A 55709-nucleotide genomic window follows, 5' to 3' on the forward strand; every position below is an offset into this window, starting at 1 on the left:
AAAACTGATCGAGCTATTGCCGTCACTGTCCATCAGCAGCTCATCCTTGCCCAGGCGGAATTTGCCCGTGCGCTCGGTGCCGTCGAACAGGGCCGATGGCGACAGGAAGGTCCAATCCAGCTCCTTTTCCTGACGCAACGTTTCCAGGAAGTCAGCCCCGGCACTGGCTTCAGCTTTATATTCAGCCGGGAACCCTTCGCTGTCGATCACGCGCCCGCCACCGGGCAACAACAGCGAACCTGCGCCGCCGACCACCAACAAACGTTTCACCCCGGCCTTTTTCACCGGGCCGATCACGGCGCTGGCGGGAAGGGTGGCGAAGTGCGCCGCGCTGATCACCACGTCGCTACCGCTGATGGCGTGTTGCAAGGCCTCGGCATCCAGGGCATCAACCTGTTTGACCGTAACGCCTGGGCGCACAGCCAGCTTGTCGGTATTGCGGGCGATGGCGGTGACGGTATGCCCGCGACGCAGCGCTTCTTCCAGCAGTTGGCTACCGGCGCGGCCGGTGGCACCAATGATTGCAATCTTGCTCATGATGTTCTCCAACAGGGTTAAGGTTTAAAGCCAGTTACCACTTCATTTCGCCCTTGGCGACTTTGGCGCTCAGTTCCAGCGAGCTTTCGTCGGCGAGGGTGGGGTAGCGTTTTTTCATGGCCGCAATCAGGGCGGCGGAGTCCTTGGCCTTGGCGGTTTCGAGGTCGAAGGCCTTGATGTAATCGGCGGTGAAGTTGACCGAGGCCAGCGATGGCGTGCCCAGGTAATGGCCTGGCACCACGGTGTTCGGTTTCAGGTCTTCAATGCGCTTGAGGGTGGCCAACCAGTCTTTATGGGATTGCGCGCTCTGGGTATCAGCCATCCAGACGTGGATGTTTTCAGCGATAACCACACCACCAACCACGGCCTTGATCGACGGGATCCACACAAAGCTGCGATCTGGCTGCGGGCCGTCGAGGCCCACCACTTCAAGCTGCTGTCCTTCCAGGGTCAGGCTGTGGCCTTTAAGTACCTGCGGCACAAGGGTCTTGGCCGGTTTGTCCGCGCCCATTTTCGGGCCCCAGAAGGCCAGCTTGTCGGCGACAGTGGCGTTGATATGGTCGACCACCGGTTGCGGCGCCAGCACCTTGGCGTCGGGGAAAGCGGCGGTGAGGGTGTCCAGGCCGAAGTAGTAGTCCGGGTCGCCATGGCTGATGTAGATGGTGGTCAGGCGTTTGCCGCTGGCGCGGATCTTCTGCACCAGTTGCTCGGCTTGGCCTTTGCCGAATTGCGCATCCACCAGGATCGCGTCTTTCTCGCCGCTCACCAGCACCGAGCTGACCGGGAAGATCGCGGCTTCGCCTGGGTTGTACACGTCCAGTTTCAGCTCTGCCGCCGCTGCGTGGGCAGCGAATGCCAGGGCGGCAGTAGCCAGGGTCAAGCGTTTGAAGGTCGAGAACATCGGGCAGCTCCTGCCATAGATAAGGGATGCACAGAGCTTAGTTGCATAAAACGCGACAAAAAATGCGATGCTGGGACATAGTTTGTTTCTAAAAGCGGGCAAATCATGGATCGTCTTCAAGCAATGCGCGTGTTTGTCACCGTGGTGGACCTGGGCAGCCAATCCGCCGCCGCCGACCACCTTGACCTGTCGCGCCCGGTGGTCTCGCGTTACCTGGCGGAGCTGGAAGACTGGGTGGGTGCACGCCTGCTGCACCGCACCACGCGCAAGCTCAGCCTCACTGCCGCCGGGGGGGAAACACTACCGCGTTGCCGGCAATTGTTGGATTTGTGTGGGGATATGCAGGCCGCCGTCAGCGAACCCGATGACGCGCCCCGAGGTCTGTTGCGCCTGAGCGTCAGCACCTCGTTCGGCCAGGCGCAGCTGGGCGCGGCGATTGCCGAATACGTCAAGCTTTACCCCCTGGTGACGGTGGATTTGCAGATGCTTGATCGCACGGTGAACCTGGTGGACGAGCGCATCGACCTGGCGATCCGCACCAGCAACGATCTGGACCCCAACCTGATCGCCCGGCGCCTGACCGTATGTCGCTCGGTGGTGTGCGCCACACCGGCTTATCTGCGCGAGCATCCGGCGCCGCAGAAAGTCGAAGACCTGGCCCGGCACAATTGCCTGACCCACTCTTACTTCGGCAAGAGCCTGTGGCATTTCGAAGAAAACGGAGAGCACGTGTCGGTGCCGGTCCACGGCAATATCACGGCCAATGAGGCCAGCACGTTGATGCGCGTGACGCTGGCCGGGGCAGGGGTGGCGATGCTGCCCAGTTATCAGGCCGGCGAGCTGATTCGCAGTGGGGAGTTGGTGCGCTTGCTGCCGCACGCCGAGCCACGACAAATGAACATCTATGCGGTGTACGCCTCACGCAAACACATGCCTTCGGCGTTGCGTAGCCTCCTGGATTTCCTGGTGCTGCGCTTTCCTGAAGAGCCGGGTTGGGATGTCGGGCTTTGAGCTGAAATAAGCGCGCTGAATGGCATCGCATCAGGGCAAGTTGACCTATGCTTTAAACAGCACCCTGTAGATCCGTTCAGAGGTCTGTGCCATGAGCATTAAAACCAGAAAGTACCTGACAATTTTCACCCTCTGCGCATTGGCAACAGCGCTGTATGGGACTGCCGCCTACCGCGTCGAGCAAACGCGCATGCAGCCAGCGGCGTTCGCTATCAGCTGCCATCAGGACCAATGCGTTCCCCGCACCGGCAGTTTCAGTGCGCTCAGGTAGGCTGCTCTGCCTTCAGTTGTTCACGAAACGCCTTGGGTGAAAACCCGACCCTGCGGCGAAACAGCCGTGAGAAGTTGGTCGGGTCGGAAAAACCCAGCACCTCGGACATTTCATTGATGGTCATGCTGGTGTAGGTCAGCAGGCGCTTGGCTTCCAGCAATTGGCGGTCATGCATGATCTGCAATGCCGGTTGCCCACCCAATTCCCGACAGGTCCCGTTCAAGTGTGAGACCGAGATGCCCAGCTTGTGGGCCAGGTCTTCAATCTTCGGGTGTTCGCGGTAATGCTGTTCGACCAGTTGCGTAAACCGCCGAAAGTACTCACGACCCCGCGGCGCGCGTGGATGGCGGCGCTGGATCGCCTGGCGGCTGACCCATACCAACAACACGCTGACCAGGGCGTGCAGCATCATGTCCCGTGCCGGTTGGTCATCGGCGTATTCGTCCTGCAAGCGTACGAACAGGCTGTTCAAGTAATCGCTGTCCTTGCCCGCCGGGTAGCTGCCAAGTGTGTGCAGGCCATCGACGGTAGAGCCCAGTTGCGCCTGCAAGTGGCTGACCAGCGGCGCCGAAAGCGTTACCACAAACCCTTCCACATTCTCGGAAAAACGAAAGCCATGCACGCACAGCGGTGGCAGCACTTGCAGGCTCGACTCGTTAAGCGTGGTGCGCTGGCCCTCGATTTCCAGTTGTGCCTGGCCTTTGTGCACATACAGCAACTGGCACAGGTCCGCGTGCCGGTGGGGCTGGATTTCCCACTGGTATTCCCGACTGCGCCGGGAAATGGTTTCGCAGTGCAACAAATCGGGAGTCGGCCACTGCTGGCTTTCCCCGTAAAGCTTGAAGACCGGAATCGCGGTTTTGGTCATGGTTTCAATCCGATACTCAGGATAATGGTTCGGTAATCGCCCCGATTGGCGAAAAGCACAGGTTTTGACGCAGTTTTCACCTTCTTATGAGCCTCACTCAAGTGAAAAATGTCAGCCACAAGAGCAATGACAACTCTTTCACTCCATACGTTCGCGTGAAGCTTGAAGGTCATAAAAATAATGAAAACCCTGAAAACCCAAGTCGCCATTATTGGTGCCGGTCCTTCCGGATTGCTGCTCGGCCAACTGCTGCACAACGCTGGCATCCAGACCCTCGTTCTAGAGCGTCAGAGCGCCGATTACGTACAAGGCCGTATCCGCGCCGGTGTGTTGGAACAGGGCATGGTCGACCTGCTGCGCGAAGCCGGCGTCAGCCAACGCATGGACGCCGAGGGTCTGGTGCACGACGGGTTTGATATTGCCCTCAATGGCCAACTCACCTCCATCGACCTCAAGGCCTTGACCGGCGGCCAGTCGGTGATGATCTACGGCCAGACCGAGGTCACCCGCGACCTGATGGCCGCCCGCGCAGCCGCCGGTGCCACCACTCTGTACGAAGCCTCCAATGTTCAACCCCATGACCTGAAAAGTGAACAGCCGTGGCTGACCTTCGAGCACGAAGGCCAAGCCTGTCGCCTGGAGTGCGACTACATTGCCGGCTGCGACGGTTTCCATGGCGTGGCCCGCCAGTCGATACCGGCGCAAGCGCTGAAGGTGTTCGAACGGGTCTATCCCTTCGGCTGGCTGGGCGTGCTGGCCGACACGCCGCCGGTACATGCCGAACTGGTGTACGCCAAACATGCGCGGGGTTTTGCGCTGTGCAGCATGCGTTCGCCGACCCGCAGCCGTTACTACCTGCAAGTGCCGGTCGAAGAGAAGCTGGAAGACTGGGCAGATGAACGTTTCTGGGATGAACTCAAAAGCCGCCTGCCCGACTCATTGGCCGAACAATTGGTGACCGGCCCGTCAATCGAGAAAAGCATCGCGCCGCTGCGCAGCTTTGTGGTGGAACCCATGCAGTACGGGCGCCTGTTCCTGCTCGGCGATGCCGCGCACATTGTGCCGCCCACCGGTGCCAAGGGCTTGAACCTGGCGGCCAGTGATGTGAGCACCTTGTTCCGCATCTTGCTCAAGGTGTACCGCGAAGGGCGCCTGGACTTGCTGGAAAAATACTCGGCAATCTGCCTGCGCCGAGTGTGGAAAGCCGAGCGGTTTTCCTGGTGGATGACCTCGATGCTGCATCAGTTTCCCCAGGCGGATGACTTCAGCCAGCGTATTGCCGAAAGCGAACTGGACTATTTCATTCGCTCCGAGGCTGGGCGTAAAACCATCGCAGAAAATTACGTCGGCCTTCCTTACGAGCCTATCGAATAGCCTGCTATCGTATCGAGCATTCCCACCGGTGACCGTTGCCTGTGGGCCCTGCTCGAAGGTTCTGCCGTGACACACCTCAATCAGCCCGCTCCAACCGTTCCCGCCGTGCGCAGTATCCTGGTCGCGCTGATGATGGCGATCTTCCTGGGTGCCCTGGACCAGACCATTGTCGCCGTGTCCATGCCGGCCATTTCCGCACAGTTCCATGAGGTCAACCTGCTCGCCTGGGTGATCTCCGGCTACATGGTAGCGATGACCGTGGCGGTGCCGATCTACGGCAAGCTCGGTGACCTGTATGGGCGCCGCCCCATGATGCTCATCGGCATGGGCGTGTTCACCCTCGCGTCGCTGTTCTGCGGCCTTGCGCAAAGCATGGAGCAACTGGTGCTGGCGCGGGTTCTGCAGGGTATCGGCGCTGGCGGGATGGTCTCGGTGAGCCAGGCGATCATTGGCGACATTATTCCTCCCCGCGAACGGGGACGTTATCAGGGGTATTTCAGCAGCATGTACGCGGTGGCCAGCGTGGCCGGGCCGGTACTGGGCGGTTATATGACCGAGTACCTGTCGTGGCGATGGGTGTTTTTGATCAACCTGCCACTGGGCGTCGGTGCCTGGTACGTGGCCCATCGCACTCTGGTGGGGCTGCCGGTGCCGCAGCGCAAGCCGATCATCGATTACCTCGGCACGGTGCTGATGATCGTCGGCCTCACCGCCTTGTTGCTGGGCATCACTGAAATCGGCCAGGGCCATTCGTGGCGTGACGATCAAGTGCTGGGGTTGCTGGCCTGTGCCCTGTTGGCCTTGAGCGTGTTTGTATGGCACGAACGCCGCGCACGGGAACCGCTGTTGCCGATGCACTTGTTTGCCAACCGCAGTGCGGTGTTGTGCTGGTGCACGATTTTCGTCACCAGCTTCCAGGCGATTTCCCTGACGGTGCTGATGCCCCTGCGCTACCAGACCGTGACCGGCGCTGGTGCCGACAGCGCAGCCCTGCACTTGCTGCCGTTGGCGATGGGCTTGCCGATGGGCGCGTATTTCGCCGGGCGCATGACCTCGGTGACCGGCCGCTATAAACCGATGATCCTCAGCGGCGCGTTGTTGAGCCCCTTGGCGATCCTCGGCATGGCCTACAGCGCGCCCCAGGCGGTGGCGCTTACCAGCGTCTTCATGTTGTTGTGCGGTATCGCCGCCGGCATGCAGTTCCCGACCTCGTTGGTGGGGACGCAGAACTCGGTAGAGCAACGAGATATCGGTGTGGCCACCAGCACCACCAACCTGTTTCGCTCCCTGGGCGGGGCAGTGGGGGTGGCTTGCATGTCGGCGTTGCTGCTGGCGCTGTTGCACGATTCCAGTTTCGCCCATTTGACGAGCGGCGCACTGGTGGCCGAAGGCAGTTCCGGCAACGTACTGCTCGACGGCCTCAACGCCGCACCCGGCCCGGCGCAGGATGCGTTGCGCGACGAGCTGGCGGTGACGTTCCGGCATTTGCTGATGGTGAGTGCGGCGGTGTCGCTGCTGGGGTTGGCCGCTGCGATAGCGATGCCGAATCGGGTACTGCGCGGCCGTGAAGACAAAGTTAGATAAGCGGACGCGGAGCGTCCCAGGCGGCGTTCCCACGCAGAGCGTGGGAACGATCAGGATCAGGGGCTGTAATACCCCACCGCAACCATGAAATGCCCGCTCTTGCGCACATAGGCATGCTTGTTCTCGACCTTGCCGGTCACCGGGTTTTTCCAGCGGTATTTGTATTCGCCCTGGTCCTGTTCGGCCATCATCTGGAGGATCGGCACACCCACCGGTTTGCCATCCGGGTCCTTGATCTTGGCAAAATCGGTGTTGATCAGGCGCAGGTTGGTGCCGTGGGCGACGTAGCGCCGGGTGTTCAGGTCCACCACAAACACGTACAGGTCATCTTGCAGGAAGCCACCTTGCAAGGAGTTGATCGCCTTGAGCGTGCCGGTTTCATCCTTGACCAACGCCTCCACCGCCTTGTTGCGCAGCGCCCGTGCCTGTTCCGGCGTGGCGCGCGGCAAGTAATAACCGACCGCCAGGATGCGTTCGCCCACCCGCTGATAAAACACATGCTTGTGTTCGACCTTGCCGTCATTCCAGTTCTGCCAGCGATAGTCAGCCTGCTGGATACCCTGGCCTTCGGGCACGCTAAGGGCTTGTTTGAACGAGGCTTGCAGGTCGGGCCCGAGAACCTCGGACACATCGCGACCGATCAGCGCGAAGGAGGGCCCGCCACTGGCCAGCAGCACGCCTTTTGTATCGACCACAAACACATAGCGGTCCTGGTCGATGAACTCGCCCTGACGGCTGAAGGCGGCGAACGCCTTGTCACCTTGCTTGTGGTAGTACGCCAAGGCTTTTTCCAGCAGGGCCTTGGCGGCTTGGGCATCCGCTTCCTGTGCCGTGGCAGCATGCACCTGGCTGCAACACAACAGCAGCAGCCAGGTGAATCGGAGCAGTCTCTTCATTTACCCGTCCCTCGTTCTTGTTGGTGTGCCAAGAGCGTAGACGGTTGGCGGCAAATCAGAAGGGTTTGGTCGGCAGGTATTTACCGTCCAGGGTGATGACCGCACGGGAGCCGCCGTCCGGGTCTTCGACTTTCTTGATGTCCAGCTTGAAGTTGATGGCGCTGATGATGCCGTCGCCGAATTGCTCATGCACCAGGGCCTTCAAGGTAGAGCCGTAGACCTGCAGCATTTCGTAGAAACGGTACATGGTTGGGTCGGTCGGTACACCGCTCGGGAAGCTGCCGCGCAGTGGGACGCTTTGCAGCAGTCGGCTGGCGTCCTCGTCAAGGCCGAGTTTGCCGCACACGATGTCGGCCGCCTCCTTGGGCAGCGGGTGCTGGCCGAGCAGGGCTGCGGTGACGAATGCCAGGCTCAGCCCGGTGCCGTCGGTGAGGTCCTGCCACGACAGGTTTTTGCGTGCCTTGAGGTCGATAACGGTGTCGGCCAGGGCCAGGCGTGGGGTTTGGGCGAATTGGGATTGCAACATGGTGACGTCCTCTTGGGTTGAATAAGGTTCAGGCGGCGTGGGCGCGGGTGCTGGGGTGGTCGAGCAGGGAGACGAAGCGCCCGGTGTGCCCGTCCAAAGCGTCGATGCCGCCGGTTTCGATGTCGTACACCCAGCCATGCAGGTTCATCCGGCCTTGTTCCAGCGCCAGGGCGACCGAAGGGTGGGTCTTGAGATTAGCCAGTTGGGCGACCACGTTTTCGCGCACCAAGGCATCCAGGCGGGCAGCGTCCGAGGCATGCGTACGGGCTGCATTGATCACCTTGGCCGACTCGGCATGGCGCAACCAGTTGGCCACGGCGGGCAGGTGGTCCAGGCATTTGCAGGTAGAAATTGCAGTCATTGCACCGCAGTCCGAGTGCCCGCAAATCACAATGTCGCTGACGCCCAGCACCGCTACGGCATATTCGACTGTGGCCGACACGCCTCCCGGTTCCGGGCCGTAGGACGGCACTATGTTGCCGGCGTTACGGATGACGAACAGGTCACCGGGTTCCTGCTGGGTCAACAGCTCGGGGACTACGCGGCTGTCAGAGCAGGACACGAACAAGGTGCCGGGGTTTTGCGTGGTCGCCAGGTGTTTGAACAAGTCACTGCGAGGGGTAAAGGCTTCACGTTGGAATTTGCGAAAGCCGTCGATGAGATGCTGCATGGTGGTTCTCCTTGCGTCGCTGATGGGGCAAGGATGGAAGTTTTCGGTTATAGCGTCCAAGACCGGTTTATTATGCTTTCTATAAGTCATGCCTATAGTTGGAGCGCTGCCCATGCTGTTGCGTCATATCCGTTACTTGCTGGCCGTTGCCGAGCATCGCAATTTCACGCGTGCCGCCGAGGCGCTGCACGTGTCGCAGCCGACCTTGTCGCAACAGATCAAGCAACTGGAAGAAAGCCTGGGCGCGCCACTGCTGGACCGTTCCGGGCGCAGTGTCAGCCTGACCGACGCGGGGCAGGCCTATGTGCGTTATGCGCGGCTGGCCTTGCAGGATCTACAGGCCGGCACCCGCGCCATACATGACGTGCAGGACCTGCGCCGGGGGCATTTGCGCCTGGCCATGACGCCGACCTTCACCGCCTACCTGATCGGCCCGCTGCTGGCACGCTTCAATGCGTCGTATCCCGGCATCACCTTGAGCATTGAGGAACTGACCCAAGACCGCATCGAAGCCGCCCTGGGCGAGGACCTGCTGGATATCGGCATCGGCTTTACCGGCGAGCATGGGCTGGAGATCGACTGTGAGGCGCTGTTTGTCGAAGAGCTGAGCCTGGTCGTCAGTGCCAGCCATTCAGAACGCACACAACCAGCCTGGCTCGAACAACCCCTGGTGCTACTGAACACAGGCTTCGCCACCCGCCGCTATATCGACGACTACTGCCACCAACAAGGGGTTAAACCGCAGATTGCCATGGAGGCCAACTCCATCAGCGCGATCATCGAAATCGTGCGCAGCACGCCCCTGGCAACCATCCTGCCCCGCGCACTGGCCGAGGCTCAGGCGGGCCTGCATGCCGTGGTGATCAATCCACCGTTGCCGCAGCGCACCGCGGCACTCCTGAGCCGCAAGGGCGCGTATCGCAGCGCTGCGTGTGCGGCGTTTGTAGCGTTGATCAAGGCGTAGGACCGGGCTGACGCCCCAGGATCCCAATGTGGGAGCTGGCTTGCCTGCGATGACGGCCGGACAATCAAGACCGATCTACCTGACACCCCGCATTCAAGGCGCAGCCAACCACTGCCCCACAATCCCCGCATACGCCCCCGTCGCCACACTCAAATGCAACCACTGATCCACATAACTCTTCCAGGCCACATCATCGCGCGGCAGCAAAAAGGCTTTTTCACTGTACTGCATCGGTTGCTCCGGGTTGACCGCACACAACCCAGGCTTGAGCTTCTGCTGATAACGCGCCTCGCTGGCGTCGGTAATCATCACATCGGCTTTGCCCGCCAGCAATTCATCAAAAATCGTCACGTTGTCATGCAGGCGAATCTGCGTCTGGCCCAGGTGCGCACGGGCAAACACTTCATTGGTGCCACCGGCGGGTTCGATCACTCGCACCTGGGGCTGGTTGATCTGTTCCACCGTCTGGTAGCGCTGCACATCGGCGCAGCGCACCAGTGGGATCTTGCCATCGACCCCGAGAGACTGGCTGAAGAAGGCTTTTTTCTGACGTTCCAACGACACGGAAATTCCGCCCACCGCGATGTCGCAGCGTTGGGTCAGAAAGTCCGGCATCAGGGTTTTCCAGGTGGTGGGCACCCAGTTGATTTTGGCGTTGAGGCTCTTGGCCAGGGACTCGGCCATGGCAATGTCGATACCTTCATAGCCGCCGTCGCTGCGCAGCGAGGTGTAAGGCTTGTAGTCGCCGGTGGTACACACGGTGAGGGTGCCGCGCGCAATCACGTCGTCAAGGCGAGATGCAGCGGTGTCGGCCTGGGCGACATTGGCCAGGCTTGCCAGTACACAGAGGGCCAGAGGCGCTTTCATGGAGTCGAATCCTTAGGGCTCGGTTGAAGCAGCCATAATGCCCGTTTTTTGTAGGAACGAGCTTGCTCGCGAAAAAGCTGTGTGCGCCGCTGTGAACCAGGCACCCCGCGTTATCGTTAACGATCTTCGCGAGCAATCTCGCTCCTCCAGACAGAATGTTTAGCCAAACTGCAACCAAACTCCATCAAGCCTGAATTTACCCGTGTAACCTCGCGTGTGACGCTCCAGTCTCTCTATCACTGTGAACCGCGCATGCACGCTTGCCCCGACACTCACACCGCGACATTGCCGTCTGCGCTTGCGTTCTGGGCCTTGTTCCATTGCCGACACGCGCGCCCGCCAGATACCTCTCTCCTACGTTGATCTACCCCAAGGATGACGCACACCTGTGCGCATCTGCCCGGCGGCGCCTGCGCGCTTGCCTGACGCAAACGTATGAGAATTCCCATGAGTGTTTTTGCCAGCCTGCATGAAGCCCAGACCTTCCTTGAACAGAACCCCGACATTGAAATGTTCGAGCTGTTTATCCTCGATAACAACGGCGTACCGCGCGGCAAGCTGCTGCACCGCGACGAACTGCTGGCGGTGTACGAAAGTGGCCGGCCTCTGCCCAGTACCATCCTCGGCCTGACCATCAATGGCGATGACGTAGAAAACTCCGGGCTGGTCTGGGAGGTGGGGGATATTGACTGCCGCGCCTACCCGATCAGCGGCAGCTTGCAGCGCATGCCATGGCGCTTGATCCCCACCGCAGCGGTGCAAGTCAGCATGCACCCCACCGAAGGTCTGCCCGCCACCGTGGCCGACCCCAGGCACCTGCTGGCCAATGTTATCGAGGCGCTCAAGGCCGACGGTTATTACCCGGTGATGGCGGCGGAGCTGGAGTTCTACCTGCTCGACCAAAAGCCTGACAGCAACGGCCGCCCGCAACCGGCGCGGGATGTGGATGGCAATCGCCCGCGTTCGACGCAAGTCTACGGCCTGCGCGAACTGGAGCAGATCGAGCCGTTTCTTGCCGACCTCTACAGCGCCTGCAAACTGCAAGGGATTCCGGCGCGCACAGCTATCTCCGAGTACGCGCCGGGCCAAGTGGAAATCACCCTCGAACACCGCACCGACGCGCTGCAGGCGATGGACGAAGCCGTGCGCTACAAACGCCTGGTCAAGGGCGTGGCGCACAAACATGGAATGAGCGCCTGTTTCATGGCCAAGCCGTTCGACGACCTGGCCGGCACCGGCATGCACATGCACGTCAGCCTGGCCGATGCCCAGGGCAATAACCTGTTTGCCAGTGAAGCGACCGACGGCACGCCACTGCTGCGCCAAGCCGTGGGCGGCATGCTCAGTACCTTGCTCGATTCACTGTTGATGTTCTGCCCCAACGCCAACTCTTATCGACGCTTCCAAACCAACAGCTATGCGCCGCTCGCTGCCACCTGGGGCGTGGACAACCGCACCGTCAGCCTGCGCGTGCCCGGTGGCCCGGCTCTATCCCGGCATATCGAACACCGCATCTGCGGTGCCGACGCCAACCCCTACCTGGCGGCTGCTGCGATCCTGGCCGGGATTCATCGAGGCATCCGCGAACAGCTCGACCCTGGCGCCCCGGTGCAAGGCAACGGCTACGCCCAGGCCAAGGAACTGCTGCCCACCGACTGGCTGACCACCTTGCGCGCGCTGGAAACCTCCCGCTGGGCACCGGATGCGTTCGGGCGCGAATTCCTAAGCGTTTACCTGGCGGTCAAACGTGCCGAATACCGCCAGTTCATGGGCGAGGTGGGGGAGCAGGATTGGCGGTGGTACTTGCATCAAGCGTGACCGGTTTTAGCGGTGTGGGCTTTCGACCTTTTTTTCACGTTGCGAAGGTTAAGCTGCGGATCAAGGTCGTTCACTACCGTTTCATTCACATGAGCCCGCGATGTCGCCACAACCTCCATCCTCCATCGAGACCGAATTCACCGAGCGCTATGACCGTGAGCATGCCAGGGGCTGCGGCGACCCGCGTCCGCCCAGGCTGTTGCAGCGCATGTCGGCGTGGCGCGATGCGCGGTTGGTACGCCAGGCCCTGAAAGTGGCGGGCGAGCCAGGGCTTATCCTCGACCTGGCGTGCGGTTCCGGGCGCTTCTGGCCGGTGCTGGCCGAACACGTCAACCGTGTGATCCTGGCCTCGGACAACTCCCAGGCGATGCTCGATCACGCGCGCACCCATCACCCGGGTACGTTGCTCAAGCGTGTCAAAACATTCCAGGGCTCGGCGTTTTCCATTGGCCTTTCGGCGAATGCGGTGGACTGCATTTTCTGCCTGGATTTGTTTCGCCATGTGCCCGGCAGCGATGCACGACTCATGTTATTGCATGAGTTTCACCGCGTCAGTCGCGACACGGTGATTGTTGCCGTGAACGTGGGCACGCCGGTAGAGAGCGAGTTTCGCCAAGCCGGCTTCAAAATCCTCAATTACCAAGAGTTCCTGCCGGGCTCGCGGCGATGGTGCGTCTACGTTTTGCGTAAGAGAGGATAACGCCCGTTTGTCGGACTATTCTTCATCTCCTGTCGGAGTTTTCATGATGGCGTGTGCACTGCGGATGCTCGCAAGCCCCTTTCGCGATATATACTGCGCGCCATTCTTCAAGGGAGAGCCGTGTGGCCATCGATATTCACTGGATCTGCGACAACGATAGCCTCGGCCAGCATTGCGCCGAATGGCAGCAGTTGCCATTCGTCGCCCTCGACACCGAATTCATGCGGGTCGACACCTTTTACCCTATTGCCGGGCTGATCCAGATCGGTGATGGCGTGCGCGCTTACCTGATCGACCCCCTGACTATCGACAATTGGCAACCCTTGGCCGCCTTGCTGGAGAACCCGGCGGTGATCAAGGTGGTGCACGCCTGCAGCGAAGACCTGGAAGTGCTGTTGCGCCTGACTGGCAGCTTGCCAGTGCCGTTGTTCGACACCCAATTGGCGGCGGCGTACCTCAACCTCGGTTTCTCCATGGGCTACTCGCGCCTGGTGCAGGCGGTGTTGGATATCGAGCTGCCCAAGGGCGAAACCCGCTCCGACTGGCTGCAGCGGCCATTGTCGGAGACGCAGGTCAGCTACGCCGCCGAAGACGCGGTGCACCTGGCCGAGGTTTACACCCGCCTGCGCCCGCAACTGTCGGACGATAAATACGCGTGGGTATTGGAAGACGGCACCGAACTGGTGGCCAACCTGCGCCGTGAGATCGACCCCTACGAGGTGTACCGCGACGCCAAGCTGGCGTGGAAGTTGTCCCGTGCCCAACTCGCGGTGCTGCGTGAACTCTGCGCCTGGCGCGAGCAGCAGGCCCGTGCCCGCGACTTGCCGCGCAACCGCATCGTTCGCGAACACTCTCTGTGGCCCCTGGCCAAATCCCAGCCGGATAACCTCGCCGCCCTGGGCAAGATCGAAGACATGCACCCGCGTACGGTGCGCCAGGACGGCCAGTTCCTGCTGGACCTGATCAAACGCACTGCCAGCCTGCCCATGGACCAATGGCCGCCTGCCGTGGCAGAGCCGTTACCGGTGGACGCTGCAGCGTTGATCAAGCAACTGCGGGCCCTGGGCCAAACCTTCGCCGAGCGCCTGGACATGGCGCCGGAACTGATGCTGCGCAAGAAAACCCTCGAAGCCCTGGTTAAAAGTGGCTACCCCGATGGGCCTTACCAATTGCCAGACTCGCTGCGTGGCTGGCGCCGCGAGTTGATGGGCCAGGCGTTGCTCGACAGCCTGGCCAATGCCGGAGAACAGCCTTGAAACGTATTTGCTCCATCTACCGCAGCAAGAAAAAAGACGGCATGTACCTCTATGTGCTCAAAAGCGATGCCCTGGAGCGCGTGCCCGAGCCGTTGATGGAAGCCTTTGGCAAGGCGCATCACGCCTTTGACATGGTGCTGACGCCGGAGCGCAAGCTGTCGCGCGAAGACATCGCCGTGGTGCTGGAAAACCTCGACAAGCAGGGCTACCACCTGCAAATGCCGCCGGCCGAGGACGAGTACATCGAGCACTTGCCCGAAGAGCTGCTGCGCCGCAACGACCCGATGTGATCGACCAGTGCCCGCTTCAGGGCACAGCTTCAATGGAATCGTATTAGAGGACGGTGGCCGTAAGGATGCGGGCGGCCGTCTGCACTGTTTTTTCAAAGGTTTGAACCATGCGTGTTCTGATTGCTGAACAGGATCATCCGCTCTACGCCCAATTGCTCAGGGACGCCGCCCCAGACCTCGAAGTGCTGACCAGCGGCGACTCGGCCGAACTCTCGCGCCTGGCCGCCGACTGTCCGGTGTGGCTGGGCCAGCCCGATCTGTTGGCTACCCTGCTGCGCCAGGGCCATCATCCGCAATGGCTGCAATCGACCTGGGCGGGCATCACGCCACTGCTGGCCGATGGCTTGCCACGCGACTACCGGCTGACCCGCGCGGTAGGCATTTTTGGCCAGGTCATGGCCGAGTTTGTCCTCACCTACATGCTGGGCCACGAGCGTGAAGTGCTGGCGCGGTTGGTCAGCCAGGTGGAGCGCAAATGGGATAACCGCATGGGCCAGAGCCTGGCGGGGCGTAAGGCGCTGATCGTCGGCACCGGTGACATCGGCCAGCGCGTGGCCGAGTTTCTGCTGCCGTTCGGCGTGCAGTTGTATGGCATCGCCAGCCAGGCCCGCGAGCAGGCACCGTTTATCGAAGTGGCGGGGCTCGACCAGTTGGGCCGGCTGGTGGGGGAGGTGGATTACGTGATCAACCTGCTGCCCAACACGCCTGATACCCATGACCTGTACGACGCGGCGCTGTTCAAGCAATTCCAGCCCACCGGGTTGTTTATCAACGTCGGACGCGGCGTGGCGGTGGTGGACGCCGATCTGGTCGAGGCGCTCAAAGAAGGGCACCTGGCCGGCGCGGTGATCGACGTGTGCCGCCAGGAGCCCTTGCCGCAACGCCACCCGTTCTGGACGGCGTGGGGTTTGCTGTTGACCGGGCACAGCTCGGCCCCGACCTCGCCGCCAATGATGGTGGAGTTGTTTGTGCAGAACCTGCGGGCGTATCAGGCCAAGCAAGCGCTACGCGGGGAAGTGGATTTCGAGCGCGGGTACTGAAGAGCTTGCCCGATGGCCTCATGTAGGAGCGAGCTTGCTCGCGAAAAACTCACAGGCGCCGCGCTTATTCAGAAAGTGCGCGTCATCGTTGACGTTCTTCGCGAGCAAGCTCGCTCCTACAGAGGATGAGAGGGCGATGCTTAGAGACTGAAGTTCCCCTCGGACACCAGCTCGCTCAACGGCTTGCGCGGGCTCGGCATTTCGCGCCCTTGCAGGTACTCCGGCAAACTCGACTTGTCACCCAGCTTGCCCACCGCCACGGCCGCATGCAGCGCATAACCCTGGGGAATCTTCAGCTCCTTGCGGGTCAGTTCCTGGTCGAAACCGGCCATGCCGTGGGTGTGCCAGCCACTGAGGCTGGCTTGCAGCGCCCGGTGGCCCCAGGCCGAGCCGGTGTCGAAGGTGTGCCACAGCGCCGGGGTTTCTTCGGTAGCACCCGGGGCGATGAAGTCGGTTTTCGACGCGATGATGATCAGGGCCGACGCATGCTGCGCCCAATTGCGGTTGAATTCATTCAGCAGGCCCAGGAAGCGCTCCCAGTCCGGCGTGTCACGGCGCGCATACAGAAACCGCCACGGCTGCGAGTTGTAGGCCGAAGGCGCCCAGCGTGCTGCTTCGAAGAAACTCAGCAGCGTCTCCTGCGGGATGCTCTCGCCGGTAAAGGCGCGGGGCGACCAGCGCTCGGTGAATTGGGTGTGGATCGGATAATCGGCAACACGGGGGTTATTGCTCATGGACAGACCCTGATGAAAAAAACGGGATTCAAAACTACTGCGCCCACCCAGGCCTGACAAGTCTTGCAACACCGTCAGTCGTAAGCGCTTGGCCCCAACGGGCTTGGGCACTAGACTGGCGGCCTTTTCACCTTCCGATACTGATGCAGAGCCATGGCCGCCAAAGTCGAACCTTTCTGGATACGCAAAACCCTTGAGCACCTCGACCAAGAGGAGTGGGAGTCATTGTGCGACGGCTGTGGCCTGTGCTGCCTGCAAAAGCTTGAGGATGAGGACGACAACAGCGTCTATTACACGCGTATCGCCTGCAAACTGCTCGACCTGAAAACCTGCCAGTGCACTGATTACCCCAACCGCCGCGCCTCGGTGCCTGATTGCATTCAGCTCACACCGGGCCAGGCCGATCAGTTCAAATGGTTGCCGCCGACCTGCGGTTATCGCCTGGTCAGCGAGCGCAAGGACTTGCCGCTGTGGCATCACCTGGTCTGCGGCGACCGTGACGCGGTGCACCATGAACGCATTTCCCAGTCCGGGCGCATGCTCAGCGAAGGCAGCGTGCCCGAGGACGACTGGGAGGATTACCTGATTTTCCGCGCAGGCTGAATGAGGAGTGTGTATGAAGGTGGCCGCCAAGTGGGCAGCGGGCCTGGTCGTGCTGGCGCTGAGCGGGCCGGGCTGGTGCGCGAAGAAAGTCGACCTGGATTACCACATCAAGCTGTTGCCCCAAAGCCAGCAGGCGGAGGTGCGCGTCAGCCTGTCCCAGGGCGCGGCGGTGCGCAGCCTGAACTTCGACCTGGGCCGCGACGGTGACTACAGCGACTTCAAGGCCGATGGCCAGTGGCAAGTCACGGGCAACCGTGGCCTGTGGCAACCCAGCCCTGACAAGGCCAGCCTGACCTACCGGGTGCGCCTGGCCCATGCGCGCAAGCCCGGCGTGTATGACACACGCATCACGCCCGGCTGGGCGTTGCTGCGCGGCGAAGACCTGGTGCCGGCCGCACGTCTCGACCAGCAAGACGGCGTCGAGCTGGTCTCACGTCTGATGTTCGAACTGCCGACGGGTTGGAAGAGCGTCGAAACGGCCTGGCCGCGCATCGGCCAGAACAAATTCCGCATCGACAACGTGTCCCGCCTGTTCGACCGTCCCACCGGCTGGATGCTGGCGGGCAACCTCGGCAGCCGCCGCCTGCGCCTGGGTGAAACCGACGTCACCGTGGCCTCGCCCAAGGGCCAGGGCATGCGCCGCATGGACGTGCTGACGTTGCTGACGTTTGTCTGGCCCCAGGTGGAAGCCGCGTTCCCGCGCCATCCCGGCAAACTGTTGATTGTCGGTGCCAGTGACCCGATGCGGCGGGGCGCTTATTCGTTACGCGATTCGATCTACCTCAACAGCCGCACGCCGCTGGTGGGCGAAAATGGCAGCAGCCCGTTGCTGCGCGAAGTGGTGCAGGCCATCGGACGCTTCAATGACCACGACAGCAGCGACTGGATCAGCGAGGGCTTGGGCGAGTACTACGCGATTGAGCTGATGCGACGTGCCGGTGGCATTACCGATGAACGCTATGCGGCGATCCAGGCGCGGCTGACCAAAGAAGGCAAAGACGTCACCACTCTCAAAGGCGAGCACGTCAACGGCGCGAGGCTGGCGCGTTCGGTGGTGGTATTGCAGGAGCTGGACCGTGAGATCCGCGTGAAGACCCACAACAAACGCTCCCTGGACGATCTGGCGCAGGCGTTGATGCGGGTGAACAGCGTCAACACCAAAGAATTCGTGCAGTTGGCCGAGAGTGTGATCGGTGAGTCGTCGGTGGTACTGGACAGCAAACTGCTGCGCTGATCCAAACCCCTGTGCAATTCAAAATGTGGGAGGGGGCAAGCCCCCTCCCACATTTGAATCTCCAGCATGTCCAAGTCTCAGGTCAGGCTTTAGGTTTCACCGCCTTTTCAGCCGCCACTTCGGCCTTGGTCTTCAGGTTCTTCAACTCTTCACCGGCCCGTTCGATCTTGGTGCGCACGCTGTTCATTTCCTGGCGGCCCTGTTCCAGTTTGTCCTTGAGCGAACTGTGCCCGGTAAAGCCACGGGCCAGTGCCACGCCACCAATCGCCACCTGGATCAAGCCGAAAATCCCGCCGCGGCGCAAGCCTTTACCCACCATCATTACCCCGCCGGCCACCGAGCCGATGCGCTCCCAGCCATGCACGTTCTGGGTGGGTTGAGGCTTCAAGGGGGCGGCTTCGATGATAGGTCGCAAGGTTTTGCTGTCGCTCATGATCAGTCTCCAACAAGGGCAAGTGTTATTAGCTGACTGCGCGCATGTGCCGGATGTTCCCGCAATGTCAGTACTTGGGGCCCGAACGGGTGTTATTGCCCTTGGCCAGGCGGTCATAGAGCACCACGTTGACCGTGGCCGCCAGGTTCATGCAGCCGGTGGTGGGGATGTACACCACGTCCTCGCACCAGTCGCGGATCTCTTTGTCCAGGGAGCCGTCTTCGGGGCCGAAGATATACAGGGCCCGGTCGGGGTGGGTGTATTCAGGCAGCGGACGGGCGCCTTCGACCAGTTCCACGGCCACCGGAATGCAGCCCAGGGGCAGGATCTTTTTCAGGTCGTCGATGCCGATCAGCGGGATATCGTGGTGCACCTTCTTGGTGTCGGTGATGAAATCCCGGGCGCGCTCGTAACGCACGCCGGTGTAGAACACCGAGGCCACGCCGTAGCAGCCGGCGGCACGCATCACCGAGCCGACGTTTTCGGGGGATTTGGGGTTATACAGACCGATGCAGCTGTAGCGTTTATTGCCCACGGGGAAGGGTGCCTTGAGAAAAACGGCGATTATACGGCCTGGGGGGATGCAGTGCTTGGGCGATCGCATCGCGGGCAAGCCCGGCTCCCACGGGGAAATGCATTCCTACTGTGGAAGCTGGCTTGCCTGCGATGAGGCCGGAACAGGCAAAGAAGAACGTTAGTCTTCCTTCTTCATCAACCCCGCCAACGCCGCAAACGGGTTGTGCGTTGCCTTGGCAATGCTCGGGCTGCTGGTGGAGCCTTCGCCGAAGTATTGCTGGTCGGTGTAGCGCGAGTGTTCGTTGTCGTGGCAGTACAGGCACAGCAACTCCCAGTTGGAGCCGTCCTGGGGGTTGTCATCATGGTTGTGGTTGCGGTGGTGGACGGTCAGTTCACTCAAGCGCTTGCCGGAAAACTCACGGGCGCAGCGGCCACACACGTGGGGGTACATCTTCAAGGCTTTATCGCGGTAGCCCATTTCGCGGTCGCGCTGGGCATCGGCGAGGATGCGGTCCAGCTTGGCGGTGTGGGAGGGTGGGTTATTCGAGCTCATCATGGCTCCTGGCTATTATTGGGTGGTTCACGGACAAGGTTGATTCTAGCCGCTCCCACAGGGGATTGGCGCTATTGAATCAACCGTGATCAGCCCTTGAGCTTCTCTGCAATCCAGATGGTATGCCGCGTGCCCTTGTTGCCATGGGCAAACACTTGCACTTCCTCGGCCTTGAAACCGGCCTTGCGCAGTTTGTCACTGAACAGCTTGTCGGCGCTGGCCGACCACACCGCCAGCACACCCTTGGGCCGCAGGGCCTTGGCGCACGCGGCCAGGCCACTGGCCGAGTACAGCCAACTGTTAGCTTTTTGCGTGAGCCCCTCGGGGCCGTTGTCGACGTCGAGCATGATCGCATCAAAGCCTTGGGGCTCGGCCTGCAGTACCTTGGCCACGTCTTCCAGGCGGACCACGGTGCGCGGGTCCAGCAGCGGGCGTCCGGATTTCTCCCCCAGTGGCCCACGGTTCCATTCCACGACGCCGGGCACCAGTTCGGCCACCACCACTTCGGCGCTCTTGCCCAAATGCTTGAGCGCCGCGGCCAAGGTAAAGCCCATGCCCAGGCCGCCGATCAGCACCCGTGATCCTGGGCGTCCGGCCACTTTGCGGCAGGGAATCTCCGCCAAGGCATCTTCGGAGCCGTGCATGCGCGTGTTCATCAACTGGCCACCGTCACCGCCCTGGATCTTGATGACGAAGTCCTCGCCGTATTCGAACAGGCACAAGGCACCGCCGTTGTCGGGGATTGGGGTGGTGTCCAGCAGAACAAAACGTTTCATGGAAATCTCATTGGGAAGGGCATTCTTGCGCGGTTGGGAGTAGCCTTAGGGCATTCCGGTCAGGCCATGGAGCCATCGATGAAGTGCAGCATTCTAACGGTCATTGTGTTGAGCGCGCTCGCATTGGGTACCGCGCAGGCTCAGGAGTTACAAACCGTACCGGTCGCGCCCACGCCAACCCCAGGCGCGCCGGGCACGCCAACACCCACGTTGTACCCGCAAGTCACGCCGCCCGTTGCGCCCAAGACCCAGAATGGCTCGCCGCCGCTGGCGCCCATCGTGTTGCCGGCGCCGCCCAAGGACCAGACGGTCCCTGGCCTGCAGCAGAACGACAGCAAGCCGAAAACGCCGGGCGGTTAGACCAGACCGAGGGCCTTGAACACAAAGGCATATTCGAGGGCGACGTCACGTAAGCCCTGATAGCGCCCGCTCATGCCGCCATGGCCGGCACCCAGCTCGGTCTTGAGCAGCAGCAGGTTGTCGTCCGTCTTGATATCCCGCAGCTTGGCCACCCACTTGGCGGCTTCCCAGTACTGCACGCGGCTGTCGTTATAGCCGGCGATCACCAGCGTGGCCGGGTAAGCCTGGGCGCTGACGTTCTCGTACGGCGCGTAAGCCTTGATGCGCGCGTACACCTCGGGGTCCTCGGGGTTGCCCCACTCGTCGTACTCGGTGATGGTCAGCGGCAGTTCCGGGTCGAGCATGGTATTGAGCACATCGACGAACGGCACTTCGGCAATTGCCGCCTGGAACAATTCCGGACGCTGGTTGAGCACCGCGCCGATCAACAGGCCGCCGGCACTGCCGCCACTGATCGCCAGTTGCGGGGAGGTGGTCAGGCGCTCGGCAATCAAATGTTCGGCGCAGGCGATAAAGTCGCTGAAGGTGTTCTGCTTGTGTTCCTGCTTGCCGTTGCGATACCAGGCTTCCCCCAGCTCACCGCCGCCGCGCACATGGGCGATGGCAAACGCCACGCCACGGTCGAGCAAGCTCAGGCGCGCATGGGAGAACCACGGGTCCAGGCTTGAGCCGTAGGCACCGTAGCCATACAGGTACAGCGGCGTCGGCTTGCCGAGCTGGTCACGCTTGACCACCAGGCTGATGGGTACCTGAGTGCCGTCGGCGGAAGTGGCCCACAGGCGTTGGCTGACGTAATCGTCGGCGTTGAAGACGCCCAGTACCGGGGTTTCCTTGAGCACGACCTGTGCGCCTGTCGCCAGCTCAAGCTGGCGCACTTGGGCCGGGCGGTTCAAGGCCTCATAGCGCAGGCGGATCTTGTCGCTGGGGAACTCCAGGCTGTTCTGCACGTAGAGGCTGTAGGCGGCGTCAGGCAATTGCACCCGATAGGCCGGCACATCCTCAGGGTGCACTTCGATGACTGGCAGGCCACCGATGCGCAGGCTCAAGGTCATGGCGCTGGCGTTCAGGCTCACGCCGTCAAGCATGACCTCGTCGCTGTGGGGGATCAGGTTCTGCCAGTCGGCTTCGGTGGGCGGCGTGCCGGTGTCGGCGGCCACGTACAGCGCATGGTTGATGCCGTCGCGGTTGCTGCGGATAAACCAGGTCCACTGGCCATTGCGCTTGCCGTGGTCGACGTCGTATTCGTGGTCTTCGACCCGTGACGCCAGGCAGGTGAAGGCCAGGTGCGGTTGATCGGCGTCCAGCGCCCAGACTTCGCTGGTGGTCTTGCTGCCCAGGGCCAGCAACAGTTGGCGTTCGGAGCTTGAGCGGTAGCAATGCAGGAAGAAACGACCGTCGGGCTCGTGGAAGACTTCCTGCGCTGCGGTGCCGTCCAGGCGATAGCGATACAGCTTGTGCGGGCGATGGGTGTCGTCCAGTTCGCCGAAAAACAGCGTCAGGCTGTCATTGGCCCAGGTCATGCTGCCATCGCAGTTGTCGAACGCCAGTTCGCTGACCTTGTCGGTCGCCAATTCCTTCACGAACAGGGTGTAAATCTCTTCGCCGCTGGTATCGAGGCTGTAGGCCAGGCGTTGGTGATCGGGGCTGATGCTGAACGCGCCCAGGGAGAAAAAGCCGCCATTGGCCAGCACGTTCGGGTCCAGCAACAGCTCTTCGCTGCTGGTGTCCACCTGGTTGCTGTCATCGGCCGGGCGGCGGCAGCGGTAATGGCGGGCGTATTCGTCGCCGGCGGTGGTGCGGGTGTAATACAGGTACGGGCCCCAAGTGGAGGGCAGGGACAGGTCAGTTTCCAGAATGCGGCCCTTGATCTCGTCGAACAGGGTCTCGCGCAACGCTTGCTGATCGGCCAGTTGGGCTTCCTGCCAGGCGTTTTCGGCCTTGAGGTAGTCGAGCACCTCAGGGTTGTCGCGTTCTTGCAGCCAGGCGTACGGGTCTGGGCCTGGGGCCTTGCGGGCAATCGGTGCGGTGGAAATAGGCATGGATAATTCCCTATCTGGCAGACGGTGGCAGGCATTGCAGCCGCGACACGCAAAAGCCGTTATCATAGCCGCCTGTTTGCCAACCTTGCCATGGACACCATGACCGAGAACGACTATCTGACCGCTTGGGGCCTTTACGCCTTCGCCGCTTTGGGCTGCCTGTTGGTGTGGTGGCGCATGACCCGCTGGATCTGGCGCTGGCTGCGCGAGCCCCTGCAATTGCTGATGGCGGTGTTGCTGCTCAGCCCGACCATTGTCGACCCGGTCAAGACCCAGTTTGCGCCGGCCGTGGCCATTACCGCCCTGGACCTGGTGCTCAAGGTCGGCAACAACGCCTGGCGCGCCATTTCCGACCTGTTCATGTACACGATGATCGCGTTTGCCCTGTACATCGTGTTTGTGCTGATCCGCTGGCCCATCGAGCGCGCCGCCAATGCTCGCCGTGAGCGCAAGGCTGCTGCGGATGCGGCCTTGGCCGCCGAGCCGGAAGACGACGAACCGTTCCGTCGTCCGGCGCCTGCCGGTGGTATGCGGGTCGAACCGCGCCTTTAACGTTGTCTGCCCTGCAGCGAGAGCCCTGGCATGTGTGAATTATTGGGCATGAGTGCCAACGTCCCCACCGATATCGTGTTCAGCTTTACCGGGCTGATGCAGCGCGGTGGGCGCACTGGCCCGCACCGCGACGGCTGGGGCATTGCCTTCTATGAAGGCCGTGGCCTGCGCCTGTTCCAGGACCCGGCTGCCAGTAGCGAGTCGGAAGTCGCATTGCTGGTTCAGCGTTACCCCATCAAGAGCGAAGTGGTGATCGGCCATATCCGCCAGGCCAATGTGGGCAAGGTCAGCCTGGCCAATACTCATCCGTTCGTGCGCGAGCTGTGGGGGCGTAACTGGTGTTTTGCCCACAACGGCCAACTGGCGGACTTCAACCCCCGCGCCACCTTCTACCGCCCGGTGGGCGATACCGACAGCGAAGCGGCGTTCTGCGACTTGCTCAACCGTGTGCGCGAAGCCTTCCCTGAGCCGGTGGACATCGAACAGGTGCTGCCCGACCTGATCGCCGCCTGCGCCGAATACCGCAGCAAGGGCGTGTTCAACTGCCTGCTCAGCGACGGCGACTGGCTGTTCTGCTATTGCTCGACCAAGCTGGCACAGATCACCCGGCGGGCGCCTTTTGGCCCGGCGCGCTTGAAAGATGTCGACGTGATCGTCGATTTTCAGGCCGAAACCACCCCCAATGATGTGGTAACGGTGATCGCCACCGAGCCGTTGACCGACAACGAAAACTGGACCCGCTACGAACCGGGCCAATGGAGCCTGTGGCGACGCGGTGAATGTGTCAGCCAGGGCGTTACCGAGTAAGGAATCGAGCATGTTGCTGAGCTATCTGCGGTTGGTATTGTTTGCCGTTGGCTTGTTGGTCGGCGTGCAGGTGCCGGGGTTTATCAATGACTACGCCAAGCGCGTCGAGGCCCATCTGATCGAGGCCCAGACCGGCTTGCGCGGTTTCGAGTCCACGGCGCAGCAGTTCTTCAACGGTGATATGCAAGCCTTGGTGGCGCATTACCGCGCCAGCGATGACCCGGTATTCCAGAGCGACGCCAGCAGCCTGGGCGCTATGCTCGATCGCCAACTCGAGTTGGACAAGCAATTCCAGGCCATGCAAGGCCCGTGGTACATCCGCGCCCTGCAAGTGGCGGTGGCCGCCGACCCGGATATCCGTCTGGAAACCTGGAATGGTTACAGCTACCAGATTCTGCTGACGCCTGAAGCCATGGGCTGGGGCCTGGGCGGGGCGATGCTGTTGTCGTTCGGCATCGAGTGCCTGTACCGCTTGATCGACTGGGTGGTGTTGGGCGGCCGGCGCCTGCGCCAGAGCCGGCCCATCGAAGAACGGGACCTCAAGGGCCTCTAACGACCCACTGATCGTTCCCACGCTCCGCGTGGGAATGCTTTTTCTGACGCTCCGCGTCGCGCTTGGAGGCGCAGAGCGTGGGAACGATTAATCGGGTTTATGCAGTTGCATGCGTTCTGCACCGACTTGATCGGCATAGCGGGCGACGACTTTCTGGCACAACCCCACAATCTCCTCCACCAATTCCACCCCCACGCGCCACGACACTACCACCTGCAAGTTCGGCAGGCGCTGGGCCATGGGCAGCATCACCAATTCCCCTCGCTCCAGTTCTTCGCTGACCAGCACCGGTGGCAGCGCGCCAATGCCGAAGCCATCGCGCAGCAACCGGGTGATCGCCGACACCGAGTTCACACAGTTCATGCGCGGTGCGGCCACGCCATTGGCCTGCATCAAACTCAACACGTCCTGATGCGGGTGAGAGTTTTTCGAGTAGGTGATGATGCGCTCCTGGGCCAGTTCGGCGAGGGAGGCGTAGTCGCGGTTGTAGATCGACTGGCTGGCCACGATCCAGGCCATGGGGTGGCTGGCCAGTTCCAGGCTGCGCACGGTTTCCAGGCGCAGCAGGTCGGTTTGCAGGATCAGGTCAAGAAAGCCTTTTTGTAGCTGATCGCTGAGGTTCAGCGCGGTATCGGCGATCAGCTCGATCTCCACCAGCGGGAACAGTTTCATCAGTTCAGCGACCAGCGGGCTGAGCCAGGTGTGGATCACCGTGTCCATCGCGCCGATCCGAATGCGCCCGACCTTGCTGCTGGTGGTCTCCAGAGACTGCTTCAAACCCTGCATGGTCACCATCATTTGCTCGGCATAGTCGAGCACTTTCAAGCCTTCCGGGGTCAGGCTCACGCCTCGCGAGTCACGCAGGAACAGCTTCACGCCCAGCTCGCTTTCAAGCACGGCAATGCGGCTGGAAATCGAGGCCTGGGTGGTGAACAGCTTCTCGGCAGTCAGGCGAAAGCTCTTGAGCCTGGCCACCCAGACGAAGGTTTCGAGGAACTTCAAATTCATGGGATCAACTTTTTCTTATGCATGAATCGGTTTTTATTAGTTGGACGTCGCACCGGGCAAGCGCCAAAAATCGAGCCGTTCCACGATAAGCGTCGTTGGGGTGCCAGGACAAGTTGCGAGTTCTGTGTAATAAATCCCACACTACAAAAAAACAAAACCTACAGGAGCGACCACCGTGAGCCGCCTGCTACTGAACTGCGACATCGGCGAAAGCTTTGGCAACTGGACCATGGGTCTGGACGCCGAAGTCATGCCGTTCATTGATTGCGCCAACGTGGCTTGCGGTTTCCATGCCGGCGACCCGAGCATCATGCGCAAGACCGTCAGTCTGGCGTTCAAGCACGGCGTACAAGTGGGCGCCCACCCGGCCTACCAGGACCTGCAAGGCTTCGGCCGGCGCTCCATGAACTACACGCCGCAGGAAATCCAGGACCTGTTGCACTATCAGATCGGCGCGCTGGACGGCATCTGCCGCGCTCAGGGCGGGCGCGTCAGCTATGTGAAACCCCATGGTGCGATGTACAACGACATGATGGCCAACCCCGCGCAGTTGCGTGCGGTGATCCAGGCCGTGGCCGCCTACGGCGACCTGCCGCTGATGCTGCTGGCCACCCGGGATAACCGCGCGGCCCAAGCGTTGGGTGATGAATACGGGGTGACGCTGTGGTTCGAAGCCTTTGCCGACCGTGCCTATGACAGCAACGGCCATCTGGTTTCCCGCCAGTTGCCCGGCGCGGTGCACCACGACAGCGAAACCATCGTGCAGCAGGCCTTGACCCTTTCCCGTGGCGAATCGCTGATTGCCAGCGACGGCAGCTCATTGGTACTCCAGGCTAATACCCTGTGTGTGCATGGCGACAACGCCAGCTCGGTGGCTGCCGTGCAGCGTATCCGCGAAGCGTTGAAAACAGCATGAAGCCACGCATCGAAGTGGTGGCGATCGACTGCCTGATGGTGCGCCTGTTTGACGTGATCGCCGAAGCCAACATGCCGTGGATGCTCGCGGCTTCCGAGCGCCTGCGCAATGGCTTTGGCTTGGCATTGGTGGACCTGGTGCCGTCCTACACCACCTTGATGGTGCATTACGATCTCACTGCGCTAACCCCGGCCCAGGCCCGGGAGCTGATTGACCAGGCCCTCACCGATCTGCAACCCCAGGCCCAGGGCAGCGGCCAGTGCCATGTGTTGCCAGTGTGGTACGACCTGAGTGTCGGCCCGGAACTGACCTTGCTGTCCCAGCGCAGCGGGCTGGCCGTGGAGGAGGTGATCCGCCGCCACAGCGCCCACGAGTACCAGGTATTCGCCCTGGGCTTTGCCCCTGGGTTTGCCTTTATGGGGCTGGTGGACGAAGTGCTCGCCACCCCGCGCCTGAACACGCCGCGCAAACGCGTGGCCGCTGGCAGTGTCGGTATCGCCGAACGGCAGACCGCCGCTTACCCGGTGGTGTCCCCAGGCGGCTGGAACCTGATCGGCCGCACCCCGGCCAAACTGTTCGACCGTGAGCGCGACGGCTACAGCCTGATGCAGCCCGGCGACACGGTGCGCTTCGAGGCGGTCAGCCACGCGCAATTCATCCACTTGGGTGGCGACGACACGCCGCTGGAGGCGCAGGCATGAGCGGCTTGATCATCGAGGCCAGCACGCCACTGTGCCTGTTGCAGGACGCCGGTCGTTTTGGTGTACGCCACCTGGGCGTGACCCAGGGCGGCGCGCTGGATTGGGTGTCGATGTCCTGGGCCAACTGGCTTTTGGGCAATGCCCTGGATGCGCCGGTGGTGGAGATCACCCTTGGGGGCTTTACCGTAGAGGCTGAGGATTATTGCCTGCTGGCCTTGGCCGGTGCGGACCTGGGCGCCTATGTCGATGAGCGGGCGATAAGCCCCGGACGCAGTTTTATCCTGCAAAAGGGCCAGCGACTGCGCTTCACCCAGCCGTGCAATGGGGCACGCGCTTATCTGGCCGCGCCCGGTGGCTTTGATGCGCAGACTGTACTGGGCAGTTGTGCCACGGTCGTGCGCGAGGCATTGGGCGGGGTGGACGGTTTCGGCAAGGCACTGGCCCAAGGCGGGCGGTTGGCTTATTCCGGTACGGGCGGTGCAATGAAGGTGCTGGCCAACCCGGATGTGCAATCCGCTGCATCACTGGACGTGATCATCGGCGCGCAGATAGGCCAGTTCAGCGGGCAGAGTCTGTTTGATGCCTTCAACGCCGAATGGTCTCTGGACAGCCGTGCCGACCGTATGGGCGTGCGTTTGCTCGGCACGCCGTTGCAGTATCAGGGGCCGTCGTTGATTTCCGAAGGGATACCGTTGGGCGCGATCCAGGTGCCCCCGGATGGGCAGCCGATTGTGTTGCTCAATGACCGGCAGACGATCGGTGGTTATCCGCGGTTGGGCGCGTTGACGCCTTTATCCTTGGCGCGGCTGGCGCAGTGTTTGCCGGGGGAGAAAGTCCGGTTGGCCCCGGTGGTGCAGGAAACAGCGCATCGGCAGCACATAGAGTATTTACGCAGGTTTTCAGCGTAAGTGGGTTTTAAAGATGAGTCCTACGACATTGCAGAATTTTGTCGTCTTTGCCCCAGCGCACAGCCATGCAAGCCTTGATTGGCTTATTCACTATCAGGCTTTGCTATGCGCTATTTGAAGATATATGCCCAGGATGTACTCGATAACGATATTCCGGATGTGGTCTATCTGGAGTTTTATGACACCGCCCAAACCCCCGCGCTTGTGCATCGGGCAACGGCATTTGATATTACTGACGATGGCCAGTTTGACTGGATTATTGCGGATGATCTCAATCAAGACGGCATTGTCGACAAGGTTGACCGGGAGATGGCACTGGAGTTTTCCCAGCTGTTTCTGGCTTTCCAGTGGTTCAGTCTCGATGAGCCCTTTGACAAATACCTGAAGGTGTTTGCCGGCGACTTCGATGACAACGGGATTCCTGATACGGTACGGCTGCACTTCCACCAGGGCGAGGGAGACCCTCGAGATGAAACCATCGTCTATTCGGCGGCGGTATACAGCGACGGGAATGGTCAAGGGGCCAGTGTTTCGATCAATCAGGATGTGAACAACGACGGGAAAGTAGACCGCCAGGATTCTGAACTGATCAAACAGTTCGCTGCGCTCTTTCTCAGGTTTTCCTGGATCGACAACGAGCACTGCTGAGTGCCGTGCCTGTAGCCGTTAGCATCGGCTACAGGCCAGGGTTCACTTGGATAGAAAACGCATGCCCTCTTCAAGCCCGCGCAGCGTCAGCGGATACATTTGGTCCTCCACCAACTCCCGCACAATCCCCGTCGACGCCGTATAGCCCCAGGTATCTTTCGGGTAGGGGTTAATCCAGATCAGCTTCTTGTACTTGGCCATGAAACGCTGCATCCACACATACCCGGGCTCCTCGTTCCAATGCTCGACGCTGCCACCGGCCTGGGTGATTTCATAGGGCGCCATGGCCGCATCGCCGATAAAAATCACTTTGTAGTCGGCGCCGTATTTGTGCAGCAGGTCCTGGGTGGAGGTGCGTTCGGAAGTACGGCGCTGGTTGTTCTTCCACACCGATTCGTACACGAAGTTGTGGAAGTAGAAATACTCCAGGTGCTTGAACTCGGTCTTGCACGCGGAGAACAGCTCTTCGCAGATTTTCACGTGGGCATCCATCGAGCCGCCGATGTCGAACAGCAGCAACAGCTTGATAGTGTTACGCCGTTCGGGGCGCATCTGGATATTCAGCAAGCCGGCATCGCGGGCGGTGTGGTCAATGGTGCCGTCGATATCCAGCTCTTCGGCCGCGCCCTGGCGCGCAAACTTGCGCAGGCGGCGCAAGGCGATCTTGATGTTGCGCGTGCCCAGTTCCACCTGGTCGTCGAGGTTCTTGTACTCGCGCTGGTCCCAGACTTTCACCGCCTTGCCCTGACGCTTGCCGGCGTCACCGACGCGAATGCCTTCAGGGTTGTAGCCGCCAGAACCAAAGGGGCTGGTGCCGCCGGTGCCGATCCACTTGTTGCCACCGGCGTGGCGTTCTTTCTGTTCTTCCAGGCGTTTCTTGAACTCCTCGATCAGCTTGTCGAGGCCACCCAGGGACTGGATCTGCGCGCGTTCCTCATCGCTCAAGGAACGTTCGAATTCCTTGCGTAGCCATTCTTCGGGGATCAGCGCCTGCAGGTGGTCGTCGAGCTTTTCCAGGCCGTTGAAATAGGCGCCGAAGGCCCGGTCGAACTTGTCGAAATGCCGCTCGTCCTTGACCAGGATCGCCCGGGCCAGGTAGTAGAACTCGTCCATGTCGGCGAAGGTCACGCGCTGTTTGAGCGCGTTGATCAGGTCGAGCAGCTCGCGCACCGACACCGGTACCTTGGCGGCACGCATTTCGTTGAACAGGTTGAGCAGCATCAGCGATTACCGCGACGGCTCATGAACGCCAGACGCTCCAGCAACTGCACGTCTTGCTCGTTCTTCACCAGGGCGCCAGCCAGGGGAGGGATGGCCTTGGTCGGGTCGCGCTCGCGCAGCACCGCTTCGCCAATATTGTCGGCCATCAGCAGCTTGAGCCAGTCGACCAGCTCGGAGGTGGAAGGTTTTTTCTTCAGGCCCGGCACCTTGCGCACATCGAAGAACACGTCCAGCGCTTCGCTGACCAGGTCTTTCTTGATGTCCGGGTAGTGCACGTCCACGATCTTTTGCAGGGTGGTGCGGTCGGGGAAGGCGATGTAGTGGAAGAAGCAGCGGCGCAGGAATGCGTCCGGCAGCTCTTTTTCGTTGTTGGAGGTAATGATGATGATCGGGCGCTTCTTGGCTTTGATGGTCTCGTCGATTTCGTAGACGTAGAACTCCATCTTGTCGAGTTCTTGCAGCAGGTCGTTGGGGAACTCGATGTCGGCCTTGTCGATTTCATCGATCAGCAAGATGACCCGCTCTTCGGACTCGAAGGCCTCCCACAGCTTGCCCTTCTTCAGGTAGTTACGCACGTCGTGCACCTTGTCCACGCCCAGTTGCGAGTCGCGCAGGCGGCTGACCGCGTCGTACTCGTACAGGCCCTGGTGCGCCTTGGTGGTGGACTTGATGTGCCAGGTAATCAACCTGGCGCCGAAGGATTCGGCCAGTTGCTCGGCAAGCATGGTCTTGCCGGTGCCCGGTTCGCCCTTGACCAGCAGCGGCCGCTCCAGGGTGATGGCGGCGTTGACGGCCAGTTTCAGGTCATCGGTAGCCACATAGGCCTGGGTGCCTTCGAACTTCATCGGTCATTCCTCGAATTCATCAATGGCCTGACTATACCGCGCAGCCCCGGCGACTGTGAACGCAGACGGGCTATTCAGTCTCTGAATGGCGGGTCACATCAGCCCTGGCCCATGCAGGAAGTGTGGGAGCTGGCTTGCCTGCGATGGCAGTGTATCAGTGACAGATGAGTTGGCTGACCCACCGCCATCGCAGGCAAGTCAGCTCCCACAGGGTTAATCAGCGCTGGGCTTGGGCTGTTCGTAACGAGCATTGAACGCCTGGATGAACCCATTGCGCAGAATCGCGATCACCGCAGAAAACGCACTGACATTTTGCTGATGCACGCTACCGCTCAGCTCTACACGGGTGGCGAACTGGTTTTTACGCTGGTTTTTCAGCACGGTTTCGCTGGCGCCCACCACGGCTTCCCAGATCGAACGGAAGATATTCTTGTCCTGGTTTTCAACGTCTTGTTGCCAGTCGAACACCTCCACATCGCGCAGCAGCGGCTTGATGTAGCCGGTGAGCCGGCCATTTTCAGCCTGGGCTTCGATCACCACATCGCCTGTGCCAGCCTTGAAGTCGAACTTGCCATAGGCAGAGGCGAAGTCATTCATGCGTTTTAGTTGCAGGTCGCGGGCACGGAAGCGGAACTCGAACTCTTCGAAATCGCTCAGCGGGTCAAAGGTGGCGTTGGCTTCCAGGGGCGCCTGGCCTTGCAGCAGTGCCTTGCCTTCAAAGCGTGCATCACGCTTGCCTTTGACATCCACCACATTGGTCAGGTTATAGAAGCTGGCGTTGACCGCGGTGGCGTTGATGTTCACCTGGGGCTTGGAGCTGAAGTTATGGAAGGCGATCTCGCCGTCTTCGATGCGCACTTCATTGAGGGTAATCGGCAGCAGCTTGCGCAGTTGTTCCTGCCAGTCGGTGCCCTTACCGGTCTGCGACGCCTGTTTGTTGGCCCCGCCATCGACGAAGTTGATCTGCGGGCGCACAAAATGCCCCTCGGCCACGACGGCATGGTCGTACCACAGCGAATGCCAGCTCACCGCGAACTCGATCAGCGGCGCCTTGACGAACGGCACCGGGACCTTGCCGTCCACCTTGACGATTTGCAGGCCGTTGATCCGGTATGCGCCGCGCCATAGCGCAAGGTCCACATCGGCAATCTCGCCACGGTAATCGCCCATGTTGGCGAGTTTGTCGTTCAGGTAGTTGCGCACCAGGTAGGGCAGCGCGATGTGCACGGCAATCAGGACCAGCACCAGAGCGGCGATTGTCCCTAACGGCCAACTGTAGCGACGTTTCATTGGGCAGTTCTCCTAGCTTGTAGGGGATTGACTGTTCTGATCGTCGCAACGTTCCTCCTTCTGGACGCTTGGGAGCACGAGGCATACCCTTGGGGCCTTTCCCAAAGTCTCGACAACAGGAATCGCCATGAGCCGCATCTTCGCAGACAACGCGCACTCCATCGGTAATACGCCTCTGGTTCAGATCAACCGCATCGCACCGCGTGGCGTGACGATCCTGGCCAAGATCGAAGGGCGCAACCCGAGTTATTCGGTCAAGTGTCGCATTGGCGCCAGCATGGTCTGGGATGCGGAAAGCAGCGGCAAGCTCAAGCCGGGCATGACCATTGTCGAGCCGACTTCGGGCAACACCGGTATCGGCCTGGCGTTTGTCGCCGCCGCCCGTGGCTATAAATTGCTGCTGACCATGCCGTCGTCCATGAGCCTTGAGCGCCGTAAAGTGCTCAAGGCTCTGGGCGCCGAACTGGTGCTGACCGAGCCGGCCAAGGGCATGAAGGGCGCCATCGACAAGGCTGCCGAGATCGTCGCCAGCGACCCGGCCACCTACTTTATGCCGGCCCAGTTCGATAACCCGGCAAACCCTGCGATCCACGAGAAAACCACCGGCCCGGAAATCTGGAACGACACCGATGGCGCCGTGGACGTGCTGGTGGCAGGCGTGGGGACCGGCGGCACGATCACCGGAGTATCACGCTATATCAAGAACACGGCGGGCAAGCCGATTCTGTCGGTGGCCGTGGAACCCATGGTTTCCCCGGTGATCACCCAGGCCTTGGCGGGTGAAGAGATCAAACCCAGCCCCCACAAGATCCAGGGTATCGGCGCCGGTTTTGTGCCGAAAAACCTCGACCTGTCGATGGTCGACCGCGTGGAGCTGGCGACCGACGAAGAGTCCAAGGCCATGGCCCGACGCTTGATGCTGGAAGAAGGCATCTTGTGCGGGATCTCCTGTGGCGCCGCCATGGCCGTGGCCGTGCGCCTGGCCGAGAAGCCGGAGATGCAGGGCAAGACTATTGTGGTGATCTTGCCGGACTCCGGTGAGCGCTACCTGTCGAGCATGTTGTTCAGCGATTTGTTTACCGAGCAGGAAAACCAGGCCTGATCTTAAGGGCAACCCTGTGGCGAGGGAGCTTGCTCCCGCTGGGTTGCGCAGCGGCCCCATTATTCTGGGAGCGCTTCGCACTCCAGCGGGAGCAAGCTCCCTCGCCACAAGGTTGATGTATGTCACCCGGTCGGTCTGGGCCTTCTGCATAATGGCTCAAGTGTTTATCATGGCCGGCTGTTACGTCTGGTTTCCCATTGACGGAAATTTGCTGGCCAGGCGCTTATTTCCAGGAGTTGCTGCATGACCTTTTCTTTGGCCGCCAAACTGTCGGTGTTGCTGCTGTTCATCGGCAGCACGCTGTATGTGCACCTGCGTGGCAAGGCCCGTTTGCCGATGTTGCGTCAGTTCGTCAACCATTCGGCGCTGTTCGCCCCATATAACGCCCTGATGTACCTGTTTTCCGCGGTGCCGTCCAAGCCCTACCTGGACCGCAGCAAGTTCCCGGAACTGGATGTGCTCAAGGACAACTGGGAAGTGATCCGCGAAGAGGCCATGCACCTGTTCGACGAGGGCTACATCCGCGCCGCCGAAAAGAACAACGACGCCGGTTTCGGTTCGTTCTTCAAGAAGGGCTGGAAGCGTTTTTACCTCAAGTGGTACGACAAGCCGCTGCCATCGGCCGAGGCGCTGTGCCCCAAGACCGTGGCGTTGGTGAGCAGCATCCCTAACGTCAAGGGCGCGATGTTTGCGCTGTTGCCGGGCGGCAGTCACCTCAACCCGCACCGCGACCCGTTTGCCGGTTCCCTGCGTTATCACCTGGGGCTGTCCACGCCGAACTCCGACGACTGCCGTATCTTCGTCGACGGCCAGGTCTACGCCTGGCGCGACGGTGAAGACGTGATGTTCGATGAAACCTACGTGCACTGGGTGAAAAACGAAACCGAACAGACCCGTGTGATCCTGTTCTGCGACATCGAGCGGCCATTGAGCAACCGCGTGATGACCCGCATCAACCGCTGGGTCAGCAAGCAACTGGGCCGCGCAACCGCACCGCAGAACCTCGATGACGAGCGCGTGGGCGGCATCAACCAGGCGTACGCCTGGAGCAAGACCTTCAGCGACAAGTTCAGCGGCCAGGTCAAACAGTGGAAGCGCAAGCATCCCAAAGCCTACCGCATTGCGCGGCCGGTGCTGGCGGTGGTGGTGCTGGTGCTGCTCTGGAAGTGGCTGTTCGGCTAAACCGCACACCGTAAAAAGGCGCTGTATCGAAAGATACAGCGCCTTTTTCATGCCTGGAATGTGATCAAGACTGTGGGAGCTGGCTTGCCTGCGATGGCGGAGTATCAGCTATAAAAATGTTGGCTGACCCACCGCTTTCGCAGGCAAGCCAGCTCCCACCTTTGATCTGCGTTGCTCTTAAGAGGCGATCAACTGGCGCAGCACGTAGTGCAGAATCCCACCGGCCTTGAAGTACTCCACTTCATTCAAGGTATCAATCCGGCACAGCACCTCAACCTTCTCGCTGCTGCCATCCTCCCGAGTGATCACCAACGTCAGGTTCATTCGCGGCTCGATCTCGGCAGCTGTCAGTCCGATGATATCGATCTTCTCCTTGCCGGTGAGCTTGAGTGTCTTGCGGTTCTGATCCAGCTTGAACTGCAACGGCAACACGCCCATGCCTACCAGGTTGGAGCGGTGGATACGCTCGAAGCTCTCGGCGATCACTGCCTTGACCCCCAGCAGGTTGGTGCCCTTGGCTGCCCAGTCGCGGCTGGAGCCGGTGCCGTATTCCTGGCCGGCGATCACCACCAGCGGTGTGCCCGAGGCCTGGTACTGCATGGCGGCATCGTAGATCGCCATTTTCTCGCCCGTAGGGATATACAGCGTGTTACCGCCTTCTTCGCCGCCGAGCATTTCATTGCGGATACGGATATTGGCGAAGGTGCCGCGCATCATCACTTCATGGTTGCCCCGGCGTGAGCCGTAGGAGTTGAAGTCACGCGGCTCCACGCCCTGTTCGCGCAGGTAGCGCCCGGCCGGGCTGTCGGCCTTGATATTGCCGGCAGGGGAGATGTGGTCGGTGGTTACCGAGTCCCCCAGCAGGGCCAGCACGTTGGCGCCCTTGACGTCCTCGATCACCGGCAGCGGGCCAGCAATGTCGTCGAAGAACGGCGGGTGCTGGATGTAGGTGGAATCCTGCTGCCATACGTAGGTGGCTGCCTGCGGTACTTCAATGGCTTGCCATTGCTCGTCGCCGGCAAACACTTCGGCATATTCCTTGTGGAACATGCTGGTGCTGACTTGGGCCACCGCCTCGGCGATTTCCTGGCTGCTGGGCCAGATGTCCTTGAGGTACACCGGATTACCCTGCTGGTCATTGCCCAGCGGCTCGCTGCTGATGTCGATGCGCACGGTGCCGGCCAGCGCGTAGGCGACGACCAGGGGTGGCGAGGCCAGCCAATTGGTTTTCACCAGTGGGTGCACGCGGCCTTCGAAGTTACGGTTGCCGGACAGCACCGAGGCCACGGTGAGGTCGGCCTTCTGGATGGCTTTTTCGATCGGCTCGGGCAGGGGGCCGGAGTTGCCGATACAGGTGGTGCAGCCGTAGCCCACCAGGTCGAAGCCAAGCTTGTCCAGGTACTGGGTGAGGCCCGCAGCCTTGTAGTAGTCGGTGACCACTTTGGAGCCCGGCGCCAGGGAGCTTTTCACCCAGGGCTTGCGGGTCAGGCCTTTTTCCACGGCTTTTTTCGCCACCAGCCCGGCCGCCATCATCACGCTGGGGTTGGAAGTGTTGGTGCAGGAGGTAATCGCGGCGATCACCACCGCGCCGTTTTTCAGGCGATAGGTGTTACCTTCGTATTCATAATCCGCCTCGCCGACCAGGTCGGCATTGCCCACGGCAACGCCGCCTCCGCCTTCGCTTTCCAGGCGGCCTTCTTCTTTGCTGGTGGGCTTGAATTGCAGGTCGAGAAAATCGCTGAACGCTTGGCCTACATTCGGCAGGGCGACGCGGTCCTGGGGGCGTTTGGGCCCGGCAAGGCTGGCCTCGACAGTGCCCATGTCCAGGGCCAGGGTATCGGTGAAGACCGGCTCCTGGCCGGCGTTGCGCCACAGGCCCTGGGCCTTGGTATAGGCTTCCACCAGCTTGACCGTCTCAGCCGGGCGGCCGGACAGGCGCAGGTAGTCCAGGGTCACCTCATCCACCGGGAAAAAGCCACAGGTCGCGCCATATTCCGGTGCCATGTTGGCGATGGTCGCGCGGTCGGCCAGGGGCAAATCGGCCAGCCCGTCGCCGTAGAACTCCACGAACTTGCCCACCACGCCTTTCTTGCGCAGCATTTGCGTGACGGTCAGCACCAGGTCGGTGGCGGTAATGCCTTCCTTGAGCTTGCCGGTGAGCTTGAAGCCGATCACTTCCGGGATCAGCATCGACACCGGCTGGCCAAGCATCGCCGCCTCGGCTTCGATCCCGCCCACGCCCCAGCCCAATACGCCGAGGCCGTTGATCATGGTGGTGTGGGAGTCGGTGCCTACCAGGGTGTCGGGGAAGGCGTAGGTGCGGCCGTCTTCCTCTTTGGTCCATACGGTGCGGCCCAGGTATTCGAGGTTGACCTGGTGGCAGATGCCGGTACCCGGTGGTACCACGCTGAAGTTGTCGAAGGCGCTCTGGCCCCAGCGCAGGAAGGCGTAGCGTTCGCCGTTGCGCTGCATCTCGATATCGACGTTCTGCTCGAAGGCGCTGGTGCTGCCAAACTTGTCGACCATCACCGAGTGGTCAATCACCAGATCCACCGGTGACAGCGGGTTGATGCGCTGTGGGTCACCCCCGGCCTTGGCCACGGCAGCGCGCATGGCGGCCAGGTCGACCACGGCGGGTACCCCGGTAAAGTCTTGCATCAGCACGCGAGCGGGGCGGTACTGGATCTCGCGGTCGGACTGGCGTTCTTTGAGCCAGGCGGCGATGGCCTTGAGGTCGGTGCCGGTGACGGTCTTGGCGTCTTCCCAGCGCAGCAGGTTTTCCAGCAGCACCTTGAGGGACATCGGCAGCTTGTCCAGGTCACCCAGGCTCTTGGCGGCTTCGGGCAGGCTGAAGTAGTGGTAGGTTTTGCTGTCTATTTGCAGTGTCTTAAGGGTTCTCAGGCTATCAAGGGATGACATTACATGACTCCTTATGGTCCGCACGGCTACGGACCTGACGGGACGAACAGAGCTATCACGTTAGCGCTGTTTTCATTAGCAGGCTAATAACTGGACTCTATCGCTGAGTCCAAGGTTCCGAACTCGGCTATCATGCGCGCGTTTTCATGACAGGTATTGCGATAGCGCAACGCCGGTTGATTCACCAGGAGATTCAATGAACACCCTTTTTATGCACTGCCGCTCGGGTTTTGAAGGCGAAGTCTGTTCCGAGATCGCGGAGCACGCCGCGCGCCTGAACGTTTCCGGCTACGCCAAGGCCAAGACCGGCAGCGCCTGCGCCGAATTTGTCTGCACCGAAGAAGACGGCGCCCAGCGCCTGATGCACGGCCAGCGCTTTGCCGAGCTGATCTTCCCCAGGCAGTGGGCGCGCGGGGTGTTTATCGACCTGCCGGAAACCGACCGCATCAGCGTGATCCTCGCCCACCTGCGCGAGTTTCCGCTGTGCGGTAGCTTGTGGCTGGAGATGGTCGACACCAATGACGGCAAGGAACTGTCGAACTTCTGCAAGAAATTCGAAGTGCACCTGCGCAAAGCCCTGCTTAACGCCGGCAAGCTGGTGGACGACCCGAGCAAGCCGCGCCTGCTGCTGACCTTCAAGAGCGGCCGCGAAGTGTTCATGGGCCTGGCCGAGTCGAACAACTCGGCGATGTGGCCCATGGGCATCCCGCGCCTCAAGTTTCCGCGTGATGCGCCCAGCCGCTCGACCCTCAAGCTGGAAGAGGCCTGGCACCACTTCATCCCCCGTGACCAGTGGGACGAACGCCTGCACGGCGACATGACCGGCGTCGACCTCGGCGCAGCACCGGGCGGCTGGACCTGGCAACTGGTCAACCGTGGCATGCTGGTGACCGCCATCGACAATGGCCCCATGGCCGAAAGCCTGATGGACACCGGCCTGGTGCAACACCTGATGGCCGACGGCTTCACCTTCGTGCCCAAGCAGCCGGTGGACTGGATGGTCTGCGATATCGTCGAGAAACCTGCGCGCAACGCGGCACTCTTGGAAACCTGGATTGGCGAAGGGCATTGCCGCGAGGCGGTGGTGAACCTGAAGTTGCCGATGAAGCAGCGTTACGCCGAGGTGAAGCGTCTGCTGGAGCGCATCGAAGAGGGCTTCAAGGCGCGCGGCATTCGTGTGGAGATCGGCTGCAAGCAGCTCTACCACGACCGCGAAGAGGTGACCTGTCACCTGCGCCGCCTGGTAGACGTAAAGAAATCCAAAGGCCGCTGATATTAAATGTGGGAGCTGGCTTGCCTGCGAAAGCGGTATTACAGTCGAAGTTTATGTTGAATGTGCCCCCGTCATCGCGGGCAAGCCCGCTCCCACATTGTTGAGCGGTGCCAGTTTTAGGAGTGAAGTATGAGTCTTGAACAGCCTGTCGACGGCACCCTCGACGCCACCGGCCTCAACTGCCCGGAACCCGTGATGATGCTGCACCAGCACATCCGCGACCTGCCGGCGGGCGGCCTGCTCAAGGTCATCGCGACCGACCCGTCGACCCGTCGCGATATCCCCAAGTTCTGCGTGTTTCTCGACCATGAACTGGTGGATCAGCGGGAAGATGCTGGCACCTACCTGTACTGGATCCGCAAGAAAGCCGATTAAGCCTGCGCCTTTTCGGCCCGAATGCGTCGGCGTGCACTGCGCGCCAGGCGCACCACCAACATCCCCGCCGCACAGCTCAAGCCCACGATCAGCCCTTGCCATAAACCGCTCGGGCCGCTGGGCTCGCCGAGCCAGTTTGTCAGGCCCAGGGCGTAACCTACCGGCAGGCCCACGCCCCAATAGGCGAACAAGGTCAGCACCATGGTCACCCGGGTGTCCTGGTAGCCGCGCAATGCGCCGGCGGCGGTGACCTGGATCGAGTCAGAGAACTGGAACAGCGCCGAGAACACGATCAGCATCGACGCCAGGTGGATCACTACCGGGTCGGGGGTGTAGATCGCTGCAATCTGCTCGCGAAACAACAGCATCAAGCTGCAGGAAAAGCAGGCATACGCCAGTGCGGTGCCCATGCCGACGCCGGCGGCGAAGCGTGCTTCCCGAGGTTCGCCGCGCCCCAGCGCCTGGCCGACGCGCACGGTGACGGCCATGCTCAGGGAATAGGGGATCATGAACACCAGGGAGCTGACGTTCAGCGCGATCTGGTGACCGGAGACCACCGTGGCGCCCAGGCTGCCGATCAACAAGGCGATCACCGCAAAAATACTCGATTCGGCAAAGATCGCCACGCCTATCGGCAGGCCAATGCCCAACACGCGCTTGATCACCGCCCACTGCGGCCAGTCGAAGCGCTTGAACAATTCGCTGCTTTGATAGGCCGCGCCCCAGCGCGTCCAGATGGCCAGGCCGATCATCATCACCCACATCGCAATCGCGGTAGCCCAGCCACAACCCACGCCGCCCATGGCCGGTACGCCCAAGTGGCCGTAGATGAAGATGTAGTTCAGCGGAATATTCAGCGCCAAGCCGCACAAGCCCATGACCATGCTCGGCCGTGTGCGGCCCAGGCCGTCACTGAAACAGCGAAACACGTAGTACAACGCCACCGCCGGCATACCGGCGGCGATGCCGTGCAGGTAGCCCATGGACGGCTCGATCAAGTCGGGTTCGACCTTCATCGCATGCAGGATCGGCTCGGCGCATAGCAACAACAGCGCCCCTGCGATGCCAACCACGACGGCCAGCCACAATGACTGACGCACCAAGGGCCCGATCTCGCTGAACTGGCCCGCACCGTAGCGCTGGGCGACTTTCGGCGTGGTGGCAAGCAGAGTGCCGGTCATCAACAGGTACACCGGGATCCAGATCGAATTACCCAGGCCCACCGCCGCCAGGTCCTGCGGGCTCACGCGCCCGGCCATCACCGCGTCGACGAAGCTCATCGCGGTGGTGGCCAGTTGGCCGATCATGATCGGCAAGGCCAGCGTCAGCAGGCCGCGCACTTCCCGGCTGATGCGGGCGGGGCGGGAGAGGGGAGCGGTGGCAGTGTTCACGTACAGGTGTCCAATAAAAAGGCAGTCGCAAGGACGGCGGATTCTACGCGTTGACGCAGCGGTCAGGAAAAAACCTGTGTTAGGGATTTGTAAGCGATGCGCCCAGGCCAGCGCTGACCCCTGTGGGAGCTGGCTTGCCTGCGATGCGGGCACCTCGGTCCATCAGGCAAACCGGGTCGATGCAATCGCAGGCAAGCCAGCTCCCACACAGGATCTTCTGTACACTGCCAATCCGCCAAAGGAGCCTGCCATGCTGATTGTTGCCGACGAAAATATCCCGCTGCTCGATGCATTCTTCGAAGGGTTTGGCGAGATTCGCCGCGTGCCCGGCCGTTCCATCGACCGCGCCACCGTCGAGCAGGCCGATGTACTGCTGGTGCGCTCGGTGACCAACGTCAACCGTGCCTTGCTTGAGGGCAGTAACGTGCGCTTTGTCGGCACCTGCACCATCGGCACCGACCACCTGGACCTCGACTACTTCAAGCAAGCGGGTATCCAGTGGTCCAGCGCGCCCGGCTGCAATGCGCGTGGGGTGGTGGACTACGTGCTTGGCAGCTTGCAGACCCTGGCTGAAATCGAAGGCGCTGACCTCAAGCAGCGTACCTACGGCATCGTCGGCGCGGGTGAAGTCGGCGGGCGCTTGGTCAAGGTGCTCCAGGGCCTGGGTTGGAATGTGTTGGTGTGCGATCCGCCGCGCCAGATTACCGAGGGCAGTGATTACGTCAGCCTGCAGCAGATCATCGAGCAATGTGACGTGATCAGCTTGCATACGCCGCTGATCAAGTCCGGCAACGGTTCGACCTGGCACCTGTTTGATCGCCAGCGCCTGGCACAGCTCAAGCCGGGCACCTGGCTGATCAACGCCAGCCGGGGTGCGGTGGTGGATAACGCCGCGCTGCGCGAGGTGTTGCTGGCGCGCGAAGACCTGCAAGCGGTGCTGGACGTGTGGGAAGGCGAGCCCGAGGTGGACGTCGACCTGGCTGACCTGTGCGTGCTGGCCACGCCGCATATTGCCGGCTACAGCCTCGATGGCAAGCAGCGCGGCACCGCGCAGATTTACCAGGCGCTGTGCGCGCACCTGGGCCAGGAACCGAGTATTCACTTAAGTGATTTGCTACCGGCCCCCTGGCTGGCCGAGATGCACCTGCATCCTGAGACTGACCCGGCCTGGGCGCTGGCGACCTTGTGCCGCAGTGTGTACGACCCACGCCGTGACGACGCGGATTTCCGCCGCAGCCTGGTGGGCACCGTGCAGGAACAGCGCCAAGCCTTCGACCTGCTGCGCAAGCACTATCCGGAGCGTCGCGAGATCGATGGCTTGAAGGTGCGCATCAAGGGGGAGTCGGCGGTGCTGTCACAGATCGTGACTGCTCTGGGTGCCGAACACCTATAACTGTAGGAGCGAGCTTGCTCGCGAAAAACGTCAACGATAGCGCAGCGTTTCTGATTTAACGCGGCGCCCTCAGGTTTTTCGCGAGCAAGCTCGCTCCTACAGGGGGCACAAAAAACCCGGCCACTTGGGCCGGGTTTGAAAGAGCGTGGGCGCTTCAGCCTTGCTGGGCAGGCTTGACCAGTCGCTGTTCCAGCTCGCTGCAGGCTTGCTGGATCATTTCTTCGGTAATCTGCACTTCCCGGCCCTTGGCATCGATATACGAGCAAGGCAGCTGCTGCGGCTGGCGGATCACTTCAATCTTGGCGTCGCTGCTATTTTGCAAGGTCATGGCCTGTCTCCTCATCAGGTTGTGTACCTACTTTAATTCCCCCACATGAACGCGCTGTTACAACTCCTTACACGCTCGTCGGTTCGAACACCCAGTCCACCAGAAACCGGTACATATTTCCAGATGAGTCTTAGACCGATAGCCTCTAGCGGCCTGCATCGGTGGGCATAATTAACCTGACTCATTGTTATTTGTGCAAGTTCCCCCAATGTTGATGTATAGACTCTCCATTGGTGATCCTTCCATGTTCTCAATCCGTCAACGCCGTGCGATTCGCCTGGCCAGCCGCTTTATCGCGCCCTACCGCTGGCAGGCGCTTGGCGCACTGTTGGCGCTGATCGTCACCGCTGGCATCACCTTGTCCATGGGGCAGGGCATACGCCTGTTGGTGGACCAGGGCTTCATGACCCAGTCGCCGCATCTGCTCAACCAGTCTATAGGCCTGTTCATGCTGCTGGTGCTCGGCCTTGCCGTGGGCACCTTCACGCGGTTTTACCTGGTGTCGTGGATTGGCGAGCGGGTGGTGGCCGATATTCGTCGGCAGGTGTTCAACCACCTGATCTACCTGCACCCCGGCTTCTACGAGAACAACCGCAGCTCGGAAATCCAGTCGCGGCTGACCACCGACACCACCTTACTGCAATCGGTGATCGGCTCATCACTGTCGCTGTTTTTGCGCAACGCCCTGATGGTGATCGGCGGCATCGTGTTGCTGTTTATCACTAACCCCAAGCTCACCAGCATCGTGGTGGTGGCGTTGCCGCTGGTGCTGGCGCCGATTCTGATCTTCGGGCGCCGTGTGCGCAGCCTGTCGCGTTTGAGCCAGGACCGTATCGCGGACGTCGGCAGCTATGTCGCCGAGACGCTGGGCCAGATCAAGACCGTGCAGGCCTATAACCATCAGGTGCAGGACGAACAACGCTTTGCCGTCACCGTCGAGGACGCCTTTGTCACGGCACGTAAACGCATCTTGCAGCGTTCCTGGCTGATCACCCTGGTGATCATGCTGGTGCTCGGCGCGGTAGGCGTGATGCTGTGGGTGGGCGGCATGGACGTGATCAGCGGACGCATTTCCGGCGGTGAGCTGGCGGCGTTCGTGTTCTATAGCCTGATTGTCGGCAGCGCCGTCGGCACCCTTAGCGAAGTGCTTGGCGAGTTGCAGCGTGCCTTTGGTGCAGCCGAGCGTATCGGTGAGCTGTTGCAGTCAGGCAACGAGATCCAGGCGCCGGCCACTGGCGGCGTACGTTTGCCGGAACGGGTCAGTGGCCGCATGGAGCTGCAGGACCTACGCTTTTCCTATCCTTCGCGACCGGACAGCTACGCCATCGACGGCTTGAACCTGACCATCAACCCGGGCGAAACCCTGGCGTTGGTAGGGCCGTCCGGTGCGGGCAAGTCGACGATTTTCGATCTGCTGCTGCGCTTCTACGACCCCCAGCAAGGCCGAATCCTGCTCGAAGGCCAGCCGCTGACCGAGCTAGACCCCCTGGACCTGCGGCGCCACTTCGCTCTGGTGTCCCAGAGCCCGGCGTTGTTCTTCGGCAGCGTCGAGGACAACATCCGCTACGGCAACCCGTCCGCCACCACCGCCCAGGTGGAAGCCGCCGCGCGTATTGCCCACGCCCACGACTTCATCCTGCAAATGCCCGACGGCTACCAAACCCACCTCGGCGAAAGTGGCCAAGGCCTCTCCGGCGGTCAGCGCCAACGCCTGGCCATCGCGCGCGCCTTGCTGGTCGACGCGCCGATCCTGCTGCTGGACGAAGCCACCAGCGCCCTCGATGCCCAGAGTGAACACCTTATCCAGCAAGCGCTGCCGCAGCTAATGCAGGGGCGCACCACGCTGGTGATCGCCCACCGTTTGGCCACGGTGAAGAATGCCGACCGCATTGCGGTGATGGACCAGGGAAAGCTGGTGGCGGTGGGCACGCATCAGCAGTTGATTGCGAGCAATCCGCTGTATGCGCGGTTGGCGGCGTTGCAGTTCAGTGATGGAGATGAACAGGTGAATCAGCGCCCATAAAAAATGCCCGCATCTTTCGATGCGGGCAATGAAACCTCTGTAGGAGCGAGCTTGCTCGCGAAAAACTCACAGGCGCCGCGTTTATCCAGGAAGCACGCGTTAGCGTTGACGTTCTTCGCGAGCAAGCTCGCTCCTACTGGTCGTCGAAGTACCGCTCATGCCAATCCACCAAAGGCTGTGGTGAGTTGAGCTTCTGCCCGTAGATCACCGAATAAGACAGCACGTTCTGCACATACTGGCGGGTTTCGTCGAAGGGGATGCTTTCCACCCATACGTCGAAACTCAGGTGGTCTGCGCCGCGCAGCCATTGGCGCACGCGGCCTGGGCCGGCGTTGTAGGCAGCGGAGGCGAGCACGCGGTTGCCGTTGAACTGGCTGTGCACCTGGCTCAGGTAAGCAGCGCCGAGCTGGATGTTTTTATCCGGGTCCAGCACCTGGGCCGGGGAGGCCAGGGGGATGCTGAACTTGCGTGCGGTTTCTTTGGCGGTGCCGGGCATCAGTTGCATCAGGCCGCTGGCGCCGACGCCGGAGCGGGCATCGTCCATGAACGCGCTTTCCTGGCGGGTGATGGCAAAGATCCAGCTGGAGTGCAGGCCACGTACCTTGGCTTCGCGCACCAGGGTGTCGCGGTGGGCCATCGGGAAGCGGATGTCCAGATCGTCCCAGTACTGCGCCTGGCTGATGGTGCGGATGGCCGGAAAGTACCACTTCATGTCGTAGGCCAACTTGGCCTGGGCGACCATCTCGTCACGGTTGAAATGACGACTGACGTGGTACCACTCACGGCGACCGTCGACGATCTGGCCACGGGCGTAGAATTCCAGGGCACGCCGCACCCCAGGGGTATTGCGCACCTTGTTGACCAGCGCCTGGCTCATCACCAGCGGCTTGTTGTTCAACTGGTAAGGAGATTTGGAGCGGTCAGCGGCGAGGAAACCGTAGAAGTCCCGCTCCTTGGCCACGTTTTTGTACAGGACCAAGGCTTGCGGGTTCTTCGGCTCGGCCAGCTCCAGGCTGCGTGCCTGCCAGTAGCGCCAACGGTTGGTGGTGGCCAGGTCCTGTGGGAGTTTGCGGGTCAACTGGTAGGCGTCTTCCCAGCGCGCCAGGCGCAACAGCAGGCGCAGACGCCACTCTGAAACCGTATTGTCGCGCAACTCGGGGTCGTACTTGGTCATGACCTCCAGCGCGCGCGGGTCGAAGCGCTTGGCCAGGGTCAAGCCGATCTCGCGGGCAATCGACACCTTTTCGTCACGGGAGAAGTGCATGCTGCTGGCGTAGCCATCGAGCAGCGACATGGCTTTGTCCGGATCCTGGCGCGCCAGGCGACGCAGGCCCAGGCCCACGGCGTCAGACATGGCCTCGGTGGCCGGCTGGAAGCGTGACGGGTCGCTGAGCATGTCTGGCTTCTGTGCCACATCCACCATCAGGCGGCCCTGGGCGCCAAGGGTCGGCAGGGTTTTCACCAGGCTGTTGGCCAGCGCGTAATTACGCGCTTCGGCGGCGAGCTTGGCGCGGTCCCAGATCTTCTGCTCGGTGAGTTGGCCGGCAGCGGCCCATTGGCCAAACGTGACGTCACAGGCGGCTGGCTGGGATTTGCCGGTCATCCACAGTTTTTCGGCGGTCTTGTAGCCTTCGGCCTTCAGGTTGTGGCTGAGCTGGTATTGGCCATGCAGGCAGTCCAGCTCGACGAAATTGAGCTTGGTGTCGTAGTACTTTTCAAAAGTCTGCCAATCGCCGCGTTCGGCCAGCCAGCGCAGCCAACGCAGTTTCATCCAGTTGGCCTGGGGCAGGTCGCCGTGTTTGGCGAGGAATTGTTCGATTTCCTCGTTACTTGCGGTTTTCAGGCGCGCGGTCAGTTCGTCATAGGCCAGATAGGGCGTGAGCGGGTAGTCGGCCAGGGCCTGGCTGTATTGCATGTAAGGGCCGGTGTCGCCCTTGGCCAGGGCGCGTTTGGCTTGATCGTAATACTGGCGTTGAGTGGTGAGATCCACCGCCTGGGCGGATTGAACGGCAGTGGCGGAAAGGAGCAGACAAGACAAAAAGTTGAAAAGGCGACTGCGCATGAGACGTCCGTGCAGAGAAATCACGACTAGCACCGGCACCGCCGACACTGATTGCCCCTAGCTTAGCCTTTTGCCAGCGGCCCGCGAAAGCTTTGCCGGCTGGTTCGTTCAAGTTCGCCGGAAATGTCCTACAGAACGTGTCTATACAGAAAATCCCGACCGCATCCCACCTTCAACTCAGGTAGAATGCGCGCCCAGTTTTTGGAGAAGCGTATGACCCTGCTCAAATTCAGCGATGTGTCCCTTGCTTTCGGCGCCATGCCGTTGTTGGACAAGGTGTCCTGGCAGATCGCCCGTGGTGAGCGGGTGTGCATCATCGGCCGCAACGGCACCGGCAAGTCCAGCATGATGAAGCTGGTAAAAGGCGACCAGAAGCCCGATGACGGCTCTGTCTGGCGTGCCCCGGGCCTCAAGATCGGCGAATTGCCGCAAGAATTGCCGGTGGCCGACGGACGGACAGTGTTCGACGTGGTAGCCGAAGGCCTGGACGGCGTAGGCGAGTTGCTCGCGCAATACCATCACCTGGCACAGAACTGCGTCACCCAAGAAGACCTGGACAAACTGATGCACGTCCAGCAAGACCTCGAAGCCCGTGATGGCTGGCGCTTGCAGCAACTGGTGGACAGCACCCTGAGCCGTCTGCAACTGCCGGCCGACAAGACCCTCGCCGAATTGTCCGGCGGCTGGCGTCGTCGCGTGCTGCTGGCCCAGGCCTTGGTGTCCGAGCCGGACCTGCTGCTGCTCGACGAACCGACCAACCACCTGGACATCGGCGCCATCGCCTGGCTTGAAGAAGCCATCAAGGACTTCCAGGGCGCCGTGCTGTTTATCACGCACGACCGTGCATTCCTGCAGAGCCTGGCCACGCGCATCCTCGAGCTGGACCGTGGCGGCCTGATCGACTGGAACGGCGACTACGCCAGCTTCCTGGTGCACAAGGAAGCCGCCCTGGCGGCTGAAGAAACCGCCAACGCGCTGTTCGACAAGAAGCTGGCCCAGGAAGAAGTCTGGATCCGCCAGGGCATCAAGGCCCGTCGCACCCGTAACGAAGGCCGCGTGCGTGCCTTGAAAGCCTTGCGCGTCGAGCGCAGTGAGCGCCGCGAGCGTACCGGCAAGGCCAATATCCAGCTCGATACTGCCGACAAGTCGGGCAAGCAAGTGATGGTGCTGGAGAACGTCAGCTTCCATCACCCGGACGGCCCGTTCCTGATCAAGGACTTCTCCATGGTCCTGCAGCGTGGCGATCGTATCGGCCTGCTGGGCGCCAACGGTACCGGCAAGACCACCTTGCTCAAGCTGATGCTCAGCGGTCTGCAACCGACCAGCGGCAAGGTAGAAGAGGGCACTCGCATCGACGTGGCCTACTTTGACCAGTTGCGCCACCAGTTGGACCTGGAAAAGACCGTGATCGACAACGTCGCCGAAGGTCGCGACTTTATCGACATCGACGGCCAGAGCCGCCACGTACTCAGCTACCTGGGCGACTTCCTGTTCAGCCCGCAACGTGCGCGCACGCCGGTCAAGGCTCTGTCTGGTGGTGAGCGCGCGCGCCTGCTGCTGGCCAAGCTGTTCAGCAAGCCGGCCAACCTGCTGGTGCTCGACGAACCGACCAACGACCTCGACGTGGAAACCCTGGAACTGTTGGAAGAGGTCTTGCTGACCTTCAACGGCACCGTGCTGATGGTCAGCCACGACCGGGAATTCCTCGACAACGTGGTCACCAGCACCCTGGTTTTCGAAGGCGAAGGCAAGGTGCGCGAATACGTGGGCGGTTATCAGGACTGGCTGCGTCAGGGCGGCTCGCCGCGCCTGCTGGGCGTGACCGAGAGCAAGTCGGGCAAGGCCGACCTGAACACGGCGGTGGTGGCTCCGGTCGCTGCCGAAACGCCTGCACCGGCTGCTGAAGGTGCGCCTGCCAAGAAAAAGCTCAGCTACAAGTTGCAGCGTGAACTGGAAGCCTTGCCAGGCGATATCGATGCCAAGGAACAGCAGATCGCTGCGGTCGAAGCGGAAATGGCTGACGCCGGCTTCTACTTGCGCCCTGCGGCAGAAACCGCCAAGGTCATCGCCTCTCTGGAGACGCTGAACCAGGAGCTGGAAGCGTTGGTTGAGCGTTGGGCCGAGCTGGATGGCTGACTGATCGACCCGCAATAAAAAAGCCCGGCGCTCTTCTATGAGCGCCGGGCTTTTTAATATGAAATGCGATTCAACTGTGGGAGCTGGCTTGCCTGCGATAGCAGTCTGTCAGTTGATGCATCGGGTGGCTGATACACCGCTATCGCAGGCAAGCCAGCTCCCACATTAGACCTTCATCGGTCTTACGAACTCTTTACCAGTTTGACGGCCAGTACATCGCACGGTGCGCCGTGCAATACATCATTGGCGGTCGAGCCCAGCAGCAGTGCCAAACCGTGTCGCCCATGACTACCCACTACGATCAGGTCACAACCCTGTTCTTTGGCCAAGTGGTGGATTTCCTGGCGCGGTTGGCCGTAGGTAAGATGGGAATTTTCCTTGCTGACCTTGGGATACTTGAGAATCAAGCGGTCAAGGCGCTCCTTGGCCTGGTCGAACTGTTGCTGCTGCAGTTGGGAAAGGTCCATTGGCACGTCACCACCAAAGGCCATAGCCATGGGCTCGACGATGTGTACCAACGACAGTTTGGCGCCATTGGCAATCGCGGATTCCTGTGCGCGCTTGATCACTGGATCGCACTCTTCGGTCAGGTCGACAGCGACCAGAATATGTTCGTAGGGCATGAGGCGTTCCTCCAGGGGGCTGCAATAAGTTCAGTATGGCTGCTTTCAAGCGGATGGGGTTGCCGCAGATCAAATCCGCTCATCTAGAAATTCGGGAGTACACATATGACGGTCTGGATAGTGGTGTCAATCCTTGCGGTGGTTTTAAGCCCCCTGGTATGGCTGCGCCCTTCGCGCCAGCAGAGTGGGCGCATGGCCCTGCGCATGGAGGCACGCCGCATCGGGCTGGCCATGCAGTTGGCGCCCCAGGAGTGGCCGCACTGGCTCAAACAGGAGCCGCCGAGCCCGTGCGCGCAGTATTGCCGGCCACGACGCGGCAACGCGCCCGCAACCTGGAGCTACTGGCAGCTGGAGCCCGGGCTGTGGGTCAATCAGTGGCGTGAACCCTGTGTGGATGAGAAGTTGTTGCCGCATTTTGCAACGCTGCCGGCAAACGTCTACAAGGTCGAGGCCGACAAACAAATGATTGCCCTGTATTGGGGCGAAAAGGGCGAAGCAAGTGTGCTGAAAGACATCGATGCGCTGCTCAAGGCCCTGGCCTGACCCACACCTGTAGGAGCGAGCTTGCTCGCGAAAATCGCCAACGATAACGCGGATGATCAGGCTATACGCGGCGCTCTCCAGGTTTTCGCGAGCAAGCTCGCTCCTACAGAAAAGCCCGGCCAATAAAAAGCCCGACATCATCATCGGGCTGGAGCTGGCCAGGCAGGCCGGTAAATCTGTAGGTTGCCGCTAGCCTAGCCGTGTATTGCGTTCTGTACAGCTTTTTCCCACACCTTTTCTATTATTGATCCTGTGAATATTTGAATATTGGCGGGTGGCCAGCCTGTGGGCCGGGTTCTGAAATGACCGGAAAGTCGCGTTTTTCCTAGCCTTTGGAGCGATTGACAATTGCTCGGAATTGGATGAAGGTGGCGTACCCAAATCAAACGGGCGTATGAATTGAGCGTTTGCCTGTCAGACGACTCATACAAAACCCGACTATCGCACTGGCGGGTGTGCCTGGCGGATTGGCGTGAGCATTGATTCAACTGTCAATGTCAAACCAGAGACCAGCGTCCAGTGTGTACTGTTCAGCTTCCATATCGTGGAGATCAGTTGATGATTTACGAAGGTAAAGCCATCACGGTTAAGGCTCTTGAAAGTGGCATCGTCGAACTCAAATTCGACCTCAAGGGTGAGTCCGTCAACAAGTTCAACCGTCTAACCCTGAACGAACTGCGTCAGGCCGTAGACACCATCAAAGCAGATGCTTCGGTCAAGGGCGTGATCGTCTCCAGCGGAAAGGACGTGTTTATCGTCGGCGCTGACATCACCGAATTCGTCGACAACTTCAAGCTGCCCGATGCCGAGCTGGTGGCTGGCAACCTCGAAGCCAACAAGATCTTCAGCGATTTCGAAGACCTCAACGTGCCGACCGTTGCTGCCATCAATGGCATCGCGTTGGGCGGCGGCCTGGAAATGTGCTTGGCGGCAGACTTCCGCGTGATGTCTGCGACGGCCAAGATCGGCCTGCCGGAAGTCAAGCTGGGCATCTACCCAGGCTTTGGCGGTACCGTGCGCCTGCCGCGCCTGATCGGTGCCGACAACGCGATCGAATGGATCGCCGCCGGCAAGGAAAACAAAGCTGAAGATGCACTGAAAGTCGGTGCTGTCGACGCTGTGGTTGCCCCGGACAAATTGGCCGAAGCCGCGCTGAACCTGATCAAGGGCGCCATCAGCGGCGAATTTGACTACAAGGCCAAGCGTCAGCCGAAGCTGGAAAAACTCAAGCTCAACGCCATCGAACAGATGATGTCGTTCGAAACCGCCAAAGGTTTCGTGGCCGGCCAGGCCGGCCCGAACTACCCGGCGCCGGTGGAAGCGATCAAGACCATCCAGAAGGCCGCGAACTTCGGTCGCGACAAAGCCCTGGAAGTGGAAGCGGCAGGCTTCGTCAAACTGGCGAAAACCTCGGCGGCCCAGAGCCTGATCGGCCTGTTCCTGAACGATCAGGAACTGAAGAAAAAGGCCAAGGCCTACGACGAAATCGCCAAGGACGTGAAACAGGCCGCCGTACTCGGCGCCGGTATCATGGGCGGCGGTATCGCCTATCAGTCGGCGTCCAAAGGCACGCCGATCCTGATGAAAGACATCAACGAACACGGTATCGAGCAGGGCCTGGCCGAAGCCGCCAAGCTGCTGGTGGGCCGCGTTGATAAAGGTCGCATGACCGCTGCAAAAATGGCTGAAGTGCTTAACGGCATTCGCCCTACGCTGTCCTACGGCGATTTCGGCCACGTCGACCTGGTGGTCGAAGCGGTTGTCGAAAACCCGAAGGTCAAGCAAGCCGTACTGGCTGAAGTGGAAGCCCAGGTCAAAGATGACACCATCCTGGCCTCCAACACCTCGACCATTTCCATCTCGCTGCTGGCCAAGGCCCTCAAGCGTCCGGAAAACTTCGTCGGCATGCACTTCTTCAACCCGGTGCACATGATGCCGCTGGTGGAAGTGATCCGTGGCGAGAAGTCCAGCGAGCTGGCCGTTGCCACCACCGTTGCCTACGCCAAGAAAATGGGCAAGAACCCGATCGTGGTCAATGACTGCCCGGGCTTTTTGGTCAACCGCGTGCTGTTCCCGTACTTCGGCGGTTTCGCCAAGTTGGTCAGCGCCGGTGTGGACTTCGTGCGCATCGACAAGGTCATGGAAAAATTCGGCTGGCCCATGGGCCCGGCGTACCTGATGGACGTGGTCGGCATCGACACCGGCCACCACGGTCGCGACGTCATGGCTGAAGGCTTCCCGGACCGCATGAAAGACGACCGTCGTTCGGCTGTCGATGCACTCTACGAAGCCAAGCGCCTGGGCCAGAAGAACGGCAAGGGCTTCTACGCCTACGAGACCGACAAGAAGGGCAAGCAGAAGAAAGTGGCCGACCCGTCGGTGCACGAAGTACTCGCTCCGGTCATCTACGAACAGCGTGAGGTGTCCGACGAGGACATCATCAACTGGATGATGATCGCCCTGTGCCTGGAAACCGTGCGTTGCCTGGAAGACGGCATCGTCGAAACCGCCGCCGAAGCCGATATGGGCCTGGTGTACGGCATTGGTTTCCCTCCATTCCGTGGTGGTGCGCTGCGTTACATCGACTCCATCGGTGTGGCCCAGTTCGTTGCCCTGGCTGATCAGTACGCTGATCTGGGCCCGCTGTACCACCCGACCGCGAAGCTGCGTGAAATGGCCAAGAATGGCCAGAGCTTCTTCGGTTAAGTGCCCAGACGACTAGAGCGAGAATATTTATGAGCTTGAATCCAAGAGACGTCGTGATCGTCGACTTCGGTCGTACGCCGATGGGCCGCTCCAAGGGCGGCATGCACCGCAACACCCGCGCCGAAGACATGTCGGCGCACCTGATCAGCAAAGTGCTGGAGCGCAACACCAAGGTCGACCCGAACGAAGTCGAGGACGTGATCTGGGGCTGCGTCAACCAGACCCTGGAGCAGGGCTGGAACATCGCGCGCATGGCGTCGTTGATGACCCAGATCCCGCACACCGCGGCCGGCCAGACCGTCAGCCGTCTGTGTGGTTCGTCGATGAGCGCGCTGCACACCGCTGCGCAAGCGATCATGACCGGCAACGGCGATGTATTCGTGGTCGGCGGCGTGGAGCACATGGGCCACGTCAGCATGATGCACGGCGTCGATCCTAACCCGCACATGTCCCTCTACGCGGCGAAAGCCTCGGGCATGATGGGCCTTACCGCGGAAATGCTCGGCAAAATGCACGGCATCACCCGTGAAGCCCAGGACGCCTTCGGCCTGCGCTCCCACCAGCTCGCCCACAAGGCGACTGTGGAAGGCAAGTTCAAGGATGAAATCATCCCGATGAACGGCTACGACGAGAATGGCTTCCTGAAACTGTTCGACTACGACGAAACCATTCGTCCGGACACTACCCTGGAAAGCCTGGCGGCCCTCAAGCCAGCCTTCAATCCAAAGGGCGGCACCGTGACAGCCGGTACTTCCTCGCAAATCACCGATGGTGCTTCGTGCATGATCGTGATGTCGGCACAGCGTGCCCAGGACCTGGGTATCCAGCCGCTGGCGGTGATTCGTTCGATGGCAGTGGCGGGTGTGGATCCGGCGATCATGGGCTATGGTCCAGTACCGGCCACACAAAAAGCCTTGAAGCGCGCAGGCCTTTCCATCTCCGATATCGACTTCTTCGAGCTCAACGAAGCTTTCGCCGCACAGGCCCTGCCAGTGCTGAAAGATTTGAAAGTACTCGACAAGATGAACGAGAAGGTTAACCTGCACGGCGGTGCGATTGCCCTGGGCCACCCATTCGGTTGCTCCGGTGCGCGTATCTCTGGCACTTTGCTTAACGTGATGAAGCAAAATGGCGGCAACCTTGGGGTTGCAACCATGTGCATTGGTCTCGGCCAAGGCATCTCTACCGTCTTCGAACGCGTCTAAACGTTCGGTTGACGGAAGCCGGGGCCCAGTGCCCCGGTTTTTGTTTTTTGGAACTTTTAAATATTTTTTTTCAACAAATTTTGCATGAGGGCCAGAGCATGAAAGTCGAACCAGGGCTCTACCAGCATTACAAGGGGCCGCAGTACCGTGTTTTCAGCGTGGCGCGCCACTCTGAAACCGAAGAAGAAGTGGTGTTTTACCAAGCGCTGTATGGCGAATACGGCTTTTGGGTGCGCCCTTTGAGCATGTTCCTGGAGACCGTCGAAGTTGACGGCGAGCAGGTCCCGCGCTTTGCTTTGGTCACGGCCGAACCCAGTCTTTTTACAGGGCAATAACGGCAGGTCGCGCAGAATGCTGCGCTTGACCTCATCCGGTTGCCACTATATATAGCGTTGCCGCGTCAGGCGCCAACTGCCTTTCACTTCTCGAATTCAGGAATTTTCCGATCCATGGGCAAATCGCTGGTCATTGTGGAATCCCCGGCTAAGGCCAAGACCATCAACAAGTACTTGGGCAACGAGTACGTGGTGAAGTCGAGTATCGGCCATATCCGAGACCTGCCCACCAGCGGTTCGGCTAGCGCCAGCAAGGAGCCTGCCGCCAAGCGCGGCAAGGCCGCCGCGGGCGAAGGTCCGGTACTCACGCCTAAAGAAAAAGCGCGCAAGCAACTGGTTTCGCGCATGGGTGTGGACCCGGACCATGGCTGGAAGGCCAAGTACGAAATCCTTCCGGGCAAGGAAAAGGTCATCGAAGAGCTGCGCCGGCTCGCCAAAGATGCTGACACCATCTATCTCGCGACGGACTTGGACCGCGAAGGGGAAGCCATTGCCTGGCACCTGCGCGAAGCCATCGGCGGTGATGACAGCCGCTACAAGCGCGTGGTGTTCAACGAAATCACCAAGAAAGCCATTCAGGAAGCCTTCTCCAAGCCGGGCGAGCTGGACATCGACCGTGTCAACGCCCAGCAGGCCCGTCGCTTCCTCGACCGCGTCGTCGGCTACATGGTCTCGCCACTGCTGTGGGCGAAGATCGCTCGTGGTCTGTCCGCCGGCCGTGTGCAATCGGTTGCGGTGAAGCTGGTGGTGGAACGTGAGCGCGAGATCCGTGCGTTCATTCCTGAAGAATACTGGGAAGTCCACGCCGACCTCGGCACTGCCAAGGGCGCCAATGTGCGCTTTGAAGTGGCCCGTGAGAAAGGCGAGGCCTTCAAACCGCTGAACGAAGCCCAGGCCATGGCCGCGCTGGAGAAGCTCAAGGCTTCCAGCTACAGCATCGTCAAGCGTGAAGACAAACCGACCAGCAGCAAGCCGTCGGCGCCGTTCATCACCTCCACCCTGCAACAGGCCGCGAGCAACCGCCTGGGCTTCGGGGTGAAGAAGACCATGATGATGGCCCAGCGTCTGTATGAGGCTGGCTACATCACCTATATGCGTACGGACTCCACCAACCTCTCGCAAGACGCGGTGGCGATGGCGCGTACCTATATTGAAAGCGAGTTCGGCAAGACCTACCTGCCGGAGAAGCCGAACGTCTACAGCAGCAAGGAAGGCGCACAAGAGGCTCACGAAGCGATTCGTCCTTCTGACGCCAACACCACGCCTGCCAAGCTGAGCGGCATGGAGCGCGACGCTGAGCGCCTCTACGAGCTGATCTGGCGCCAGTTCCTGGCCTGCCAGATGCTGCCGGCGCAATACCTGTCTACTACCGTCAGCGTGGGCGCGGGCGATTTCGAGTTGCGTGCCAAGGGCCGTATCCTCAAGTTCGACGGCTACACCCGTGTGATGCCGCAGATCGCCAAGCCTGGCGATGATGATGTGCTGCCGGACATGGCCCAGGGCGACACGCTGAAGCTGATCAAGCTCGACCCGTCCCAGCACTTCACCAAGCCACCGGCGCGTTATTCCGAAGCCAGCCTGGTGAAAGAGATGGAGAAGCGCGGTATCGGTCGTCCGTCGACCTACGCGGCGATCATTTCCACCATCCAGGACCGTGGCTACGTTGCGTTGCACAACCGTCGTTTCTATTCGGAAAAGATGGGTGACATCGTGACCGAGCGTCTGTCGGAGAGCTTCTCCAACCTGATGGACTACGGCTTCACTGCCGGCATGGAAGAGAACCTCGATGACGTGGCCCAGGGCGAACGCGACTGGAAAAACGTGCTGGACGAGTTCTACGGCG

54 protein-coding genes (2 of these 54 cut by a window edge) are annotated in these 55709 nt (G+C 61.0%); 32 read left to right on the top strand and 22 right to left on the bottom strand.

Annotation, left to right across the window (positions count from 1 at the left end):
- Nucleotides 1-537, bottom strand: the 5' portion of a protein-coding gene (locus ACP7CZ_RS06365; RefSeq protein WP_034126607.1) for an NAD(P)-dependent oxidoreductase. It extends 78 nt beyond the left edge of the window; the window shows 537 of its 615 coding nt (coding positions 1-537); the start codon lies at nt 535-537; its stop codon lies beyond the left edge, outside the window.
- A 34-nt stretch (nt 538-571) separates the two neighbouring features.
- Nucleotides 572-1438 (bottom strand): MBL fold metallo-hydrolase, encoded by an 867-nt coding sequence (locus tag ACP7CZ_RS06370; protein WP_060764432.1) that lies wholly within the window; start codon nt 1436-1438, stop codon nt 572-574.
- Nucleotides 1439-1543: 105 nt separating this feature from the next.
- Here ACP7CZ_RS06370 and ACP7CZ_RS06375 point away from each other — a divergent pair, with 105 nt between their 5' ends.
- Together ACP7CZ_RS06375 and ACP7CZ_RS06380 are read left to right on the top strand one after the other, a co-directional pair.
- Complete coding sequence (locus tag ACP7CZ_RS06375; protein WP_034126609.1) at nt 1544-2449, top strand: LysR family transcriptional regulator; 906 nt, start codon at nt 1544-1546, stop codon at nt 2447-2449.
- A 91-nt stretch (nt 2450-2540) separates the two neighbouring features.
- A complete protein-coding gene (locus ACP7CZ_RS06380; RefSeq protein WP_003189580.1) occupies nt 2541-2720 on the top strand; it encodes a hypothetical protein in 180 nt (59 codons plus the stop codon).
- On the opposite strand, the gene ACP7CZ_RS06385 is transcribed toward ACP7CZ_RS06380, so the two are convergent.
- Complete coding sequence (locus tag ACP7CZ_RS06385) at nt 2713-3588, bottom strand: helix-turn-helix domain-containing protein (protein WP_294155917.1); 876 nt, start codon at nt 3586-3588, stop codon at nt 2713-2715. The genes ACP7CZ_RS06380 and ACP7CZ_RS06385 overlap by 8 nt on opposite strands.
- Before the next feature lie 189 nt (nt 3589-3777).
- On the opposite strand from ACP7CZ_RS06385, the gene pobA reads away from it, so the two are divergent.
- Nucleotides 3778-4962, top strand: a complete 1185-nt coding sequence (gene pobA, locus ACP7CZ_RS06390; RefSeq protein ID WP_205547144.1) for a 4-hydroxybenzoate 3-monooxygenase — start codon at nt 3778-3780, stop codon at nt 4960-4962.
- Between the two features lie 66 nt (nt 4963-5028).
- Nucleotides 5029-6546 (top strand): MDR family MFS transporter, encoded by a 1518-nt coding sequence (locus ACP7CZ_RS06395; protein ID WP_294155920.1) that lies wholly within the window; start codon nt 5029-5031, stop codon nt 6544-6546.
- A gap of 56 nt (nt 6547-6602) precedes the next feature.
- On the opposite strand, the gene ACP7CZ_RS06400 is transcribed toward ACP7CZ_RS06395, so the two are convergent.
- From ACP7CZ_RS06400 to ACP7CZ_RS06410, 3 genes are read right to left on the bottom strand one after another with little or no spacing between them, the layout of a single operon-like run.
- Nucleotides 6603-7442, bottom strand: a complete 840-nt coding sequence (locus ACP7CZ_RS06400) for a cache domain-containing protein (RefSeq protein WP_070415413.1) — start codon at nt 7440-7442, stop codon at nt 6603-6605.
- Nucleotides 7443-7497: 55 nt separating this feature from the next.
- Nucleotides 7498-7968, bottom strand: coding sequence for a cyanase (gene cynS, locus ACP7CZ_RS06405; RefSeq protein ID WP_014717475.1), 471 nt, complete (start codon nt 7966-7968; stop codon nt 7498-7500).
- Between the two features lie 28 nt (nt 7969-7996).
- A complete protein-coding gene (locus tag ACP7CZ_RS06410; RefSeq protein WP_003189587.1) occupies nt 7997-8638 on the bottom strand; it encodes a carbonic anhydrase in 642 nt (213 codons plus the stop codon).
- 112 nt (nt 8639-8750) lie between these two features.
- Between ACP7CZ_RS06410 and cynR the strand changes: the two genes are divergently transcribed.
- Entirely contained in the window at nt 8751-9602 is an 852-nt protein-coding gene (gene cynR / locus ACP7CZ_RS06415; RefSeq protein ID WP_197900762.1) for a transcriptional regulator CynR, read from the top strand.
- A gap of 93 nt (nt 9603-9695) precedes the next feature.
- Here cynR and ACP7CZ_RS06420 read toward each other — a convergent pair whose 3' ends face one another.
- Entirely contained in the window at nt 9696-10469 is a 774-nt protein-coding gene (locus ACP7CZ_RS06420) for a transporter substrate-binding domain-containing protein (RefSeq protein WP_034126615.1), read from the bottom strand.
- A 447-nt stretch (nt 10470-10916) separates the two neighbouring features.
- Here ACP7CZ_RS06420 and ACP7CZ_RS06425 point away from each other — a divergent pair, with 447 nt between their 5' ends.
- From ACP7CZ_RS06425 to ACP7CZ_RS06445, 5 genes are all read left to right on the top strand, one after another.
- Nucleotides 10917-12287 carry a glutamine synthetase family protein gene (locus ACP7CZ_RS06425; protein ID WP_181124664.1) on the top strand — a complete coding sequence of 457 codons (1371 nt, stop codon included), beginning with the start codon at nt 10917-10919 and terminating at the stop codon, nt 12285-12287.
- Nucleotides 12288-12387: 100 nt separating this feature from the next.
- Entirely contained in the window at nt 12388-12987 is a 600-nt protein-coding gene (locus ACP7CZ_RS06430) for a class I SAM-dependent methyltransferase (protein WP_294155936.1), read from the top strand.
- A 122-nt stretch (nt 12988-13109) separates the two neighbouring features.
- On the top strand, nt 13110-14243 hold the full coding sequence (gene rnd, locus ACP7CZ_RS06435) for a ribonuclease D (protein ID WP_294155939.1): 1134 nt from the start codon (nt 13110-13112) through the stop codon (nt 14241-14243).
- Complete coding sequence (locus ACP7CZ_RS06440) at nt 14240-14533, top strand: YcgL domain-containing protein (RefSeq protein WP_003189597.1); 294 nt, start codon at nt 14240-14242, stop codon at nt 14531-14533. Before rnd ends, ACP7CZ_RS06440 begins: the two co-directional genes overlap by 4 nt.
- A gap of 107 nt (nt 14534-14640) precedes the next feature.
- Nucleotides 14641-15573 (top strand): D-2-hydroxyacid dehydrogenase, encoded by a 933-nt coding sequence (locus tag ACP7CZ_RS06445; RefSeq protein ID WP_054919992.1) that lies wholly within the window; start codon nt 14641-14643, stop codon nt 15571-15573.
- 140 nt (nt 15574-15713) lie between these two features.
- Here the strand turns inward: ACP7CZ_RS06445 and ACP7CZ_RS06450 are convergent, their stop codons facing one another.
- A complete protein-coding gene (locus ACP7CZ_RS06450; RefSeq protein ID WP_294155964.1) occupies nt 15714-16307 on the bottom strand; it encodes a nitroreductase family protein in 594 nt (197 codons plus the stop codon).
- 153 nt (nt 16308-16460) lie between these two features.
- On the opposite strand from ACP7CZ_RS06450, the gene ACP7CZ_RS06455 reads away from it, so the two are divergent.
- Together ACP7CZ_RS06455 and ACP7CZ_RS06460 are read left to right on the top strand one after the other, a co-directional pair.
- Complete coding sequence (locus ACP7CZ_RS06455) at nt 16461-16910, top strand: YcgN family cysteine cluster protein (RefSeq protein WP_003172524.1); 450 nt, start codon at nt 16461-16463, stop codon at nt 16908-16910.
- Nucleotides 16911-16923: 13 nt separating this feature from the next.
- The gene (locus ACP7CZ_RS06460) at nt 16924-18144 is read left to right on the top strand and encodes a hypothetical protein (RefSeq protein ID WP_057975680.1); all 1221 of its coding nucleotides are present in this window, start codon (nt 16924-16926) and stop codon (nt 18142-18144) included.
- A gap of 82 nt (nt 18145-18226) precedes the next feature.
- Here ACP7CZ_RS06460 and ACP7CZ_RS06465 read toward each other — a convergent pair whose 3' ends face one another.
- The 4 genes from ACP7CZ_RS06465 to ACP7CZ_RS06480 all read right to left on the bottom strand — a co-directional run bounded on the left by ACP7CZ_RS06465 (nt 18227) and on the right by ACP7CZ_RS06480 (nt 20422).
- A complete protein-coding gene (locus tag ACP7CZ_RS06465; protein WP_014717485.1) occupies nt 18227-18577 on the bottom strand; it encodes a YgaP family membrane protein in 351 nt (116 codons plus the stop codon).
- Nucleotides 18578-18644: 67 nt separating this feature from the next.
- Complete coding sequence (locus ACP7CZ_RS06470) at nt 18645-19112, bottom strand: RNA methyltransferase (RefSeq protein ID WP_003189607.1); 468 nt, start codon at nt 19110-19112, stop codon at nt 18645-18647.
- A gap of 159 nt (nt 19113-19271) precedes the next feature.
- A complete protein-coding gene (locus ACP7CZ_RS06475; protein ID WP_054898999.1) occupies nt 19272-19646 on the bottom strand; it encodes a YajD family HNH nuclease in 375 nt (124 codons plus the stop codon).
- An 89-nt stretch (nt 19647-19735) separates the two neighbouring features.
- On the bottom strand, nt 19736-20422 hold the full coding sequence (locus ACP7CZ_RS06480) for a spermidine synthase (protein ID WP_034126624.1): 687 nt from the start codon (nt 20420-20422) through the stop codon (nt 19736-19738).
- Between the two features lie 78 nt (nt 20423-20500).
- On the opposite strand from ACP7CZ_RS06480, the gene ACP7CZ_RS06485 reads away from it, so the two are divergent.
- Nucleotides 20501-20782 carry a hypothetical protein gene (locus tag ACP7CZ_RS06485; RefSeq protein ID WP_034126625.1) on the top strand — a complete coding sequence of 94 codons (282 nt, stop codon included), beginning with the start codon at nt 20501-20503 and terminating at the stop codon, nt 20780-20782.
- Here the strand turns inward: ACP7CZ_RS06485 and ACP7CZ_RS06490 are convergent.
- Nucleotides 20779-22821, bottom strand: a complete 2043-nt coding sequence (locus ACP7CZ_RS06490) for a S9 family peptidase (RefSeq protein WP_294156024.1) — start codon at nt 22819-22821, stop codon at nt 20779-20781. The genes ACP7CZ_RS06485 and ACP7CZ_RS06490 overlap by 4 nt on opposite strands.
- A gap of 24 nt (nt 22822-22845) precedes the next feature.
- Here ACP7CZ_RS06490 and ACP7CZ_RS06495 point away from each other — a divergent pair, with 24 nt between their 5' ends.
- From ACP7CZ_RS06495 to ACP7CZ_RS06505, 3 genes are read left to right on the top strand one after another with little or no spacing between them, the layout of a single operon-like run.
- On the top strand, nt 22846-23373 hold the full coding sequence (locus ACP7CZ_RS06495) for a hypothetical protein (protein WP_034126627.1): 528 nt from the start codon (nt 22846-22848) through the stop codon (nt 23371-23373).
- A 30-nt stretch (nt 23374-23403) separates the two neighbouring features.
- The gene (locus ACP7CZ_RS06500; RefSeq protein WP_003189615.1) at nt 23404-24180 is read left to right on the top strand and encodes a class II glutamine amidotransferase; all 777 of its coding nucleotides are present in this window, start codon (nt 23404-23406) and stop codon (nt 24178-24180) included.
- Nucleotides 24181-24190: 10 nt separating this feature from the next.
- Nucleotides 24191-24733 (top strand): DUF2937 family protein, encoded by a 543-nt coding sequence (locus ACP7CZ_RS06505; protein WP_003189617.1) that lies wholly within the window; start codon nt 24191-24193, stop codon nt 24731-24733.
- Nucleotides 24734-24820: 87 nt separating this feature from the next.
- On the opposite strand, the gene ACP7CZ_RS06510 is transcribed toward ACP7CZ_RS06505, so the two are convergent.
- Nucleotides 24821-25741: a LysR family transcriptional regulator gene (locus tag ACP7CZ_RS06510; protein WP_294156028.1), complete on the bottom strand. Its 921-nt coding sequence runs from the start codon at nt 25739-25741 to the stop codon at nt 24821-24823.
- 175 nt (nt 25742-25916) lie between these two features.
- Here ACP7CZ_RS06510 and ACP7CZ_RS06515 point away from each other — a divergent pair, with 175 nt between their 5' ends.
- From ACP7CZ_RS06515 to ACP7CZ_RS06530, 4 genes are all read left to right on the top strand, one after another.
- Nucleotides 25917-26657, top strand: a complete 741-nt coding sequence (locus tag ACP7CZ_RS06515; RefSeq protein ID WP_057975686.1) for a 5-oxoprolinase subunit PxpA — start codon at nt 25917-25919, stop codon at nt 26655-26657.
- Nucleotides 26654-27358: a 5-oxoprolinase subunit B family protein gene (locus ACP7CZ_RS06520; protein ID WP_198791489.1), complete on the top strand. Its 705-nt coding sequence runs from the start codon at nt 26654-26656 to the stop codon at nt 27356-27358. The genes ACP7CZ_RS06515 and ACP7CZ_RS06520 overlap by 4 nt, the downstream gene beginning before the upstream one ends.
- Complete coding sequence (locus ACP7CZ_RS06525; protein ID WP_294156037.1) at nt 27355-28266, top strand: biotin-dependent carboxyltransferase family protein; 912 nt, start codon at nt 27355-27357, stop codon at nt 28264-28266. Before ACP7CZ_RS06520 ends, ACP7CZ_RS06525 begins: the two co-directional genes overlap by 4 nt.
- 105 nt (nt 28267-28371) lie before the next feature.
- A complete protein-coding gene (locus ACP7CZ_RS06530; RefSeq protein WP_054898993.1) occupies nt 28372-28914 on the top strand; it encodes a hypothetical protein in 543 nt (180 codons plus the stop codon).
- 42 nt (nt 28915-28956) lie between these two features.
- Here the strand turns inward: ACP7CZ_RS06530 and ACP7CZ_RS06535 are convergent, their stop codons facing one another.
- From ACP7CZ_RS06535 to ACP7CZ_RS06545, 3 genes are all read right to left on the bottom strand, one after another.
- Nucleotides 28957-30135 carry a vWA domain-containing protein gene (locus ACP7CZ_RS06535; protein ID WP_003189625.1) on the bottom strand — a complete coding sequence of 393 codons (1179 nt, stop codon included), beginning with the start codon at nt 30133-30135 and terminating at the stop codon, nt 28957-28959.
- Complete coding sequence (locus ACP7CZ_RS06540) at nt 30135-30980, bottom strand: AAA family ATPase (protein ID WP_003189627.1); 846 nt, start codon at nt 30978-30980, stop codon at nt 30135-30137. The genes ACP7CZ_RS06535 and ACP7CZ_RS06540 overlap by 1 nt, the downstream gene beginning before the upstream one ends.
- A 213-nt stretch (nt 30981-31193) precedes the next feature.
- Entirely contained in the window at nt 31194-32270 is a 1077-nt protein-coding gene (locus ACP7CZ_RS06545; protein ID WP_054898991.1) for a DUF748 domain-containing protein, read from the bottom strand.
- 127 nt (nt 32271-32397) lie between these two features.
- Here ACP7CZ_RS06545 and cysK point away from each other — a divergent pair, with 127 nt between their 5' ends.
- Both cysK and ACP7CZ_RS06555 read left to right on the top strand, forming a co-directional pair.
- A complete protein-coding gene (gene cysK / locus ACP7CZ_RS06550; protein WP_003189630.1) occupies nt 32398-33372 on the top strand; it encodes a cysteine synthase A in 975 nt (324 codons plus the stop codon).
- Nucleotides 33373-33615: 243 nt separating this feature from the next.
- A complete protein-coding gene (locus tag ACP7CZ_RS06555; RefSeq protein ID WP_005786126.1) occupies nt 33616-34554 on the top strand; it encodes an aspartyl/asparaginyl beta-hydroxylase domain-containing protein in 939 nt (312 codons plus the stop codon).
- Nucleotides 34555-34731: 177 nt separating this feature from the next.
- Here ACP7CZ_RS06555 and acnA read toward each other — a convergent pair whose 3' ends face one another.
- Nucleotides 34732-37473 carry an aconitate hydratase AcnA gene (gene acnA / locus ACP7CZ_RS06560; protein ID WP_294156044.1) on the bottom strand — a complete coding sequence of 914 codons (2742 nt, stop codon included), beginning with the start codon at nt 37471-37473 and terminating at the stop codon, nt 34732-34734.
- A gap of 196 nt (nt 37474-37669) precedes the next feature.
- Here acnA and rlmM point away from each other — a divergent pair, with 196 nt between their 5' ends.
- Both rlmM and tusA read left to right on the top strand, forming a co-directional pair.
- A complete protein-coding gene (gene rlmM, locus ACP7CZ_RS06565; protein WP_054898799.1) occupies nt 37670-38746 on the top strand; it encodes a 23S rRNA (cytidine(2498)-2'-O)-methyltransferase RlmM in 1077 nt (358 codons plus the stop codon).
- A gap of 129 nt (nt 38747-38875) precedes the next feature.
- A complete protein-coding gene (gene tusA, locus ACP7CZ_RS06570) occupies nt 38876-39121 on the top strand; it encodes a sulfurtransferase TusA (RefSeq protein WP_054898798.1) in 246 nt (81 codons plus the stop codon).
- Here tusA and ACP7CZ_RS06575 read toward each other — a convergent pair.
- Nucleotides 39118-40512 (bottom strand): MATE family efflux transporter, encoded by a 1395-nt coding sequence (locus ACP7CZ_RS06575; protein ID WP_054898797.1) that lies wholly within the window; start codon nt 40510-40512, stop codon nt 39118-39120. The genes tusA and ACP7CZ_RS06575 overlap by 4 nt on opposite strands.
- 250 nt (nt 40513-40762) lie before the next feature.
- Between ACP7CZ_RS06575 and pdxB the strand changes: the two genes are divergently transcribed.
- On the top strand, nt 40763-41905 hold the full coding sequence (gene pdxB, locus ACP7CZ_RS06580; RefSeq protein WP_054898796.1) for a 4-phosphoerythronate dehydrogenase PdxB: 1143 nt from the start codon (nt 40763-40765) through the stop codon (nt 41903-41905).
- 154 nt (nt 41906-42059) lie between these two features.
- On the opposite strand, the gene ACP7CZ_RS06585 is transcribed toward pdxB, so the two are convergent.
- Complete coding sequence (locus tag ACP7CZ_RS06585; RefSeq protein WP_014717504.1) at nt 42060-42233, bottom strand: PA1571 family protein; 174 nt, start codon at nt 42231-42233, stop codon at nt 42060-42062.
- Between the two features lie 214 nt (nt 42234-42447).
- Between ACP7CZ_RS06585 and ACP7CZ_RS06590 the strand changes: the two genes are divergently transcribed.
- Complete coding sequence (locus ACP7CZ_RS06590) at nt 42448-44256, top strand: ABC transporter ATP-binding protein/permease (RefSeq protein ID WP_198862762.1); 1809 nt, start codon at nt 42448-42450, stop codon at nt 44254-44256.
- A gap of 133 nt (nt 44257-44389) precedes the next feature.
- Here ACP7CZ_RS06590 and ACP7CZ_RS06595 read toward each other — a convergent pair whose 3' ends face one another.
- The gene (locus tag ACP7CZ_RS06595; protein ID WP_034126641.1) at nt 44390-46318 is read right to left on the bottom strand and encodes a transglycosylase SLT domain-containing protein; all 1929 of its coding nucleotides are present in this window, start codon (nt 46316-46318) and stop codon (nt 44390-44392) included.
- 213 nt (nt 46319-46531) lie between these two features.
- On the opposite strand from ACP7CZ_RS06595, the gene ACP7CZ_RS06600 reads away from it, so the two are divergent.
- Complete coding sequence (locus tag ACP7CZ_RS06600; RefSeq protein WP_294150437.1) at nt 46532-48454, top strand: ATP-binding cassette domain-containing protein; 1923 nt, start codon at nt 46532-46534, stop codon at nt 48452-48454.
- Nucleotides 48455-48636: 182 nt separating this feature from the next.
- Here the strand turns inward: ACP7CZ_RS06600 and ACP7CZ_RS06605 are convergent, their stop codons facing one another.
- A complete protein-coding gene (locus ACP7CZ_RS06605; protein ID WP_034126643.1) occupies nt 48637-49077 on the bottom strand; it encodes a universal stress protein in 441 nt (146 codons plus the stop codon).
- 105 nt (nt 49078-49182) lie between these two features.
- Here ACP7CZ_RS06605 and ACP7CZ_RS06610 point away from each other — a divergent pair, with 105 nt between their 5' ends.
- The 5 genes from ACP7CZ_RS06610 to topA all read left to right on the top strand — a co-directional run.
- On the top strand, nt 49183-49620 hold the full coding sequence (locus ACP7CZ_RS06610) for a hypothetical protein (RefSeq protein WP_034126644.1): 438 nt from the start codon (nt 49183-49185) through the stop codon (nt 49618-49620).
- Nucleotides 49621-50178: 558 nt separating this feature from the next.
- Complete coding sequence (gene fadB / locus ACP7CZ_RS06615) at nt 50179-52326, top strand: fatty acid oxidation complex subunit alpha FadB (protein ID WP_003189649.1); 2148 nt, start codon at nt 50179-50181, stop codon at nt 52324-52326.
- 29 nt (nt 52327-52355) lie between these two features.
- Nucleotides 52356-53531, top strand: a complete 1176-nt coding sequence (gene fadA / locus ACP7CZ_RS06620; protein ID WP_003189650.1) for an acetyl-CoA C-acyltransferase FadA — start codon at nt 52356-52358, stop codon at nt 53529-53531.
- Nucleotides 53532-53629: 98 nt separating this feature from the next.
- Nucleotides 53630-53866, top strand: coding sequence for a DUF1653 domain-containing protein (locus tag ACP7CZ_RS06625; RefSeq protein WP_003189651.1), 237 nt, complete (start codon nt 53630-53632; stop codon nt 53864-53866).
- A gap of 114 nt (nt 53867-53980) precedes the next feature.
- Nucleotides 53981-55709 carry the 5' portion of a type I DNA topoisomerase gene (gene topA / locus ACP7CZ_RS06630; RefSeq protein ID WP_003189652.1) on the top strand. Its footprint extends 893 nt past the window's final position, so only the first 1729 of its 2622 coding nucleotides appear in the window; it begins with the start codon at nt 53981-53983; its stop codon lies off the right edge, out of view.

This window comes from Pseudomonas sp. DWP2-2 (assembly GCF_049897065.1).
GTDB lineage: Bacteria > Pseudomonadota > Gammaproteobacteria > Pseudomonadales > Pseudomonadaceae > Aquipseudomonas > Aquipseudomonas paracarnis.

What these genes read in the sequence shown, in the direction of transcription:
- ACP7CZ_RS06545 (WP_054898991.1), bottom strand. Translation starts at nt 32,270, where the DNA reads ATGAAACGTCGCTACAGTTGGCCGTTAGGGACAATCGCCGCTCTGGTG.
- ACP7CZ_RS06465 (WP_014717485.1), bottom strand. Translation starts at nt 18,577, where the DNA reads ATGAGCGACAGCAAAACCTTGCGACCTATCATCGAAGCCGCCCCCTTG.
- ACP7CZ_RS06420 (WP_034126615.1), bottom strand. Translation starts at nt 10,469, where the DNA reads ATGAAAGCGCCTCTGGCCCTCTGTGTACTGGCAAGCCTGGCCAATGTC.
- ACP7CZ_RS06600 (WP_294150437.1), top strand. Translation starts at nt 46,532, where the DNA reads ATGACCCTGCTCAAATTCAGCGATGTGTCCCTTGCTTTCGGCGCCATG.
- ACP7CZ_RS06605 (WP_034126643.1), bottom strand. Translation starts at nt 49,077, where the DNA reads ATGCCCTACGAACATATTCTGGTCGCTGTCGACCTGACCGAAGAGTGC.
- cynR (WP_197900762.1), top strand. Translation starts at nt 8,751, where the DNA reads ATGCTGTTGCGTCATATCCGTTACTTGCTGGCCGTTGCCGAGCATCGC.
- ACP7CZ_RS06525 (WP_294156037.1), top strand. Translation starts at nt 27,355, where the DNA reads ATGAGCGGCTTGATCATCGAGGCCAGCACGCCACTGTGCCTGTTGCAG.
- ACP7CZ_RS06505 (WP_003189617.1), top strand. Translation starts at nt 24,191, where the DNA reads ATGTTGCTGAGCTATCTGCGGTTGGTATTGTTTGCCGTTGGCTTGTTG.
- ACP7CZ_RS06540 (WP_003189627.1), bottom strand. Translation starts at nt 30,980, where the DNA reads ATGAAGTTCGAAGGCACCCAGGCCTATGTGGCTACCGATGACCTGAAA.
- fadB (WP_003189649.1), top strand. Translation starts at nt 50,179, where the DNA reads ATGATTTACGAAGGTAAAGCCATCACGGTTAAGGCTCTTGAAAGTGGC.
- ACP7CZ_RS06480 (WP_034126624.1), bottom strand. Translation starts at nt 20,422, where the DNA reads ATGAAACGTTTTGTTCTGCTGGACACCACCCCAATCCCCGACAACGGC.
- ACP7CZ_RS06510 (WP_294156028.1), bottom strand. Translation starts at nt 25,741, where the DNA reads ATGAATTTGAAGTTCCTCGAAACCTTCGTCTGGGTGGCCAGGCTCAAG.
- ACP7CZ_RS06520 (WP_198791489.1), top strand. Translation starts at nt 26,654, where the DNA reads ATGAAGCCACGCATCGAAGTGGTGGCGATCGACTGCCTGATGGTGCGC.
- ACP7CZ_RS06455 (WP_003172524.1), top strand. Translation starts at nt 16,461, where the DNA reads ATGGCCGCCAAAGTCGAACCTTTCTGGATACGCAAAACCCTTGAGCAC.
- tusA (WP_054898798.1), top strand. Translation starts at nt 38,876, where the DNA reads ATGAGTCTTGAACAGCCTGTCGACGGCACCCTCGACGCCACCGGCCTC.
- ACP7CZ_RS06490 (WP_294156024.1), bottom strand. Translation starts at nt 22,821, where the DNA reads ATGCCTATTTCCACCGCACCGATTGCCCGCAAGGCCCCAGGCCCAGAC.
- ACP7CZ_RS06595 (WP_034126641.1), bottom strand. Translation starts at nt 46,318, where the DNA reads ATGCGCAGTCGCCTTTTCAACTTTTTGTCTTGTCTGCTCCTTTCCGCC.
- ACP7CZ_RS06555 (WP_005786126.1), top strand. Translation starts at nt 33,616, where the DNA reads ATGACCTTTTCTTTGGCCGCCAAACTGTCGGTGTTGCTGCTGTTCATC.
- ACP7CZ_RS06625 (WP_003189651.1), top strand. Translation starts at nt 53,630, where the DNA reads ATGAAAGTCGAACCAGGGCTCTACCAGCATTACAAGGGGCCGCAGTAC.
- fadA (WP_003189650.1), top strand. Translation starts at nt 52,356, where the DNA reads ATGAGCTTGAATCCAAGAGACGTCGTGATCGTCGACTTCGGTCGTACG.
- ACP7CZ_RS06460 (WP_057975680.1), top strand. Translation starts at nt 16,924, where the DNA reads ATGAAGGTGGCCGCCAAGTGGGCAGCGGGCCTGGTCGTGCTGGCGCTG.
- ACP7CZ_RS06530 (WP_054898993.1), top strand. Translation starts at nt 28,372, where the DNA reads ATGCGCTATTTGAAGATATATGCCCAGGATGTACTCGATAACGATATT.
- ACP7CZ_RS06430 (WP_294155936.1), top strand. Translation starts at nt 12,388, where the DNA reads ATGTCGCCACAACCTCCATCCTCCATCGAGACCGAATTCACCGAGCGC.
- ACP7CZ_RS06410 (WP_003189587.1), bottom strand. Translation starts at nt 8,638, where the DNA reads ATGCAGCATCTCATCGACGGCTTTCGCAAATTCCAACGTGAAGCCTTT.
- ACP7CZ_RS06385 (WP_294155917.1), bottom strand. Translation starts at nt 3,588, where the DNA reads ATGACCAAAACCGCGATTCCGGTCTTCAAGCTTTACGGGGAAAGCCAG.
- cysK (WP_003189630.1), top strand. Translation starts at nt 32,398, where the DNA reads ATGAGCCGCATCTTCGCAGACAACGCGCACTCCATCGGTAATACGCCT.
- ACP7CZ_RS06590 (WP_198862762.1), top strand. Translation starts at nt 42,448, where the DNA reads ATGTATAGACTCTCCATTGGTGATCCTTCCATGTTCTCAATCCGTCAA.
- cynS (WP_014717475.1), bottom strand. Translation starts at nt 7,968, where the DNA reads ATGTTGCAATCCCAATTCGCCCAAACCCCACGCCTGGCCCTGGCCGAC.
- ACP7CZ_RS06425 (WP_181124664.1), top strand. Translation starts at nt 10,917, where the DNA reads ATGAGTGTTTTTGCCAGCCTGCATGAAGCCCAGACCTTCCTTGAACAG.
- ACP7CZ_RS06610 (WP_034126644.1), top strand. Translation starts at nt 49,183, where the DNA reads ATGACGGTCTGGATAGTGGTGTCAATCCTTGCGGTGGTTTTAAGCCCC.
- ACP7CZ_RS06450 (WP_294155964.1), bottom strand. Translation starts at nt 16,307, where the DNA reads ATGAGCAATAACCCCCGTGTTGCCGATTATCCGATCCACACCCAATTC.
- ACP7CZ_RS06375 (WP_034126609.1), top strand. Translation starts at nt 1,544, where the DNA reads ATGGATCGTCTTCAAGCAATGCGCGTGTTTGTCACCGTGGTGGACCTG.
- pdxB (WP_054898796.1), top strand. Translation starts at nt 40,763, where the DNA reads ATGCTGATTGTTGCCGACGAAAATATCCCGCTGCTCGATGCATTCTTC.
- rlmM (WP_054898799.1), top strand. Translation starts at nt 37,670, where the DNA reads ATGAACACCCTTTTTATGCACTGCCGCTCGGGTTTTGAAGGCGAAGTC.
- ACP7CZ_RS06475 (WP_054898999.1), bottom strand. Translation starts at nt 19,646, where the DNA reads ATGAGCTCGAATAACCCACCCTCCCACACCGCCAAGCTGGACCGCATC.
- ACP7CZ_RS06500 (WP_003189615.1), top strand. Translation starts at nt 23,404, where the DNA reads ATGTGTGAATTATTGGGCATGAGTGCCAACGTCCCCACCGATATCGTG.
- ACP7CZ_RS06535 (WP_003189625.1), bottom strand. Translation starts at nt 30,135, where the DNA reads ATGCTGCTCAACCTGTTCAACGAAATGCGTGCCGCCAAGGTACCGGTG.
- ACP7CZ_RS06380 (WP_003189580.1), top strand. Translation starts at nt 2,541, where the DNA reads ATGAGCATTAAAACCAGAAAGTACCTGACAATTTTCACCCTCTGCGCA.
- ACP7CZ_RS06485 (WP_034126625.1), top strand. Translation starts at nt 20,501, where the DNA reads ATGAAGTGCAGCATTCTAACGGTCATTGTGTTGAGCGCGCTCGCATTG.
- ACP7CZ_RS06400 (WP_070415413.1), bottom strand. Translation starts at nt 7,442, where the DNA reads ATGAAGAGACTGCTCCGATTCACCTGGCTGCTGCTGTTGTGTTGCAGC.
- ACP7CZ_RS06370 (WP_060764432.1), bottom strand. Translation starts at nt 1,438, where the DNA reads ATGTTCTCGACCTTCAAACGCTTGACCCTGGCTACTGCCGCCCTGGCA.
- ACP7CZ_RS06585 (WP_014717504.1), bottom strand. Translation starts at nt 42,233, where the DNA reads ATGACCTTGCAAAATAGCAGCGACGCCAAGATTGAAGTGATCCGCCAG.
- ACP7CZ_RS06445 (WP_054919992.1), top strand. Translation starts at nt 14,641, where the DNA reads ATGCGTGTTCTGATTGCTGAACAGGATCATCCGCTCTACGCCCAATTG.
- acnA (WP_294156044.1), bottom strand. Translation starts at nt 37,473, where the DNA reads ATGTCATCCCTTGATAGCCTGAGAACCCTTAAGACACTGCAAATAGAC.